Raw genomic sequence first — 57,671 nt, forward strand, 5'->3', positions numbered from 1 at the left:
GTGCACATCTGTGCACCCGGCGGGCTCTCCGCGCTGCCCGTTGGTCAGGGCAGGGTAAGGATCTCGGCGCCGGTGTCGGTGACGACCAGCGTGTGCTCGAACTGGGCCGTCCGCCTGCGGTCCTTCGTCACGACCGTCCAGCCGTCGTCCCACATGTCGTACTCGTGCGTGCCGAGGGTCAGCATGGGCTCGATGGTGAAGGTCATGCCGGGCTGCATCACGGTCGTCGCGTGCGGGCTGTCGTAGTGCGGGATGATCAGCCCGGAGTGGAACGAGGAGTTGATGCCGTGACCGGTGAAGTCCCGGACGACCCCGTACCCGAACCGCTTCGCGTACGACTCGATGACCCGCCCGATGACGTTGATCTGCCGGCCGGGCTTGACGGCCTTGATCGCGCGGTCGAGGGACTCCCGGGTCCGCTCGACAAGGAGCCGACTCTCGTCATCCACATCCCCCACCAGATAGGTGGCGTTGTTGTCACCGTGCACACCGCCGATGTACGCCGTCACATCGAGGTTGATGATGTCGCCGTCGCGCAGCACGGTGGAGTCCGGGATGCCGTGGCAGATGACCTCGTTGAGCGATGTGCACAGCGACTTGGGGAACGAGCGGTAGCCCAGGGTCGACGGGTAGGCCCCGTGGTCGCACATGTACTCGTGCGCCACCCGGTCCAGCTCGTCCGTCGTGACCCCGGGCGCGATCAGCTCGGCCGCCGCCGCCATCGCCCGCGCGGCGATCCGGCCCGCGGTCCGCATCGCCTCGACGGTCTCCGGAGTCTGCACCTCGGGCCCGGTGTACGGGGTGGGCGCGGGCTTGCCCACGTACTCGGGACGCCTGATGTTTCCCGGCACGGAACGGGTGGGAGAGAGCTCCCCTGGTACGAGCAGCGACTGGCCAGACATGCCTGCGAGTCTAACCAGCGGGCATGAGCGACCATGAACACGGAAAGGAGCCGGTCATGGCCCTGTTCAAGAAGCGCACCGTCGGCAAGCCGGGCGAGTGGTACTACTGCCTGGAGCACAAGAAGGTCGAGGAAGGCCCGGAGTGCCCGGCGAAAGACCGCTTCGGCCCTTACGCCAGCCGCGAGGAGGCGACCCACGCGATGGAGACGGCGCGGGAACGCAACCTGGAGTGGGAGAACGACCCGAAGTGGCACGACGCGTCGGCCCGGCGGGGCGAGGAGGACTGACCGGGGGTTCTCGGCGTCTTAGGCCGGGTCGGCGTGCCCGCATCGTGACGTTCTCGACCCCGCACATCGGGCCGGGTGCTGCCGCTCCGACGGCTCGGCCGGCCCCAACCTGTGTGCGGCCGCTGCTGCCTGGCCAACGGCGCCGAGTGAGACGGGAAACTGAGACGGACGGCGTTGTGCGCTCCCCAGCGTCTTCGCTGCTGAAGGAGAACGTCATGGCGTTGGTGCGCAAAGGATCACGACGGATCGTTGTCGATGGCACGGCGTACCGCTGGCGGCTGCGGGGCAGGCCGACGTACTCCCAGGGGCTGGCCTGGTCGCCCTGCGCGTTCGGCGTCGAGCACGCGGACGCACAGGGCATGACGCTCGTGGTCGCCACCGACCAGCCACACCCGGGCAACTGGATCGGTCGCGAGGCTGGGCCTGTACGGCCGTCACGTGTCGCCGCGGCCGTTCGGCTTGCCTTGCGCGAAGGCTGGACTCCGACGGTTCAGGGCTCCGCGTTCCATCTCGACCTGTCCGCCGGTTTCACACCTTCGTACTGAGCGGTCGTGACATCCTCGCTGCCAGCACCGGTGCGTACTTGTCAGCTGCGCTGGTCGTGCCGGGTGACTCGGACGGAGCCGTTCACCTGCGTTCATGGGCAGTCGGTCGTGGGAGCGGCTATCGCCTTCGGCGTACGCAAGTTCCGCAGCCGCACCGCATGCTCGTTCGTCCGTGCGTCATACGTCATCAGCTTCGGCAGGCACAGGGCGAGCAGGCCCACCGCCCCCACGCACAGCGCCCCGCCCGACCAGATCGACGTGCGGACGCCGGTCCAGGCGGCCATCGTGCCCGCGCGGACCTGGCCGAGTTGGGGGCCGGCCGAGTAGGACAGCAGCTCGATGCCGGCCAGGCGGCCCCGTAGCTCGTCCGGGATCGTCTGGTTCCACATCGCCGCCCGGAAGATGCCGCTCACCATGTCGAAGCCGCCGGACAGGGTGAGGAAGAGCAGGACCAGCCAGACGTCGTGCACCGCGCCCGCCGCCACCATCGCGGCGCCCCAGCAGGCGGCGGCCACGGCCACCGTCCGGCCGTGCCGGTGGACCCGCGAGGTCCAGCCGCTGGTCAGGCTCACCAGCAGCGCCCCCGCGGGCAGCGCCGCGTACATCAGCCCGAGGGACCACGGCGCATCCAGCTCGTCCGCGAGGAACGGCAGCACCGCGAGCGGCATCGCGAAGAACATCGCCGCGAGGTCGATGGCGTACGTGCCGAGCAGCTCCTTGCGGTGCCAGGCGTACCGCGCGCCCTCCGCGATCGACCTGAGCGACGGCTTCGCGGCCTCGTGCGCGGCGGGGGAGGCGGCGAGGCCGACGGCCAGTACGGCGGAGACCGCGAACGTCAGCAGGTCCACCGCGTACGCCGAGGCCAGCCCCGCGTACGCCACGACGATCCCCGCCGCGGCGGGCCCCGCGACCCCGCCGACCGTCCAGCGCAGCGAGTTCAGCGCGGCCGCCGCCGGCAGGTGCTCGTGCGCCACGATCCGCGGCAGGATCGAATCGAGCGCCGGCCGCTGCACCGAGAGCAGGGCGGAGGAGAGCGCCGCCACCGCGTACAGCGGCCATACCGCCGGGTGCGGCAGCAGCGCGTTCAGCAGGAGCACGGCGCACAGCAGACCCTGTCCCGACTCGGTGCCGAGGATCAGCTTCCGCTTGTCCAGGGCGTCGGCGAGCGCCCCTCCGTACAGCCCGAAGACGATCATCGGTACGAGTTCCACGGCGCCGATCGCGCCCACCGCCACCGCCGATCCGGTCAGCTCCTTCATCTGTACCGGCAGCGCGACCAGGGTCAGGAAGCTCCCGAAATTCGTGATCAGCCCCGCCACCCACATCCGCCGGAAGTCGGCGGACGTCCGCCAGGGCGCGAGATCCGGCAGCACCGTGAGCAAGCGGGCACGGGCGCGTGCGCGGGCGCGAGGCCCGGGAGCGGTGAGGGTGTCGGGGGCGTCGTCGGTCACGAGCGGTCATGCTCCGCGCGGGCCGCCGCACCGGGCAACCCCTTTTCCGGCGGCCGGGAGGACCACCATCGGTGGCTACCGGCGACAACCGGCAGCCGTCGCTACCACCGCGCCGGCGGCGGAGACGTCAGCTGGTCCGCCAGGCGGGACAGCCGGTCGCGCAGACGCCGCCGCCCCCGCGGCGCGGGCAGCGCGTTCTCCCCCGCCGCCGCGCTGACCAGGTGCTGGACCGTGTCGAGGTCGACCTCCGCGCCGGGCGGCAGGGACAGCGACTCATGGGCGGTGGCCCGCAGCTCGCGGTCGCCCTCGGCCATCGCGAGGACCGTCGCGCCGGCCAGCCGGGCGTCGTGGATCCGCTCAAGCAGCGGCGCCCCGGGCGCCGACGGCGACACCACGAGCAGCGTCTCGCCGCGCCGCGCCGCCTCGATCCGGCCCAGGCCGACGGCCAGGTGGGCCGGGTCCGCGGCCCGCGTCTCGTGCCGTACCAGCGTCGGCGACAGCTCGGGGGTGCCCGACCAGGCCGCCTCGTCGACCAGATGGGCCGCCAGGTGCCAGGGCTCGTAGTCGGACGTGCCCACCAGGAGCAGACCGCCCCCGTGCGACACCACCGAACTCCTCAGCGCCCCGGCGAAGCGGCGGGTGGCCCCCAGCCACTCCGTCCCGGCCAGCACCTCACGCAGCATCGCGACCCGTACGGCATCCATGGGACGCCACTCTGCAACAAACGGACACTCGTCGAACGGAGTTCACCACGCATTCACCCGTGTTGGGCAAGGGCACGCACCACCCGCGAAGCAGGAGGCACCGTGACCACAGCGACAGACACAGAGGCGAGCGTTCCGTTCCGCGCCGGACAGGAGGGCTACGCCAGCTTCCGGATCCCGGCCGTCGTCGCCACCCGCGCGGGCACGCTGCTCGCCTTCTGCGAGGGCCGCGTCGACTCCGCGGCGGACCACGGCAACATCGACATCGTGCTCAAGCGGTCCACGGACGGCGGCCTGACCTGGGGGCCGCTCGCGACCGCCGCGACGAACAACCACCACCTCGCGGGCAACCCGGCGCCCGTCGTCCTCGACACCGGCCGGATCCTCCTCGTGTACTGCCGCAGCACGGCGACCGCCACCGAGGACGCCATCCTGCGCGGCGAGGTCTCCGCCGCCGACGGCCGCCGGGTCTGGGTGCGCTACAGCGACGACGACGGGGTCACCTGGTCGAGCTCCGTGGAGATCACCGGCACGGTGAAGAAGGCGGACTGGCGGTGGTACGCCACCACGCCGGGCCACGCCGTTCAGCTCACCTCGGGGCGCGTCGTCGTCGCGGGCAACCACACCGTGCCGCCCACCGGCACCGACACCGGCAAGGAGGCCAAGTACAACAGCGGGCACTGCCTGCTCAGCGACGACCGGGGCGCGAGCTGGTACCTCGGCTACCTCGACGAGAACACCGACGGATACGTCAACGTGAACGAGACGACGGCGGCCGAACTGCCCGACGGGCGCGTGTACTTCAACACCCGCAACGACTCGCCCTCGCCCGGCAACCGCGCCGACGCGTACTCCCTCGACGGCGGCCGGACCCTGGTCAAGCCCTTCCGCCCGCAGGCAGGGCTGGTCACCCCCGTCGTCGAGGGCAGCCTGCTCCAGATCCGCGACCCCGACGTGCTGCTCTACTCGGGCCCCGCCGCCCCGGACGCGCGCGCCCTGATGACCGTGCGCGCCTCCGACGACGACGGCACCACCTGGCGGACCGCGTACCCGGTCGACGGGCTGCCGGCCGGCTACTCCGACCTGGTCCGGATCGACCCGGACACCGTCGGGCTGCTCTACGAGACCGGCGACTTCGACACCTACGAGACGATCACCTTCCGCCGCATCCCCGTGACGGCGCTCACCTGACCCGTCGGGTGCCGTCGGACGGCGGTCCGCGCACGTAGAGTCGGCCCATGACCTCCAGTGACAGTGCGAACAGCGACAGCCGCGGCAGCGCGAAGAAGGCGGCAGCCAAGGATCCCTGGGATCTTCCCGACGTCTCCGGTCTCGTCGTCGGCGTGATCGGCGGCACCGGGCCGCAGGGCAAGGGACTGGCCTACCGGCTCGCCAAGGCCGGTCAGAAGGTGATCGTCGGCTCGCGCGCCGCGGACCGCGCCGAGAGCACCGCGGCGGAACTCGGACACGGCGTCGAGGGCGCCGAGAACGCCGAGTGCGCCCGGCGCAGCGACGTGGTGATCGTGGCGGTGCCGTGGGAAGGGCACGCCAAGACGCTGGAGTCGCTGCGCGAGGACCTCGAGGGCAAGCTCGTCGTCGACTGCGTCAACCCGCTCGGCTTCGACAAGAAGGGTGCGTACGCCCTGAAGGTGGAGGAGGGCAGTGCCGCCGAGCAGGCCGCCGCCCTGCTGCCCGGCTCGCGGGTCACCGCCGCCTTCCACCACCTGTCCGCGGTCCTCCTTGAGGACCCGGAGATCGCCGAGATCGACACCGACGTGATGGTCCTCGGCGAGGAGCGCGCGGACGTGGAGACCGTCCAGGCGCTGGCCGGGCGCATCCCCGGTATGCGCGGCATCTTCGCGGGCCGGCTGCGAGGCGCCCACCAGGTCGAGGCGCTGGTCGCCAACCTGATCTCGGTGAACCGCCGCTACAAGGCCCACGCGGGCCTGCGGCTGACGGACGTCGAGCCGACGGACGGCTAGCCGGGGCGCGCCCGTAATGGGGCATGGGGGACACTGGAAGCCGTACCGATCCGTCCGGACGGCCCGTACAAGATCCGTACGCGATCCGTCCGGTCCGTCCGTCCCGTCAGGAGCCGCTCCCCATGCCCCGCCTCGCCCTCTACGCGCTCGCCGTCTGCGTCCTGTCCGTCGCCGCGGCCGTCGTCTCCTTCGTCCAGGGGAGCTGGCTGGGCATCGTCTGGGTGCTGATCGCGGGCCTGTCGTCCAACATGACCTGGTACTACGCGCGCCGGAACCGGGCGCGCCAGGGCTCCGTCAGCGACTCCGCCACCGGCTGAGTCACCGGCCGGGCGTGCAGAACTCGCTCGTGCCCTCCCAGAACCGGTACAGGTCCTGGCCGCAGTAGCGCTGGAGGTCGTCGATCCCGAGCCCGCCCAGCAGGGCGTAGACCGCGTCGAAGAACACCTGGTTCACCTCCGGGATCCACAGCACCGCGAACACCGCGAGCAGACCGAACGGGGCGAACGGCTCCACCTGCCGGCGCACCTTGTACGACAGCCACGGCTCGATCACCCCGTAGCCGTCCAGGCCCGGGACCGGCAGGAAGTTCAGGATCGCGGCGGTGACCTGGAGCAGCGCCAGGAACGCCAGCGCGTACTGGAACTCGGCGGGCACGCCGTCCAGCACGTCGAGCCAGAACGGCGCCGTGCACACCACGGCGAACAGGACGTTGGTCAGCGGCCCCGCCGCCGAGATCAGGCTGTGCTTCCAGCGGCCCCGGATGCGGTTCCGCTCGATGAAGACCGCGCCGCCCGGCAGACCGATCCCGCCCATGATCACGAAGAGCACCGGCAGGACGATGCTGAGCAGCGCGTGCGTGTACTTCAGCGGGTTGAGCGTCAGATAGCCCTTGGCGCCGATCGAGATGTCACCGCTGTGCAGGGCCGTGCGCGCGTGCGCGTACTCGTGCAGGCACAGGGAGACGATCCAGCCCGACGTCACGAACAGGAACACGGCGACGCCGGGCTGCTCGGCGAAGCCGGTCCAGACGGCCCACCCGGTGACCGCCATGACGGCCGCGATCCCGATGAATACGGGGCTGATCCTCCGGTCGCTGCGGCGGGAGGCGGCGGTGGTCATGGGACTCCTCGTGCTGTGAAGAACTGCTCGTCGGGCCGGTCGGCCTGCCCGACCGTACCCGCCACAACCCGAAAACGTCTCGCGGCCGCCTGCGAGTTCCGGGGAGGGTGGGCCACACACTCCCGACCGCAGCGGCAAGAATGGACCACGTGCGCTACCGGATTCTCGGCACCACCCAGGCACTCCGCCCCGACGGCACGCTCGTACCGGTCGGCGGGGCACGGCTGCGCGCCCTGCTCACGGTGCTGGCCCTGCGGCCGGGACGCACCGTGCCCGCGGCGCTCCTCGTCGACGAGGTGTGGGGCGGCGACCCGCCCGCCGACGCGACGGGGGCGCTCCAGGCGCTGGTCGGCCGGTTGCGCCGGGCGCTCGGCGCGGACGCGGTCGACTCGGCCGAGGGCGGCTACCGGCTCGCCGCCGCCCCCGACGACATCGACCTGCACCGCTTCGACCGGCTCGCGGGCGAAGGCACCCGGGCGCTGGCCGACGGCGACGCCGCGAAGGCGGCCGGCGCCCTGGACGACGCCCTCGCCCTGTGGCACGGCCCGGCCCTCGCCGACCTGCCCGACCGCACCGCCGAGTCGGCCCGCTGGGAGACCCGGCGCCTGGACGTCCAGCGCGCCCGCCTCAGCGCCGCCCTCGCCCTCGGCCGGGCCGAGCAGGCGCTGCCCGAGCTGACCGCGCTGTGCGACCTGCACCCGCTGGACGAGCCGCTCCAGGCGCTGCGGCTGCGGGCCCTGCGCGACGCCGGGCGGTCCGCCGAGGCGCTCGCCGCCTACGACTCCGTACGCCGACTCCTCGCCGACCGGCTCGGCTCCGACCCGGGACCCGAACTGCGGGCGCTGCACGGCGAGTTGCTGGGCGGGAAGTGGGCGCCCGCCGCACCCGCCCCGCAGCGGCCCACCGCTCCCGCCGCGCAGGCGTCCACCGCACCCGCCCCGCAGCCGCCCGCCGCTCTCGCCGCGCAGGCGTCCACCGCACCCGCCCCGCAGCCGCCCGCCGCTCTCGCCGCGCAGGCCGAGGACCGTACCTCCGCCCCGCAGGCCGCGGAGCGCGCCCCCGAGGAGCCCGCCGCCGCGCCGCCCGGGAATCTGCGCGCCCGGCTGACCTCCTTCGTCGGCCGGGAGACCGACATCGACGCGATCCGCGGCGATCTCGCGGCGGCCCGCCTGGTGACCCTGCTCGGACCCGGCGGCGCGGGCAAGACCCGGCTCTCGCAGGAGGCCGCGGAGGCGGCGGCCGGTACCGCGCGGGACGGCGTGTGGCTCGCCGAACTGGCTCCCGTGGACGACCCGGACGCCGTCCCCGAGGCCGTACTGACCGCGCTCGGCGCCCGGCAGACCGTGCTGCGCGGCGCGGGCGCCGAGGAGATGCGGGCGGTCGCCGACCGCTCCGACGACCCCCTCACCCGGCTCGCCGAGCACTGCGCCAGACGCCGCATGCTGCTCATCCTGGACAACTGCGAGCACGTGGTGGACGCCGCCGCTCAACTCGTCGCGCACCTGCTGGAGCGCTGCCCCGGGCTGACCGTGCTCGCCACCAGCCGCGAACCCCTCGGCGTACCGGGGGAGTTGCTGCGTCCGGTGGAGCCGTTGCCCGAGCCGGTGGCGCTGCGGCTGCTCGCCGACCGCGGCGCCGCCGCCAGGCCCGGCTTCCGGATCGAGGCCTCCGGAGAAGACCGGGAGGCCGCCGCCGAGATCTGCCGGCGGCTCGACGGACTGCCGCTGGCCATCGAACTCGCCGCCGCCCGGCTGCGGATGCTCACCCCGCGCCAGATCGCCGACCGGCTCGACGACCGCTTCCGGCTGCTGACCTCCGGCAGCCGCACCGTGCTGCCGCGCCAGCAGACCCTGCGGGCCGTCGTCGACTGGTCGTGGGAACTGCTCGACGAGGACGAGCGCGACGTGCTGCGGGGCCTGTCGGTCTTCTCCGGCGGCTGCGACCTGGCCGCCGCCGAGGCCGTGTGCGGCCCGGCCGCCCTGGAGTCGCTTGGCTCGCTCGTCGACAAGTCCCTGGTGGTGGCGGCCCCCTCCGGCGACGGCGGCATGCGCTACCGGCTCCTGGAGACCGTCGCCGAGTACGCGGGCGAGCGCCTGGACGAGTCGGGGCGCCGCCCCGCCGCCGAGCGCGCCCACCTCACGTACTACCGGGAGCTCGCCCGCACCACCGACCCCGAACTGCGCGGCCCCCGCCAGCTCGCCGCCATCGGGCTGATAGAGCGCGAGTACGAGAACATCCGCACCGCGCTGCGCCGCGCCGTCGCCGAGCGCGACGAGCAGGAGGCGGTCTGCCTGGTCCTGTCCCTGCACTGGTACTGGCAGTCCCGCGACCTGCGCCTGGAGGCCCGCTCCTGGGCCCGCGAGGTGATGGCGCTCGGCCCCGACCCCTTCGAGTCCGAGGACCCGGTCCCGCCGCTGTACGAGAGCTGCACGGCCGAGCCGCCGCCGATGCGCCCCGAGGTCTTCGAGGAGGCCCGGCGCGGGGTGCACCTCGTCCATCTCGCCTGCATGGACATGGAGATGACGGTGTGGGACACCCCCGAGGGACAGCGCAAGCTGCGCGCCGTCGCCAGGACCTACCGCCCCGGACTGCCGCAGACCTGCCGCAGCCCCGGCTACCTGTGGTTCTACGCGGTGCTGCTCACCGGCGACCTGGAGCGGATGCGCCAGGTCATCGACGTCACCGTCGAGACCTGCCGGGAACTGGGCTACGAGTGGGAGCTGGCCGTCGCCCTCCAGATGCGCGCCAACATCCTCGCCAACCGCGCGGACCTGGCGGGCGACGCCTCCGGCGCCGCGGAGGAGTCCCTGGAGATCTTCACCAGGCTCGGCGACATCTGGGGAGCCGCGGAGGCGCTCGCGGCGCGGGGTGAGGCGCTCGAACGCGTGGGCGAGTTCGCCCGCGCCGCCGCCGACTACTCGGAGGCGATCACGTACGCCGAACGGCTCGGCGCCCGCGCCCAGGCGGCCGTGCTCAGCACCCGGCTGGCCAGCGCGCTCATCGAGTCCGGCGAGGTGGAACGGGGCGAGCGGCTGCTGCGTGACGTGGTCGCGGAGGCGCAGCGCGGGGTGCACGAGGCGATGCCCGCGGGGCGGCTCTTCCTGGCGATGTGGCTCGGCCGCACCGGGCGGGTCGAGGAGGCCCGCGAGCAGATGCGGCTGCTGCGCGAGGACTTCGAGGCGGTCAGCTTCGCCGCCTTCGACGGCTTCGTACAGGGTCTGGACGCGTGGCTGGACGCCATCGACGGGCAGTACGCGAGCGCACTGGCCAAGGTGCGCTCGGCGATGGAGCGGGCCAGGGACCCGCTGGCGCTGATGATCGCCCCGCACATGGCGTCCACGCACCTGGTCACCGCGGCGGTCGCCCTCACTGGCGTGGACGACGGCCGGCGGGTCCGCGACGCGGCCCGGCTCCTCGGCGCCGCCGACCGGCTGCTGCCGCCGGAGCACATCCAGGCTCCGAGCGAGCGGGAGGCCCGCGCCAGGGCCGAGACGGAGGTACGGGCGGCGCTCGACGGGACGGTGTTCGCGGCGGCGTACGCCGAGGGCGGCGGCCTCTCCCTGGAGGAGGCCACCGCCCTCGTATGACGTGAACCGGCGAGAACCCCGCCCGTACGTCAGTTCTTGGTGCGGAACTTGTGGATCGCGACCGGTGCCATCACCGCGGTGATGGCCGCCGACCAGCCGAGCGTGATCCACAGGTCGTGGGCGACCGGGCCGCCCAGCATCAGGCCGCGCGCCGCGTCGGCCAGCGTGGACAGCGGGTTGTAGTCCGTGAACGCCTGGAGCCAGCCCGGCATCGACTGGGTCGGCGCGAAGATCGACGAGCCGAACTGGAGCGGGAACAGCACCAGGAAGCCCATCGCCTGCACGGACTGCGCGTTCTTCAGGATCACGCCCAGGGTGAGGAACACCCACATGATCGACGAGGCGAAGACCGCGGACAGACCCACGGCCGCGAACAGGCCGCCCCAGTGGTTGATGTCGAAGCCGACGAGCACGGCGACGATCATCAGCACGGTGGTCGCGAACAGCATCCGCGCCAGCTCCACCGATATCTTCGCGAACAGCACCGAGCCGCGCCCGATGGGCAGCGACCGGAAACGGTCCATGACACCGGAGTTGAAGTCCTGGCTGAAGCCGGTGCCGACGCCCTGGGACAGCGTCATGCTCATCATCGCGATCATGCCGGGGATCACGTACTGGACGTAGCCGTCCTGTCCGCCGCCCAGGGCCTGGCCGATCGAGCCGCCGAAGACGTACACGAACAGCAGGGTGAAGACGACCGGCATCAGCAGCGCGTCGAACATCGACTCGGGGTCCTGCCGGATCCACAGCAGATTGCGCCGGATCAGCGCGCCGGTGTGGCGCAGATGGCCGCGCAGCGGTATGCGCGCGTCGGCCGTGGTGACGGGGGCCGTGGCAGTGGCGGCGCTCATACGGCGACCTCCTCGCGGGTCTCGGCGGGCACGGCGTCCTGCGGGGCACTGGCCTTGTGGCCGGTGAGGGACAGGAACACCTCGTCCAGGCTGGGCAGTTCGGTGTTGATGGAGGCGATGGTGATGCCGCGCGCGGTGACCGCGCCGACCACGGCGGTCAGCTGCTCGTCGCTGAGGATCGGCACCAGTACGGTGCCGGTCTCGGCGTCCACGGTCGAGCTGGCGAGACCGGTCAGGCCCAGCTCGTCGAGCATCGCGGCCAGCGGGCGCAGCTCCAGCGGGTCCAGCGGGCGCACCCGCAGGGTCCGGCCGCCGACCTTGGCCTTCAGCTCGTCGATACCGCCGTTGGCGATCACCTTGCCGCGGTCGACGACCGTCAGCTCGGAGGCGAGCTGCTCGGCCTCCTCCATGTACTGGGTGGTGAGCAGGACGGTGACACCGTCGCCGACCATGCGCTTGACCTCGGTCCACACCTCGTTACGGGTGCGCGGGTCGAGGCCCGTCGTCGGCTCGTCCAGGTAGAGGACGGCGGGTTCGCCGATCATGGAGGCGGCGAGGTCGAGCCGGCGGCGCATACCGCCGGAGTACGTCGACGCCGGGCGCTTGGCCGCGTCGGTGAGCGAGAACCGCTCGAGCAGTTCGTCGGCACGGCGCCGGGCGTCCTTGCGGGACAGGTCGAGCAGCCGGCCGATCATGTACAGGTTCTCCCAGCCCGGGAGCTTCTCGTCGACCGAGGCGTACTGGCCGGTCAGGCCTATCACCCTGCGCAACTGGCGGGGCTGGCGCAACACGTCGTAGCCGGCGACCGTCGCTTGTCCGGCGTCGGGCGTGATCAGGGTGGACAGGATGCGGACGAGGGTGGTCTTGCCCGCACCGTTCGGCCCGAGCACACCCCTCACGGTGCCCTCGTGCACATCGAGGTCCACGCCGTCCAGCGCCTTGGTCTCGCCGTAGTGCTTGACCAGACCCCGTACGGTGACGGCGCTCCGGGCGGCGTCGGGGTTCTTGTCGATTCGCGTCATGCAGACCAAGGTGCCAGCACCCACCGACAACGCACCGACAAGTCACCGACAGCGCGCCTACAGCCGTTGTCGGCAGCGCGCCTACAGCCGTCGCCGACCGCCTGCCACCGCTTACAACAACCGCCCCACGGATCGCCCGTGGCCCCGCCCTCCGCCGCCGTCAGCCGGCGGCGGAGTTCGCCTCCAGCAGGGTGCCGAGCCGTTCCACCAGCAGCGGCGCCTCGTGCCGCAGCGCCTCGACGTCGAGGCCCTCGTCACCGATCACGGTCAGCAGGGCGCGTTCGCCGATCGCGAGAATCACGACGTGCCCGGTCGCGCCCCGGGAGACCACCTCGCGCAGCGGCCCGGTGCCGGTCTGCTCGGCCATCCGGCGGCCGAGGCTCAGGTGCGCGGCGGCCAGGGCGGCGACCGACTCCGGGTGCGAGCTGTCCGTGTCGGCGACCACGAGCAGGCCGTCGCCCGTGGAGATCACGGACTCGGAGACGCCCAGGACGCGGTCCCGGAACGCGGTCAGCACCTCGGTCACGGGGTCGTTGGCGGAAGGAAGTGCGTTCATGGCCGCTCCTCGGTGCGGTTCTGCGCGCCCGGCGGCGGGGATGCCGCGGGGCGGGTGACGGTCGTGGCAGGTCGGTCGTCATTCACGGGCTCGGAGCGCGGCGGCCACCCGGCGCAGGGTGGCCAGGTCAGGAGCGTCCCGATCGAGATCGGACGGCGGTGCGGGTGCACCCGGATCCCACCCGGCGGTGCGCCGGGGGAGGGGAGCCGGGGGTACGGGGTCGGGCGGCGCGGCGGGTGCTGCGCGGGCGAGCGGTGTGGGGTCGGGCGGTGCGGCGGGTGCTGCGCGGGCGGGGGGTGCGGCGGGTGCTGCGCGGGCGGGCGGTGTGGGGACGGGGGGTGCGGGGACGGGTGGTGCGGCGGATGCTGCGCGGGCGGCCCGCCGGGCCCTGGCCAGGGCCAACAGCCGGCGCCTCGCCGTCCGACGGCGACGTGCACTCACCCAGCGCTCGCCTCTGCCGGACGGGACGGGTCGGACGGGTTCGGTGGGCTGACCGGACGCGATGGACCGGTCGGGCTCGCTGAATTGGCCGGGCTCGGCGGATTGACCGGGCTCGGCTGATCGGCGGGACGCGGTGGGCCGGCTGGACGCGACGGGTCGGCCGGGCGTGGCGGGCTGGTCGGGCGCGAAGGGCCAGCCGGACCCGGCAGATCGGCCGGACGCGGCGAAGCGGCCGGACGCGGCAGATTCGCCGGACGCGATGGATCGGCCGATCGCGACGGATCGGCCGGGTCCGGCGGATTAGCCGAACGCGGCGGATCGACCGGACCCGCCGGACTTGGCGGATCGGTGGGACCTGCCGTGTTGGCCGGGCCCGCCGGACTCAGCGGATCGGCCGGACCCGCCGAACGCGGCGAATCGGCCGGACCCGCCGGGCCCAGCGGATCGGCCGGACCTGCCGGGCCCAGCGGATCGGCCGGACCCGCCGAACTGACCTGACCCGCCCCCGAACTGACCGAGCTCGCTCCCGTACTGACCGAGCTCGCTCCCGTACTGACGGGGCCCGCTCCCGTACTGACCGAGCTCGCTCCCGTACTGACGGGGCCCGCTCCCGTACTGACCGAGCCCGCCCCCGTACTGACCGAGCTCGCTCCCGTACTGACCGAGCTCGCTCCCGTACTGACCGGCCCCGTCCCTGGCACGGCCGGTCCCGCCCCCGAACCGACCGGCCCCAGTGGATTGCTGCCCGGTCGGCGTCGTGGGAGCGGGGCCGTCGTCGGTGCGGGGGCCGGTTCGGTCGCCGTCGTGCCGGCGACGCGCGGTGCGATGCTGGGCAGCCCGCCGGCGGCGGTGCCGGGGCGGTCGAGCCGTAGCAGTCCCAGGTCGTCCATGCGCAGCAGGTCGAGCATGACCGCGTACAGCGAGCGGCCGAGGGCGAAGGCGATGTCGCGCGGGGTCCGGCGGCCGTTGACGCAGGCCAGGACCGCCGCGTGCCGGGGTTCGACGCGCACGGGGCGGCTGCCCGAGGCGACGACGCGGGTACGGGCGAACTCGGCGGCGGGGGCGCCCCGGCGCGCGGTCAGCAGCTGGATGCGACGGCTCGTCTCGGCGGTCAGCGGCCGTGGTTCGACACCGGGTCCGGCACCGGGGACCGGTACAGGCGCGCCGACCTCCCAGCCGGTGGTGGTGCCGAGCGCCATGGCGAACGCCCCGTCGTGGACCGCGGCGGTGCGCAGCAGGGCCAGTTCGGCCGCGCCTGCCAGACCGAGGGCGACGAGGGCCGCCCCGACGGGGTCGTCCGTCCCGGGGTCCGGGTGCTCCGCCGCGCGGGCCGCGGCGGCGGCCCAGGACGCCTCGGTCACCCGCCCGGACTTCAGCAGCAGCGACTCGACCCCGGGCGCGCCGGGCGTGTGCACGGCGACCACGAGGCCGTCCCGCACGTGCAGGCTGCCGCCCGGGGTGCCGGTGACGGTGACGGTGCCGCTCTCGCCGTGCTCGCGCAGCTGCTTGAGCACGGCGGCGACGTTGCGGGGTCCGCCGGTGCCGGTCATGCGAGCACGTCCGCGGCGAGCCGGTCGAGCCGCCGCAGGGCGAGCGCGAGGTTGGCCTGTTCCCGGTCGAGCACGGCGGTCAGCAGCAGGGGGTCGCCGGTGTGCGGCACGGACCGCAGGACCAGGTGGCGGCGCGCCCCGGTCAGCACCACGCTCTCCAGCGCACTGTCCGCGCCCGCGGCGCGCAGCCGTTCGCCGATCAGCAGGGCCAGTTCGGCGGCGGCGGTGGCGCCGTCCGGTCCGGTGTCGTCGCCGGCCCCGCCGTACGGCAGACCGGTCACCCCGTCCACGAGAGCGACCTGAGTGACCCCGGGTGTGTCGTGCAGGAGCCGGGTCAGGCTCGCATCGATCGAAGGCACCGGCATCTGTTGAGAACCCTTCCCCTGATGACAGAAATCACCGTAGTTTAATTCTCAAGCTGATCAATAGTGTTCTTGAGTGACTTTTTTGACGTCTTGTCACTTCTTGAACACCGCATTCCTACCGGCCGAGCAACAGGCGAAGGACGCACCATGAACATCGAGACTGCCCTCAAGGAAGCGATGGCCATCGACGGCGCGGTGGGCGTCGCACTGGTCGACTACGAGAGCGGCATGTCGCTCGGCACCGCGGGAGGCGGCCCGGACTTCGACCTGGAGGTCGCGGCGGCCGGCAACACGGAGGTCGTACGGGCCAAGGCCCGCACGCTGGCCGCGCTCGACATGGAGGACACGGTCGAGGACATCCTGATCACGCTGGGCAGCCAGTACCACCTCATCCGCCCGCTGGCCGACAGCAGCGGCTCGCTCTTCCTCTACCTGGCCCTCGACCGCGCACGGGCCAACCTCGCCCTGGCCCGCCACCGGCTGCGCACCCTCGAACAGGGGCTGGAGGTCTGACCGGCCCCCGGCCCGCCCGGAGACGGACAAGAGGGCAGCCCGCCGACGGGGGAAGATCGGCGGGCTGCCCGGTGGTGCGGCGGTGGCTCGGGGCGAGCGGCTGCTCAGTGCCTGTGGCCGCGCACAGGCACTCAGTGAATGTGGGCGGAGTGCTCCTCCGAGCTCAGGCACTCAGTGAATGCGGACCGAGTGCCTGAGCGCACAGGCACTCAGTGGACGGAGTGCTCCGCCGCCGCACGGGTTCTCAGTGAACGGAGTGTTCCTCCGTCGGGAACGTCCCGCCGACCACGTCCTCGGCGTAGGCCCGCGCGGCGTCACTGAGCACGGTGCGCAGATCGGCGTACTTCTTGACGAACTTCGGCACCCGGCCGCCGGTCAGCCCGAGCATGTCGGTCCACACCAGCACCTGGGCGTCCGTCTCGGAACCGGCGCCGATGCCGACCGTCGGGATGTGCAGCACCCGGGTCACCTCGGCAGCCAGCTCCGCCGGGACCAGCTCCAGGACGACGGCGAACGCGCCCGCGTCCTGCACTGCCTTGGCGTCCCGCAGCAGCTGCTGCGCGGCCTCCTCGCCGCGCCCCTGCACGCGGTAGCCCATGGCGTTCACGGACTGCGGGGTGAGCCCGATGTGGGCCATCACCGGGATGCCGGACTCGACCAGCAGCTCGATCTGCCGGTGCGAGCGCTCACCGCCCTCCAGCTTCACGGCGCCGACCCCGGCCTCCTTGACCAGCCGGGTCGCCGAGCGCAGGGCCTGGACGGGCCCTTCCTGGTACGACCCGAAGGGCAGGTCCCCGACGATCAGCGCACGGCTCGTACCCCGTACGACCGCCGCCGAGAGCATGGTCATTTCGTCGAGGGTGACGGGCACGGTCGACTCGTACCCCAGGTGGCAGTTGCCCGCCGAGTCGCCGACGAGCATGACCGGGATGCCGGCCTCGTCGAAGACGGACGCGGTCATCGCGTCGTACGCGGTGAGCATGGGCCACTTCTCGCCGCGCTCCTTGGCGGCGGTGATGTCGCGAACGGTGATGCGGCGCGTGCCCTTGCCGCCGTACAGCGCCTTGCTGCTGTCGGACTTCTGGCCCGTGTCCGGGCCCGGCGTGGGGGCAGCCGAAAGCTGCGTCATCGCAACGGCTCCTTCTGTGTGTCATCTCGAGGCGCCCTGACGGCGTCCCCGGATCACGTCCATGGTGGCACCACGTGCCGACCGTTGCCAGACCCTGTTCTCTTGCTCACTTCGCGCCGCCGCCCGCCTCCGTGAGCCCGCCGCCCGCCTTCGTAAGGTCTCCGTAAAGAAATACGATACGAGACGGTGCCGTATCGAATACCTCCTAGGGTGGGCGCCATGACAGATTCCGCTGCCCCCGCCGAACGGCGTGTGCCCGAGGCGGTGCACCGGCGCCGTTGGGCGATCCTCGGTGTGCTGATGCTCAGCCTGCTGATCGTCGTGCTCGACAACTCGATCCTGAACGTGGCGATCAAGACGATCTCCACCCCGGAACCCACCGGCCTGGGTGCCACCCAGAGCGAGCTGGAGTGGGCCATCAACGCCTACACGCTCGTCTTCGCGGGCCTGCTCTTCTCCGCGGGCCTGCTCGGCGACCGCCTCGGCCGCAAGAAGACGCTCCTCGCGGGTCTCGTCGTCTTCGGCGCCGGCTCGGCACTGGCCGCGGAGTCGGGCTCGCCGGTCCAGCTCATCGCGTTCCGCGCGGTCATGGGCCTCGGTGCCGCCTTCGTGATGCCGGCCACCCTGGCCGTGCTGATGAACGTCTTCGAGCGCGACGAGCAGCCCAAGGCCATCGGTATCTGGGCCGGCGGTGTCGGCCTCGCCATCGCCATCGGGCCGATCACCGGCGGCGTCCTGCTCGACCACTTCTGGTGGGGCTCGGTCTTCCTCATCAACGTGCCGATCGTCGTCGTCGCGCTCGCCCTGATGGTCTGGCTCGTCCCCGACTCCCGCGACCCGAACCCGGGCCGGATCGACCCGGCCGGCGTGGTCCTCTCCGTCGTCGGCCTGATCCTGCTCGTCTACGGCATCATCAAGGGCGGCCAGCTCGCCGACTTCACCGACACCACGGTCCTCGCGACCATCGCGGCGGGCCTCGCGGTGCTCGCCGCGTTCGTCGTGTACGAGAAGCGCAGCGACCACCCGTCGATCGACGTCACGTACTTCAAGAACAAGGTCTTCTCGGCGGCGATCGTCGCCATAGCGCTGGTCTTCTTCGCGATGATGGGCGTGACCTTCTTCTCGGTCTTCTACACCCAGAGCGTGCGCGGCTACTCGCCGCTGCAGACCGGCCTGCTGATGCTGCCGCTCGCGGCGGCCCAGCTCATCTTCGCGCCGCGCGCCCGGCTGGTCGTCGACCGCTTCGGCAACCGGGCCACGTGCACGGCGGGCCTGCTGCTCCTCGCCGCGATGCTGGCCGCCTTCGCCCTGCTGGACGAGTCCACGCCCATCTGGCTCCTGGAGGTCATGTTCTTCCTCATGGGCACGGGCATGGCGCACATCATGACGCCGACCAGCGTGGTCATCATGCAGGCGCTGCCCCGGGAGAAGGCGGGCTCCGCCTCGGCGCTCAGCAACACCTTCCGCCAGGTCGGCGGCGCCCTGGGCATCGCGGTGCTCGGCTCGGTCCTGTCCACCGCCTACCGGGACGGCATCGAGAACGACCTCGCCGTCCTGCCCGCCGGGCTGCGCCACACCGCGGGCGAGTCCATCGAGGCCACCCTCGGCGTGGCCGCGAAGCTCGGCCCCCGGGGCGAGGCCCTGGTCGCCCCCGCCAACGACGCGTTCCTGCACGCCATGCACGTCACGGCGCTGTGCGGCACGGTCGTCGCGGTGCTCGGCGCGCTGGTCGTCGTCCTGTTCCTGCCGGGCCGCCCGCCGGCCCCGCAAGAGGGCGAGGAAGAACCGGAGTTGGTACGAGCCGAGCAGTGACCGCACGTGTTCGCCCGCCGGGCACCGGGACACCGGACGCCCGGCGGCCGTGCGACGGGGGGAGAATCGACGGAGCAGGACGCAGAAACGGAGCCGATGTGACCCCCGCCGTCAGCAGTAACGGGGCCTCCCGGGGCCGCCCCCGCAGCGAGGCCGTGGAACGCTCGATCATCGAGGGCGTGATGGTGCTTCTGGAGGAGGGCGTGCCGCTCGCGGAGGTCTCGATCGAGCGGGTGGCCCGCACCGCGGGCGTCGGCAAGGCGACCATCTACCGCCGCTGGCGCGGCAAGGAGGAACTCTTCGTCGACGTCCTGCGCAGCGCCGAGCCCGCGGAACCGGAACTGCCGGGCACCTCCATGCGCGACGACCTCGTCGTCCTCCTGGAGGCGCTGCGCCGCCGCGGCCTGCTCAACCGCTCACCGGCCCTCCTGCACAACGTGTACGCCCAGATGAAGTCCAGCCCCAAGATCTGGGCCGCCTACCACGCGACCGTCATAGAACCCCGCCGCCGCCTCGCGTACGAGGTCCTGCGCCGGGGGCAGCAGAACGGCGAACTCCGTACCGACGTCGACCTCGGCCTCCTCAACGACCTCTTCGTCGGCCCCATGCTCGTACGGTCGTTCATGCGCCCCGAGACGGACCTCCCCGAGGACCTGGCCGAACGGATCGTGGACACGGTGTTGACGGGTGTAAGCCCGTGAACCCCTGACCGAAACCGGAAACGGTCTCCATCAACCCCACACTGGAGTATGCGCGTTTCGTCACAGAGTCGGGCCCCCGCACGCCACCGCGGAACTCCGAACGGGGCCTTCGTCGTCTGTGTCCCGTACGGCCGCCCCCGGGCGGCAGGAAGGGCACCGATCATCCCCTAGGGTCGTAGTCGCGGGAGTGACGGTGTGCACGGCAAGTTGTGAGGCGACGGTATGGCGCAGGCGTATGTGACGGAGACGGGCAGCGACCCGGGGCACGACCGCCGGGGATCCAGGCTGCACCGTCTGCGCGACGCCTGGAGCGGCCGCGGCATCTGGCGCCGCGGAATCATCCTCGCCGTGCTCGCGCTGCTCCTCGCCCTGTTCATGCTGCTGCACGCGCAGATCCCGAACCGCATCGGCAACTTCGGCAGCCTCACCGAGACGTTCCTGCCCTGGTTCGGTGTCTTCGTGCCGCTGCTGCTCGCCCTCGCCCTGCTGCGCAGGTCGGCGACCGCGCTGATCGCCCTGCTGGTGCCCGCGATCGTCTGGCTGAACCTCTTCGGCGGCCTGCTCACCGACAACTCCGGCAGCGGCGGCGACCTCACCGTGCTCACCCACAACGTCAACGCGCAGAACGCGGACCCGGAAGGCACCGCCCGCGACGTCGCGGCCTCGGGCGCGGACGTGGTGGCCCTGGAGGAACTGACCGCGACCGCGGTCCCCACCTACGAGAAAGCACTCGCGCAAACCTTCAAGTACCACTCGGTGCAGGGCACGGTCGGCCTGTGGAGCACCTACCCGCTCAAGTCGGTGAAGCCGGTCGACATCAAGCTGGGCTGGACCCGCGCGATGCGGGCGACCGTGGACACACCGGACGGTGACGTGGCGGTCTACGTGGCCCACCTGCCGTCGGTCCGGGTGAAGATGGAGGCCGGTTTCACGGCCCGCCAGCGAGACAAGAGCGCCGACGCGCTGGGCACGGCGATCGCCCACGAGACGGTTGGGAAAGTGGTCCTTCTCGGCGACCTGAACGGCACGATGAACGACCGCGCGCTGACCGCCGTCACCTCCCAGATGCGCTCCACGCAGGGCGCCGCGGGCAGCGGCTTCGGCTTCAGCTGGCCCGCGTCGTTCCCGATGGCCCGGATCGACCAGATCATGGTCAGGGACATCGAGCCGGTGAGCTCCTGGTCACTCCCCGCGACGAGCAGCGACCACCTCCCGGTCGCGGCCCGCGTAAAGCTCCGGGCAACGCCCTCGTAACCCCCTGGAATACTCACCCTGAGACAATTTGTTCCTCACCTGAACTAACCCTGCCCGTGCACACCGCAGTGCACGGGCACACCCGTGCGTCTGAAAGGCCCCTCATGCCCCTGGCCCTGCTCGCCCTTGCCGTGGGCGCCTTCGGCATCGGTACGACCGAGTTCGTGATGATGGGACTGCTCCCTGACGTCGCGGACGACCTGCACATCTCGATCCCCTCGGCCGGCCACCTGGTCTCGGCGTACGCGCTCGGCGTGGTGATCGGCGCCCCGCTCCTGGCAGCCCTGACGGCCCGCATGTCCCGCCGTAAGGTCCTCATCCTCCTCATGGCCCTCTTCGTCGTCGGCAACGCCCTCTCGGCCCTCGCCCCCGACGACCACTACCTGCTGGCGGCCCGCTTCGTCAGCGGTCTGCCGCACGGCGCGTTCTTCGGCGTGGGAGCGGTCGTCGCGACCGGCCTCGTCGCACCCGAGCGCAAGGCCCGCTCCGTCTCCCTGATGTTCCTGGGCCTGACGGTCGCCAACATCGCGGGCGTCCCCGTGGCCACGCTCATGGGCCAGCACCTCGGCTGGCGTGCCACGTTCCTCGGCGTCAGCGCGATCGGCCTGGTGGCGATAGCCTCTCTCGCCCTCCTGATCCCCAGGGACCACACCCACGCCCCGTCCTCCGACGGCCTGCGCGGCGAACTGGCGGCCCTGCGCTCCCTTCCCGTCTGGCTGGCCCTGGGCACGACGATCGCGGGCTTCGGCGCCCTGTTCTCCGCCTACAGCTACATCACGCCGATGCTGACCGACTCGGCCGGCTACGCCGAGGGCAGCGTCACCCTCCTCCTCGCCCTCTTCGGCGTCGGCGCGACGGCGGGCAACCTCCTGGGCGGCCGCCTGGCCGACCGCTCCCTGCGCGGCACCCTCTTCGGCGGCCTGGCCTCCCTGATGGTGGTCCTCGCGCTCTTCCCGCTCCTGATGTCGGCCCAGTGGAGCGCGGCACTGGGTGTCACGGCCCTGGGCGCGGCAGCCTTCATCACCGGCTCCCCCCTCCAGCTGATGGTCATGGAGAAGGCCGCGACGGCCCCCTCCCTGGCCTCCTCCGCCAACCAGGCCGCCTTCAACCTGGCCAACGCGGGCGGCGCCTGGATCGGCGGCCTGGCCCTGGCAGCGGGCTTCGGCACGACGTCCCCCGCGACGGCGGGCGCGGCACTGGCGGTCCTGGGCCTAATCGTCGCCACCGTCGCCTACACGGTGGACCGCCGAGCCACCCCCACGACCCGCTTGGTGGCCACGCACGTACCGAGCCAGACGGAACACGCACACCACTAGCGAAGGTGGGTCGGAGACGACGGCCTGCGGCCGCAATGGGACGGACGGGGCCGGGCCGGTCCGGGGCGTGGGAGACGACGGCCTGCGGCCGCAATGGGACGGAAGGGGCCGTGCCGGTACATCAAATGCCCGTCGATTGCGTGGTCACCGACGGAGTTGAGCCACTCATCTCCGGGGCGACCGCGTAAGCGACGGGCGGATGTACCGGCACGGCCCCGACCCACGACCGGAGCAGGCGCAAGGCGCGTCACCCGCACGGCCCCGCGGATGACGCAGAACCGCGCCCCCCACCCCACCGCACGGCGGGCGCCCCACGCTCCTGGCCCGCGACCCTGGCCGAGTACGCCACGTACCGGGACGAGGCGGTGGACCTGGTGAGGCTCCGCGAACGTTACCCGCTCCCGGACATCCCGATCCGAGTCCTCGCGACAGGCTCCAAACGCTGGCTGTCCCGCCAACGGGCCTTGGCCGAAACCCTGAACGGTACGTTCCACCCGATCACGGACGGCCGCGCGGGCCACCTCCCGATGAGGAACTGCCCCCAGGAGGTGGCACACGCGTTACTGGTGCCGAACCGTCAGGTCAACGGCGCCGATAGGAGTCGACGTACCCCGCGGCAGGAGACCCCACCCCGGTGACGTCGTCGTACCCCTTCACGGCCTTCAGCGAGCTGTCCTTGCCGAGGCTGCGCACGGAGGTGACGAGCCCGTCCGCGGCGTCGTACCCGTTGGCGAAGTCGACACGGGCGACGGCGAGCCCGGCCCCGGTCGGATCGTCGGTGACGTCGTGGTAGACCGCGCCCCCCTTGCCGCTGCTGACACCCTCACCGCTTCCGCTACCGCTTCCGATACCGCTGCCGCCACCACTGCCGCCACCACTGCCGTACCGGGCATAGATGGCAGGATTGGCGAACCCGAGGGCCTTCCCGCCCCGAGCCTCCTGGGCAAGCGCCTGCACGCCCGCGATCACGGGCGCGGCCAGCGAGGTCCCGCCGATCCGGTACTCGTCGTACCGCTGCGACCCGTCGGGGAAGGTCTGCGTCTGCCCGACCTTGAACCCGGTGTTGGGGTCGGCGATGGCGGAGATGTCAGGAACGACACGGTTGCCGGCCGCACTGTTGGCCTTGGCGAGCGAGTCGGGCACGACACCCTTCTGGTAGAAGGGCTCAGCCACCGTCCGGCTGGTACCACCACCGGCGCCCGAGGTGAACGCACCGGGGAAGTCGGTCCAGCTCTTGCCGTCGTCCGACAGAACAGCCCGCTCGGTCCCCCAGCCGGTCTCGAACAGATACTTGTCCTTCTTGCCGACAGCCAGAGAGGTCCCTCCCACGGCCGTCACCCAGGCGGAGTTGGCGGGCGTGTCGACCTGCTTGGTCCCGGTGTTGGCGACCTCGTCGCCGTTGTCGCCGGAGGAGAAGTAGAACCCGATCCCCTCGACCGCCCCGAACTGGAAGACCTGGTCATAGGCGGCGGCGATGTCAGGCGTCTCGTTGGCCTCGATGTCGCCCCAGGAGTTGGAGACGATGTCGGCGAGGTGCCCGTCGACGATCTTCCCGAGCGAGTCGAGCAGGTCGTCGTCGTAGCAGGAGGCGGCGCCGACGTAGGTGACGGACGCGGCGGGCGCGACCGCGTGCACGGCCTCGACGTCGAGGGTCTCCTCGCCGTACCAGCCGGCGGCCCCGCACTCCTCGGTCTTCGTGTAGTCACCGGGCAGCACCTGCCGCAACTGACCGCTGCGGTACGCCGCGTCACCGTGCTTCTTGGCGTAGGTCGCCGCGTCGTAGGCGATGGTCGGCGAGGCGTAGGCGTCGGTGATGGCGACGCGTACTCCCTTGCCGGTCCGGTCGCCCGCTCCGTAGGCGGCGCGCAACTGCTTGCCGCTGTACCCCTGCACGGCGTACGGGATCTTCTTCCCGTACGCGGCGGGCAGCGTGCTCGCGACGTTGGAGCCGTAGTACGACGAGAAGGGCCCGGAGTTCCGGTAGACGGCGTCGGGCGGCGGCAGCTGGTCCTGGTGGTCCGCCTTGTGCGGGGCGCTGTCGAGCCCGGTGACGGTGAGGACGGCGCCGTTCAGGGAGGCGGGCGCGGACGCGGTCTTCGACGGCGCCCGGTACGTCTTCTTCCCCTTGGCGAAGTTGTGCAGCTGCGTACCGAAGGCGCGCTCGGCGGCGGCGACGTCACCGGAGACGGAGACGTAGCGCCGCGTGGTGCCGGTGACGTCGAGCCCGGCGGACTTCAGCCAGGACTTGACCGCGCTGACCTGCGCCGCGGTGGCACCGAAGCGCGCCTGCGTCTGCTCGGCGCTCAGATACTTCCCGTACGAGGCCGACTCCGGGTCGGACACGGCCCGGGCGTAGGCGGCGAGACCTGCCGCGTCCCGTCCCGCGAGGTAGACGCGGGCGGTCACCTCGGAGCTGTCGGAGGTGGAGCCCTGGTCCGCCTTGGCCGTGGCCCACGCGGGCTTGGTGCCCGACAGGGTGTCGCGGCTCGGACCGTCCGCGGCCTGGGCCGCGGGTATGCCGAGCGCCAGCGCACCGGCGAGCAGCGGCAACGTAGCCGCCATGCTCACGCCGGCACGCACTGCGGCGCGATTGGATCTCATGTAACCCCCAGCTGTGCGGTTCGTCGCATGCGTGGTCCGCGTAATGGATCACGCTGGGGGTCACTCTCGCGATGAACCGTTCATGCCAGGGGAATGGCAACACAAAAAGGAACCCAAAGAAGCACGCCGTAAGCCCCCGAAGCCTCTTCCGACGCTCCCTCAGCCGGCCCGCAGAAAAAGCAGGGCTCGGGGTCACCCCTCAGACCCGACCCCGCGCTCCTTCAGCATCCCCGCCATCAGATCGATCTCCGACTGCTGCGAGGCCACCATCCCCCGGGCGAGCCGGACCTCGGCGCCGACCGTGCACTTCTCGACGCACCCCTTGGCCATGTGGACGCCGCCGCGGTGATGGTCGGTCATCAGTTGCAGGTAGAAGATTTCGGCCTTCTCGCCGCTGAGGGTGTTCAGTTTCTTCAGATCGGAGTTCGTGGCCATGCCCGGCATCAGCGCACCGTCCTTGCCGGAGGTCAGCCCGCCCATGCCCATCCAGGTCATGGGCGGGTCCGTCGAAACCTTCGGCAGCTCCCACAGGTCGAGCCAGCCGAGCAGCATGCCGCGCTGGTTGGCCTGGGTCTGGGCGATGTCGTAGGCGAGCCGCCGCACGTCCTCGTCGTCGGTGCGGTCGCGCACGATGTACGACATCTCGACGGCCTGCTGATGGTGGACGGCCATGTCGCGGGCGAAACCGGCGTCGGCGGAATCGGTGGCCGGCGCCTTCGTCCCGGAGCCGGATCCGTCCCCGTCGGCGACGGCGTAGGTGACGGCGCCGGCCGCCACGAGGACGGCCGCCGCGGCCCCCGCGATCCAGCCCGCGTGCTTCATCCGCCCCGGACCGTCCGCCCCGCTCACTGGGACAGACCGTTGGTGCAGGCGGCCCCCGGCTCCGGCGTCTGCTTGCCCTGGACGTAGGTCTCGAAGAACTTGGCCAGGTCCGGGTCGCTCGCGCCGGTGACCGTGCGCTGGTGCGCCCACGCGCTGAGCATGATCGGGTCCTTCTGGTCCTCGACCGGGCTCATCAGCGTGTAGGGGGTCTGCTTGACCTTCTCGGCGAGCGCCTTGACGTCGCTCTCCGAAGCCTTGCTGTTGTACGTGACCCAGACCGCGCCGTGCTCGAGCGAGTGCACGGCGTTCATGTCGTTGATCGCCTTGGTGTAGACGTCGCCGTTGCAGTTCATCCAGACCTGATTGTGGTCACCGCCGACCGGGGGGTTCATCGGGTAGTCCACGGTCTTGGTGACGTGGGTGCGGCCCAGCGTGCCCTTCCAGGTCTTCACCCCGTCGGACCCGGTGACGAAGTGGCCCGAGGCGCCCTTGGAGTCACTGGCGGCGTCGTCCTTCTTGTCGTCGGACTGCGAGGTGACGACGTACGCGCCCCCGGCGACGAGCGCGGCGACGGCCACGACGCTTCCGGCGATCACGAGAATCCGGTTGCGGCGCTCGCGGGAACGCTCGGCACGGCGCATCTCCTCTATGCGCGACGTGCGCGAGGCGGTGCTGGTGTTCTTGGCGGAACCCATGGCGAGTCCTTATGCGGAAGGGACGGTCGGGTCCGCTGATCGTAATAGGAACGGGTGCGCCTTACGCAGGAAGGTCACAGGAATGTCCGAAGGTGTCCGCGCGTCCCTCCCGGGCACAAGGGGGCCGGGTCTGCCCCTCGGTATCGCCGGGCCCGGATGAACAGGCACTATGGGCAGCGAGGCAGTGAAGCGGGCCGTCCCCGGCCGTGCGTGATCCGTTCAGGCCCCGGTCGGCCGGCCGATCAAGATGCGCAACGCGCATGAAATGGTGTTGTGGTGGGATGCTCAGGTGCCCCGCTCATCCCCGAGGGCGTGGGAGCAGGCGGCCTGACCGGCAAGGATGGGTGGAAGCTGACAATGGACAAGCAGCAGGAGTTCGTGCTCCGGACACTCGAGGAGCGCGACATCCGGTTCGTGCGCCTGTGGTTCACCGACGTGCTCGGCTTCCTGAAGTCGGTGGCCGTCGCCCCGGCCGAGCTTGAACAGGCGTTCGACGAGGGCATCGGCTTCGACGGTTCCGCCATCGAGGGCTTCGCCCGGGTCTACGAGTCCGACATGATCGCCAAGCCGGACCCGGGCACGTTCCAGGTGCTGCCCTGGCGCGCGGAGGCGCCCGGCACGGCGCGCATGTTCTGCGACATCCTGATGCCGGACGGCTCCCCGTCCTTCGCGGACCCGCGCTACGTCCTCAAGCGCGCCCTCGCCAAGACCTCCGACCTGGGCTTCACCTTCTACACCCACCCGGAGATCGAGTTCTTCCTGCTGAAGGACCGCCCGCTGGACGGCTCGCGCCCCACCCCCGCCGACAATTCGGGCTACTTCGACCACACCCCGCAGAACGTCGGCATGGACTTCCGCCGCCAGGCGATCACGATGCTGGAGTCGATGGGCATCTCGGTGGAGTTCTCCCACCACGAGGGCGCCCCGGGCCAGCAGGAGATCGACCTGCGGTACGCGGACGCGCTCTCCACGGCTGACAACATCATGACGTTCCGCCTGGTCATGAAGCAGGTGGCGCTGGAGCAGGGGGTGCAGGCGACCTTCATGCCGAAGCCGTTCTCCGAGCACCCGGGCTCGGGGATGCACACCCACCTGTCCCTCTTCGAGGGCGACCGGAACGCGTTCTACGAGTCCGGCGCCGAGTACCAGCTCTCCAAGGTGGGCCGCTCCTTCATCGCCGGTCTGCTGAAGCACTCGGCGGAGATCTCCGCGGTCACCAACCAGTGGGTCAACTCGTACAAGCGCATCTGGGGCGGCTCCGAGCGCACGGCGGGCGCCGGCGGCGAGGCGCCCTCGTACATCTGCTGGGGCCACAACAACCGCTCCGCGCTGGTCCGCGTCCCGATGTACAAGCCCGGCAAGACGGGCTCGGCCCGGGTGGAGGTCCGCTCGCTGGACTCGGGCGCGAACCCGTACCTGGCGTACGCGCTGCTCCTGGCCGCCGGCCTCAAGGGCATCGAGGAGGGCTACGAGCTTCCGCCGGGCGCCGACGACGACGTGTGGGCCCTCTCGGACGCCGAGCGCCGCGCGATGGGCATCGAGCCCCTCCCGCAGAACCTCGGCGAGGCCCTCACCCTCATGCAGCGCAGCGAACTCGCCGCCGAGACCCTCGGCGAGCACGTCTTCGACTTCTTCCTCCGCAACAAGAAGCAGGAGTGGGAGGAGTACCGCTCCGAGGTGACGGCGTTCGAGCTGCGGAAGAACCTGCCGGTGCTGTAGAAGCGAGTGACCTACAGCGAAGGTTTACCGGGGACTACATCCACGGGCTGACGCCCCGGCCGCCGCCGTTCCGTAGGTTTGCACTCGTCACACGTGGCGTGGCTCGTGTTCAGGGCCCGGGGGAGGTGTGACGGCCCCGCCCCGTACGGGGGAGGGCGGGGCGCCCCTCAGGGCGCCGAACCCCCCGGCAGCACAAGACCCGTCTCGTACGCCACGACCACCGCCTGGGCGCGGCTGCCCAGGTCCAGTTTGGTCATCGTGCGGTTCAGGTGGGTCTTGACCGTGGCCTCGCTGATGAAGAGCCGGCCGGCGATCTCGGTGTTGGAGAGCCCCTTCGCGGTGAGCCGGAGCACCTCGCGTTCCCGGTCCGTGAGGGCGGTGAGCGCCTCGATGCCCGCCGTCGTGTCCGGCGGCGGTTCCTCGCGCCGCACGTACACCTCGATGAGCCTGCGGGTGACGCTGGGCGCGAAGAGCATGTCGCCGCGTGCGACCGCGGTGACCGCCTCGATCAGCCGCTCGGGTCCGGTGTCCTTGAGCAGGAAGCCGGACGCCCCGGCGCGGAGCGCCGCGTACACGTACTCGTCGAGGTCGAAGGTGGTCAGCATCAGGATGCGCGGCACGGGGTCTGTGGCGCTCGCCAGGATGCGTTCGGTGGCGGTGATGCCGTCCACCCCTGGCATGCGGATGTCCATCAGGATCACGTCCGGCCGGAGGCGGGCGGCGCGCTCCACCGCCGTCTCGCCGTCCTCCGCCTCGCCGACGACCTCGATGCCGGGAGCGACCCGCAGGAGCGCCACCAGACCGGCGCGGATCAGGCCCTGGTCGTCGACCACGAGCACTCTGGTGACTCCGGTCATGGGGAGGGCTGCTCTCCTCGCCGGCCGGGGCCTTCGGCGCCGGTGCGGGTGGGAAGGGTGAGGCGCACGCGAAATCCCCCCTCGGCCCGTGGGCCGGCGTCCACTGTTCCGCCGTAGAGCCTGGCGCGTTCCCGCATGCCGATCAAGCCGTGGCCGGACGGGGGCGGAACGTTGGCGTGAAGTGAGCGGTCCCGGCGGTCGTCGCGGCTGTCGCCGCCGTCGTCCGTGACCGTGATGACGAGCAGGTCCGGCCGGTACTCCACCAGCACGGTGACGTTCGCCGAGCGGGCGTGCTTGAGCACGTTCGTCAGCGCCTCCTGCACGACCCGGTAGGCGCACAGGTCCACGCCGGGCGGCAGCGGCCGTACCTCCCCGGTGGTCCGCACCTCCACGGGCACGCCCGCGGCCCTGATCCGTCCGGCCACCTCCGGCAGCCGGGCCAGCCCGGGCATCGGCGCGTACGGCGTCCGGTCGTCGACGGTCCCGTCGCCCCGGCCGTCCCCGTCCTCCCCGCCGCCCACGGCGTCCTCCGCCCCCGACCGCAGCAGCACCAGCATCCGGCGCAGCTCGCGCAGCGCCTCGTGACTGGTCTCGGCGATCGTCCCGAGGGCCGCGCGGGTCGTCTCGGGCGCGGTGGAGAAGACGTAACCCGCCATCCCGGCCTGCACGCTGATCACGGACATGTGGTGGGCGACCACGTCGTGCAGCTCGCGGGCGATGCGGCGCTGCTCCTCGACGACCGCCTGCCGGGCCCGCCACTCCTGTTCCAGGCGCAACTGGGCGGTCACGGCGGCCAGTTGGTGATTGCGCTCGGCGAGCAGCCGGGCGCCGTTGCCGAACACCCACACCACGCTCGGCACCACCACGGCCTGCACGACGGCGATCAGTACGCCGAGCTCCGGCGCGGACAGACCGCTGTAGAAGATGACGGCGGCGGTCAGGGCCGCCCCGGCCGCCGCCGTACGCGGGGGCCGGTGGGCGGCGACGCCGTACAGCGCCACCATCGGCCCCCAGAAGTTCAGCGACGGCTGGTACCCGGCGGCGATGTACACCGCGAACGCCGCGCAGGACGCCAGCAGTACGGGCACGGGGGCGCGCCTGCGCCACGCGAGCGGGAGGCTGACCAGCACGCTCAGCACGTAGGCGAGCGCGTCGAACCGGGGCCAGCCCGCCGGGTGGTACTGCCGCCCCGCCACGGCGGAGGCCGCCGCGAGACCCACGGCCACCAGGGCGTCGACGTACCGCGCGTCCATCCCGCGAAGTCCGGCCGCCCGCACTGCACTTGTGCGCACCGGCGCACCTTGGACGGCCGGACACCGGCCTGTCGTCATACCAGCGGTGCAGCCGGCCGGGGTCGGTGACCGGACGCGCCCCGGCCGGTCACCGACCCGGCCCCGCCTGTTCCGCCAGCAGCCGGTACAGCGGTGTCGTGGCGCGCTGCCGGTACTCCTGGATCGCCCAGCCGTTGCCGTCCGGGTCCGTGAAGTACATGAACGTGCCGCCGTCGTCCGGGGAGAACTCCTGCGGTTCGGTGAGGTCGAGCCCGCGCGCCCGCAGCTCGTCGTAGGCCGCCTTGGCGTCGGCGACGCAGAGCTGCATGCCGTGGTACGTGCCGGGGCGCGGCGTCCCCGTCGGGACCTGGAGGCCGTCGACGAGCGCGATGGAGCAGCCGGAGCCGGGCGGGGTGAGCTGCACGATCCGCACCCCCTCCATCACCTCGCCGTCGAGGTCGACGTGGAAGCCGACCCGGTCGCGGTAGAACTCCTTGGCCCGGTCCACGTCGGAGACCGGCAGCAGGATCACTTCGAGACTCATGTCCATGGCGCGCATCCCTTCGTCTCGGCTTTCACCGAACACCGAAGCCGAGATTGCTTCGCAACGCCACCGCGCCGACCGGACTTCCGCTGCCCGGAAGATTCCCGGTTAGGCTCGGACCGTACGACCTTGATCCGACAGGAGGCCGGAGATGGCGGCGGCGCCGGGACGCAGGAGCAGTACCTTCACTCGGCTGCTGCGGCACGGTTTCACCGATCCGTCCGCGGCCGAGCGGCTGCTTCAGAGCGCCGAGCTGGAGCCCGTACGGGCCGATCCCGTCTTCCTGGAGGCGCTGGGGGCCACCGCGGACCCGGATCTCGCGCTGCTCGGCCTGGTCCGGCTGGTCGAGGCGCAGGACGGCCGCACGGCGCAGCGGGAGCTGCTGGACACGTTGATAGCGGCCAAGCCGCTGCGGGACCGGCTGCTCGGGGTGCTCGGCGCCTCCGAGGCGCTGGGCGACCACCTCGCCCGCCACCCCCGGGACTGGCAGGCCCTGGTGACGTACGAGGCGCAGGACCTGCACCCCGGGGTGGAGGAGTTCGAGCGCGGGCTCGCCGAGGCGACGGACCCCGTGTCGCTGCGCGTCGCCTACCGGCGCTGTCTGCTGTCGATCGCGGCGCGGGACGTGTGCGGCACCACCGACGTGGCGCAGACCGCCGCCGAGCTGGCCGATCTGGCGACGGCCACGCTGCGCGCCGCGCTCGCGATCGCCCGCGCCGCGGCGCCCGACGACGCCGCGGCGGCGAGACTCGCGGTGGTCGCGATGGGCAAGACGGGCGGCCACGAGCTGAACTACGTCTCCGACGTCGACGTCATCTTCGTGTGCGAGCCGGCCGAGGGGGCCGACGAGGCCAAGGCGGTGCAGGCCGCCACCCGGCTGGCCTCGCACCTGATGCGGATCTGCTCGGAGACCACCGTCGAGGGCAGCATCTGGCCCGTCGACGCCAATCTGCGGCCCGAGGGGCGCAACGGCCCGCTGGTGCGGACCCTCGCCAGCCACCTCGCGTACTACCAGCGGTGGGCCAAGACCTGGGAGTTCCAGGCGCTGCTCAAGGCCCGCCCGGTGGCCGGGGACATCCCCCTCGGCGAGGAGTACGTGGCCACGCTCGCCCCGCTGGTCTGGCACGCCGCCGAGCGCGAGAACTTCGTCCCCGACGTGCAGAAGATGCGCCGCCGGGTGGTGGAGAACATCCCGGCCGCCGAGATCGAGCGGGAGCTGAAGCTCGGCCCCGGCGGCCTGCGGGACGTCGAGTTCGCCGTGCAACTGCTCCAGTTGGTGCACGGGCGGGCGGATGCCTCGCTGCGCAGCGGGACCACCCTGGACGCGCTGAAGGCCCTGGCGTCCGGCGGGTACGTGGGGCGGGCCGACGCCGAGCAGCTCGACCACGCGTACCGGTTCCTGCGGTCCATGGAGCACCGCATACAGCTCTACCGGCTGCGCCGCACCCACCTGGTCCCCGAGGAGGAGGCCGACCTGCGGCGCATCGGGCGCTCGCTCGGCCTGCGCACCGACCCGGTCACCACCCTGAACCGCGAGTGGAAGCGGCACGCGTCCGTCGTACGGCGGCTGCACGAGAAGCTCTTCTACCGGCCGCTCCTCGACGCGGTCGCCCAGCTCGCGCCCGGCGAGGCCAGGCTGAGCCCGGACGCGGCCCGGGAGCGGCTGGTCGCGCTCGGTTACGCCGATCCGGCCGCCGCGCTGCGCCACCTGGAGGCGCTGGCCTCGGGGGTCACCCGCAAGGCGGCAATCCAGCGGACGCTGCTGCCGGTGCTGCTCGGCTGGTTCGCCGACTCCGCCGACCCGGACGCCGGACTGCTCAACTTCCGGAAGGTGTCGGACGCGCTCGGCAAGACGCCCTGGTACCTGCGGCTGCTGCGCGACGAAGGGGCGGCGGCCGAGAATCTGGCCCGGGTGCTGTCCGCGGGCCGCCTCGCCCCCGACCTGCTGATGCGCGCCCCCGAGGCGGTGGCACTCCTCGGCGACGGGGACGGGGGCGGCCTCGCACCGAGGTCCCGCGCCCACCTGGAGCAGGAGATCCTCGCCGCGGTGCGCCGTGCCGACGGGGGAGAGCAGGCGGTCACCACCGCCCGCGGGGTGCGGCGGCGCGAGCTGTTCCGTACGGCGGCCACCGACATCGTCGCCTCCTACGGCACCGAGGAGACCCCGGCCGTGGCCGACCAGGGCGCCCTGGTGGATCTGGTCGGCGGCGCGGTCTCCGACCTCACGGCCGCGACCCTCGCGGGCACCCTGCGGGCCGTGGTGCGCGACAAGTGGGGCGACACCCTGCCCATCCGGTTCGCGGTCATCGGCATGGGCCGCTTCGGCGGGCACGAGCTGGGCTACGGCTCCGACGCGGACGTGCTCTTCGTGCACGAGCCCCGCGACGGCGTCGGCGAGCAGGAGGCCGTCCAGGCGGCGAACACCGTCGTCTCGGAGATGCGGCGGCTGCTCCAGGTCCCGAGCGCGGACCCGCCGCTGCTCATCGACGCCGATCTGCGCCCGGAGGGCAAGTCGGGACCGCTGGCCCGCAGCCTGAAGTCGTACGAGGCGTACTACCGCCGCTGGTCGCTGGTCTGGGAGTCCCAGGCGCTGCTGCGCGCGGAGCCGGTCGCGGGCGACGAGGACCTGGGGCGCCGTTTCACCGAGCTGATCGACCCGCTGCGCTACCCGGCGGAGGGGCTCGGCGAGGACGCCGTACGGGAGATCCGCCGGCTGAAGGCGCGCATGGAGTCGGAGCGGATGCCGCGCGGCGCCGACCGGACCCTGCACACCAAGCTGGGCCGCGGCGGGCTGTCCGACGTGGAGTGGACGGTCCAGCTCCTCCAGCTCCGGCACGGCTGGGCGGAGCCGGGGCTGCGGACCACCAGGACCCGGGCCGCGCTGGCCGCCGCGTGCGCCGCGGAGCTGATCTCCGCGGAGGACGCGGCGATCCTGGACGAGGCGTGGGTCCTGGCCACCCGGGTCCGCAACGCGGTGATGCTGGTACGGGGCCGGGCCGGCGACACCTTCCCCTCGGACGGGCGGGAACTGGCCGCGGTGGGGCGCTACCTCGGTTACGGTCCGGGGCCCGCGGAGGAGGAGCAGGCACCGCACACCGGGGACATGCTCGACGACTACCGGCGCACCACCCGGCGGGCCCGCGCGGTCGTGGAGACGCTCTTCTACGGGGCGTGAGCCCCGGCGGCGGACCGGGACTCCTCGCTCGCCGGCCCCTTGCCCGCCGGAACGTGCCGCGGCAGCCGGTACGGCAGCGCCTCGTACCAGAGTCCCGCCGCCGTGAACCCGAAGGCCAGGCACAGCGCGCCGCCCACCGCGTCCAGCCAGAAGTGGTTGGCCGTGGCGACGATGACGACGAGCGTGGCCGCCGGGTACAGCAGGCCGAGGACCCGCACCCACGGCACCGAGGCGAGCGCGAAGACCGTCAGGCCGCACCACAGCGACCAGCCGATGTGCATGGAGGGCATCGCCGCGTACTGGTTCGACATGTTCTTCAGGTCGCCGGACGCCATGGAACCCCAGGTCTGGTGGGCCACGACGGTGTCCACGAAGGACTCGCCGCGCATCAGCCGGGGCGGCGCGAGCGGCACGAAGTAGTAGCCGACCAGGGCGACGGCGGTCGTCACGAACAGGGTCGTGCGGGTCGCGGCGTACCGGCCGGGATGGCTGCGGTAGAGCCAGACCAGGACGCCGAGCGTCACCACGAAGTGCAGCGTCGCGTAGTAGTAGTTCATGCCGACGATCAGCCATGTCACCGAGTTCACGGCGTGGTTGACGGATTCCTCGACGGCGATCGCGAGATGGTGTTCGGCCTGCCACAGCCAGTCGGCGTTGCGCAGCGCCTGCCGTCTCTGCTCCGGGACCGCGTTGCGGATCAGCGAGTAGGTCCAGTAACTGACGCCGATGAGCAGGATCTCGAACCAGAAGCGGGGGCGGCGCGGGGTTCGCAGCCGACGCAGGAGGGAGCCCCGTGAGGATCCCTCCGGCCGGTCCGCGACGGACTGTGGAGCGGCCTGCCGCGGGCCTTCCAGTGTCGTCACGGTGGTCTCACCCATGTAGACGGAGTCTGCCAGAAAAGCCTTTCCCCACCGATCATCCCCCGGTCGGGTCCCGGTCGCATTTCCTACGCCCCGGGGAGTCCTCCGGCCGCCTTGTTCTCCGCCTTAAGGACGATTTCGTTCCCCAGGGGCCGAGGCAGTCGACCCCCGTACCACCAGCTCCGGCATGAACACGAACTCGCTGTGCGGAGCGGGTGTTCCGCCGATCTCCTCCAGCAGCGTGCGCACCGCGGCCTGGCCCATGGCCGGAACCGGCTTGCGCACGGTCGTCAGCGGCGGGTCGGTGAAGGCGATGAGCGGCGAGTCGTCGAAGCCGACCACCGAGACGTCCCGCGGCACCTCCAGGCCCCGCTGCCGGGCCGCCCGTATCGCGCCGAGCGCCATCATGTCGCTGGCGCACACCACGGCGGTGCACTCCCGGTCGATGAGCGCGGTGGCCGCCGCCTGGCCGCCCTCCAGCGTGTACAGCGAGTGCTGGACCAGCTGTTCCTCGATGTCGTCGGGGCGCAGTCCGAGCTGGTCCTGCACGGTGCGCACGAAGCCCTCGATCTTGCGCTGCACGGGCACGAAACGCTTCGGGCCGAGCGCGAGACCGATCCGGGTGTGGCCGAGCGAGACAAGGTGGGTGACCGCCAGCGACATCGCGGCCCGGTCGTCGGGGGAGATGAACGGCGCCTGCACCTTCGGCGAGAAGCCGTCGATGAGGACGAAGGGCACGCCCTGGCCGCGCAGTTGCTCATAGCGCTGCATGTCCGCCGAGGTGTCGGCGTGCAGTCCGGAGACGAAGATGATGCCGGCCACGCCCCGGTCGACGAGCATTTCGGTCAGCTCGTCCTCGGTGGAGCCGCCGGGGGTCTGGGTGGCGAGGACCGGTGTGTACCCCTGCCGCGTCAGCGCCTGGCCGATGACCTGGGCGAGCGCGGGGAATATCGGGTTCTCCAGCTCCGGGGTTATCAGCCCGACCAGGCCCTCGCTGCGCTGGCGCAGCCGTACCGGGCGTTCGTAGCCCAGGACGTCGAGGGCGGCCAGGACGGACTGGCGGGTGGTCGCGGCGACGCCCGGCTTCCCGTTCAGGACGCGGCTGACAGTCGCCTCACTGACCCCCGCCTGGGCTGCGATGTCGGCAAGCCGTGTGGTCACAGGACTGGACTGTACCGGCCGATTCTCCCGTTGCCCACCGGCCGCTCGCCTCGTACGGGCGGGCTTGCGGCCCGCTGCGGGCTGCTGCGTCATCGCGTCCCCTTGTGCTGGTCGTGGTCTGGCCGGTCCGCCTCGTGCGCCGCGGAGCGTGGGTGGCTCTCGCGGGGCGTTGACGGGTGATGATCCTCGGACCCGCAAGGTATGGCAAGAGCTTGCAGAGTCTTGCACAACTGTCCGATGTCCCGCTGAGCGGCGGTCTGTGGCCGGTTTTCCGGGCGTGGACGCAGGTCACGGACGGGTAACTTCCGCCGGTTCTTTCACTTTTTTGCTGCAAGGTCTTTCGCGGCGCTTTCAACGCTGTTACGTTCACGTCGCCCGGCGGCAGCAACGAGGCGGTCGGCGAGCCGGCAGGACAGGCGGACGGGACCGCCCCTGCGGCACACGGGCTTTCACCCTCAAGGAGAACTCATGCGGCGTGGCATAGCGGCCACCGCGCTGGTGGCGTCCCTCGCCCTCACGGCGACGGCCTGCAACGGCGACGACAGCGGCGATTCGGCCGGCGGTCCGGTCACCATCACCTACTGGGACACCTCCAACGCGACCAATGAGGCGCCGACGTACAAGGCCCTGGTCAAGGAGTTCGAGGCCGCCAACAAGGACGTCAAGGTCAACTACGTCAACGTCCCCTTCGACCAGGCGCAGAACAAGTTCGACACCGCCGCCGGTGCCTCGGGCGCCCCGGACGTGCTGCGCGCCGAGGTCGGCTGGACCCCCGCCTTCGCCAAGAAGGGCTACTTCCTGCCGCTGGACGGCACCGAGGCCCTCAAGGACCAGGACAAGTTCCAGTCCAGCCTGATCGAGCAGGCGAAGTACGAGGACAAGACGTACGGCGTGCCGCTGGTCACCGACACCCTGGCCCTCGTCTACAACAAGGCCCTGTTCAAGAAGGCCGGCGTCGAGGCCCCCAAGACCTGGGACGACCTGAAGAAGGCCGCCGCGACCATCAAGGAGAAGACCGGGGTCGACGGCTACCTGGGCTCCACCGCGGGCTACTACGGGCAGCCGTTCCTCTACGGCGAGGGCACCGACACGGTCGACGCCGACGGCAAGAAGATCACCATCGACTCCGCCGAGGCCAAGAAGGCGTACAAGACCTGGCTCGGCCTGTTCGACGGCAAGGGCCTGGTCAAGGCCGACACCACCGCCGACGCCTACGCGCACAAGCAGGACGCGTTCGTCAACGGCAAGGTCGCCGCGATCCTCGAGGGCCCCTGGGAGATCACCAACTTCTACAAGGGCTCCGCGTTCAAGGACAAGGAGAACCTGGGGATCGCCACCGTCCCGGCCGGCTCCACCGGCAAGGCGGGCGCCCCGACCGGCGGCCACAACCTGTCGGTCTACGCCGGCTCCGACGAGGCGCACCAGAAGGCCGCCCTGAAGTTCGTCAACTTCATGACCTCGGCCACGTCGCAGGAGACCGTCGCCCTGAAGAACTCCACGCTGCCGACGCGTGACGACGCCTACACGGACAAGGTCAAGGCCGACCCGGGCATCGCCGGCTACCAGGGCGTCCTGTCCGCCGCCCAGCCGCGCCCGGCGCTGCCCGAGTACAGCTCCCTGTGGACCCCGCTCGACGAGGAGCTCCCCAAGATCGCCGGCGGCAAGGAGTCGCTGGACAAGGGGCTGAGCAACGTCGAGACCGCCTACACCAAGCTGGTGCCCGACTTCAGCAAGTGAGCCCGGACGGCCGCCGGTCCCGCCCCCTCCCGGGCGGGGCCGGCGGCCACCGGCCTGTGCGCCGTACTCCTTGATCCACCGTCCACCACAAAGGTTGTCGAACCATGACAGTCGCCATCGACCGCGCGACCGGCAAGCGCCGCGGTGACCGCGCCCCCCGTCCGGGACTTGTCCAACGTCTCAAGGACGGGTACCGGAAACACTGGTACGCCTACGCCATGATCGCGCCCGTGGCCGTCGTGATCGGCGTCCTCGTGCTGTATCCCCTGGTGTACGGCCTCTACCTCACGCTGACCGACGCCAACAGCCTCAACTCCGCGCGCACCATCGGCGTCAACCACATAGACGCCACCTACAAGTTCATCGGCCTGGACAACTACGCCGACATCCTGTGGGGCCCGACCGCGTACGACAGGTTCTGGTCGCACTTCGTCTGGACGATCGTCTGGACCGCGCTCTGCGTCGCCCTGCACTACTTCATCGGCCTGGGCCTCGCCCTGCTGCTCAACCAGAAGCTGCGCGGCCGCACCTTCTACCGGCTGATGCTGGTGCTGCCCTGGGCCGTGCCCACCTTCGTCACCGTCTTCGGCTGGCGCTTCATGCTCGCCGACGGCGGCGTCATCAACTCCGCGCTCGACGCGCTGCACCTGCCGACCCCGCTGTGGCTGGAGGACACCTTCTGGCAGCGGTTCGCCGCGATCATGGTCAACACCTGGTGCGGAGTGCCGTTCATGATGGTCTCGCTCCTCGGCGGCCTCCAGTCCATCGACTCCTCCCTCTACGAGGCGGCCGAGATGGACGGCGCCAACGCCTGGCAGCGGTTCCGCTTCGTCACCCTGCCCGGCCTGCGGTCCGTCAGCTCCACGGTGGTCCTGCTCGGCATCATCTGGACCTTCAACCAGTTCGCCGTGATCTTCCTGCTGTTCGGCAACACCGCCCCCGAGGCGCAGATCCTCGTCACCTGGGCGTACCAGCTCGGCTTCGGACAGCAGCCGCGCGACTTCGCGCAGTCCGCGACCTACGGCATTCTGCTGCTGGCCATCCTCACCGTCTTCACCTCCTTCTACCGCCGCTGGCTGAACCGCAATGAGCAGCAGCTCGCGATCTGAGGCAGGAGTTCCCATGAGCACCACCACTGTCGAGACCCCCGCCGCGGTGACCGGGCAGCCCTCCGCCGACGCGCCGCCGCGCAAGGCGCGCAGCCGTGAACGGCGCAGCCTCTCAGCGTCTCTCGCCTCGCACGGCATCCTGATCGTCGCGTCCCTCGTCGCCCTGTTCCCGGTCGGCTGGCTGGTCTATCTGTCGCTGGGCCCGGACAAGGACGACTACCTGCACCCCGGGCGCATCTGGGACAAGATGACGCTCGACAACTACTCGTTCGTCCTCCAGCACACGAACTTCTTCGAGTGGATGAAGAGTTCGCTGATCGTGTCGCTCGGCACCACGGTGATCGGCGTCCTGGTGGCCGCCACCACCGGCTACGCGGTCTCCCGCATGCGGTTCCCCGGCTACCGGAAGCTCATGTGGGTGCTGCTGGTCACCCAGATGTTCCCGATCGCCGTGCTGATCGTGCCGATGTACCAGATCCTGTCGTCGCTCCAGCTCATCGACACCTACCTCGGCCTGATCCTGGTCTACTGCTCGACCGCGGTGCCGTACAGCGCCTGGCTGCTCAAGGGTTACTTCGACACCATCCCGTTCGAGATCGACGAGGCCGGCCGGGTCGACGGGCTGACCCCCTTCGGCACCTTCTGGCGGCTGATCCTGCCGCTCGCCAAGCCCGGCCTCGCGGTCGCCGCGTTCTACAACTTCATCACCGCGTTCGGCGAGGTCGCCTTCGCCTCGACGTTCATGCTGGACGACAAGAAGTACACCTTCGCCGTCGGCCTCCAGTCCTTCATCAGCCAGCACGACGCGCAGCGCAACCTGATGGCGGCCACCGCCGTGCTGGTCGCGATACCCGTCGCCGGTTTCTTCTACCTCGTGCAGAAGAACCTGGTCACCGGCCTCACCGCGGGCGGCACGAAGGGCTGAGCCCCGGCACCGGTACAGACTCCCGCGCGCATCGTGCGCGCGGGCGGTGGCCGCGACGTCCATCCGACCCCGCAGGCGTCGCGGCCACCTCTTCACCCGCATCCGAAGCACCGGCACACTCAGCAGCACCCGCACCCCGCACCTGACCTGAAATTCCCGTCCCGCCCACGGCCTCGCCCGTGCGGTGGCCCATCGCATCAAGGACGCCATGAGCCAGCACTCCGCCGACCAGGCACCGACCTCCGCCCTCGCCACCGTGGCCGCGCACCGCGACTGGTGGCGGGACGCGGTGATCTACCAGGTCTATCCGCGCAGCTTCGCCGACAGCAACGGCGACGGCATGGGCGACCTGGAGGGCGTACGTTCCCGACTCCCGTACCTGCGCGACCTCGGCGTCGACGCCGTGTGGCTCAGCCCCTTCTACGCCTCGCCGCAGGCCGACGCCGGCTACGACGTGGCCGACTACCGGGCCGTCGACCCCATGTTCGGCAACCTCCTGGACGCCGACGCGCTGATCCGCGACGCCCACGAGCTGAGCCTGCGGATCATCGTCGACCTGGTGCCCAACCACTCCTCCGACCAGCACGAGTGGTTCAAGCGCGCGCTGCGGGAGGGCCCCGGCTCGCCGCTGCGCGAGCGCTACCACTTCAAGCCCGGCAAGGGCGAGAACGGCGAACTGCCGCCCAACGACTGGGAGTCCATCTTCGGCGGCCCGGCCTGGACCCGGGTCACCGAGCCGGACGGCACCCCCGGCGAGTGGTACCTGCACCTGTTCGCGCCCGAGCAGCCCGACTTCAACTGGGAGCACCCGGCGGTCGGCGACGAGTTCCGCTCCATCCTGCGGTTCTGGCTGGACATGGGCGTCGACGGCTTCCGCATCGACGTAGCCCACGGCCTGGTCAAGGCCGAGGGACTGCCCGACCTGGGCTCGCACGAACAGCTCAAGCTCCTGGGCAACGATGTCATGCCGTTCTTCGACCAGGACGGCGTGCACGAGGTCTACCGGCAGTGGCGCACCGTGCTCGACGAGTACGCGGGCAACGAAGCAGGGCCCGCAGGGCCTTCCGCAGAAGGGCGGGGGCGGGAGACGGGTGGGCGCATCTTCGTGGCCGAGGCGTGGACCCCGACCATCGAGCGAACCGCCAACTACGTCCGCCCGGACGAGCTGCACCAGGCGTTCAACTTCCAGTACCTGGGCACCTACTGGGACGCTGCCGAGCTGAAGGAGGTCATCGACCGCACCCTGGACTCGATGCGCCCGGTCGGCGCCCCGGCCACCTGGGTGCTCTCCAACCACGACGTGACCCGGCACGCCACCCGGTTCGCCAACGAGGCCGGACTCGGCACCCAGATCCGCAGCGCGGGCGACCGCGAACTGGGCCTGAGGCGGGCCAGGGCGGCGACCCTGCTGATGCTCGCGCTGCCCGGCTCCGCCTACGTCTACCAGGGCGAGGAGCTCGGCCTGCCGGACGTCACGGACCTGCCGGACGAGGTGCGCCAGGACCCGGCGTACTTCCGGGGCGCCGGACAGGACGGCTTCCGCGACGGCTGCCGGGTGCCGATCCCGTGGACCCGCGAGGGCTCCTCGTACGGCTTCGGCGACGGCGGGAGCTGGCTGCCGCAGCCGGCGGGCTGGGGCGAGCTGAGCGTCGAGGCGCAGACGGGCGTGGCGGGCTCCACCCTGGAGCTGTACCGCGCCGCGCTCGCCGCGCGGCGCGAGACGCCCGACCTCGGCGCGGGCGACTCCGTCGAGTGGCTCCAGGCCCCTGAGGGCGTGCTCGTTCTCCGCCGCGGCGCGTTCGTCTGCACGGCGAACACCACCGGCGCGGCGGTGACCGTCCCGGCGTACGGGCGAGTGCTCATCGCCAGCGGCGAGGTGACCGTCACGGACGACGCGGCGAAGCTGCCCGCGGACACCACCGTCTGGTGGACCGCGTGACCTGAGCCGTCGTGTCTCCGCGCCCGTACGGCGGGGGGCGGGAGAGGTGCGGGTCAACCGGCCGCAGCGTACCGGCAGTTGAAATTTCTTGCGAAGTCTTGCTGAAAGTTCACTGCGGGCGCTACGGTCCCGGACACACCGTCGGTCGCGCGGCCCGCGCGGCCTGTCGGCAGCCGCACCTCACATCCCCCACCCGCACGACGAAGTGCAGGAGAGAACATGGCCAGGAGAACACTGGCCGCCATATCCGTCCTCGCGGCGGGCATGGCGGCCTCGGTCACCCTCCCCACAGGAGTGGCCCAGGCAGCACCCCCGGGCTCGAAGGACGTCACCGCCGTCCTCTTCGAGTGGAACTTCGCCTCGGTCGCCAAGGAGTGCACCAGCACCCTCGGCCCGGCCGGCTACGGCTACGTCCAGGTGTCCCCGCCCGCCGAGCACATCCAGGGCTCGCAGTGGTGGACCTCGTACCAGCCGGTCAGTTACAAGATCGCCGGGCGGCTCGGTGACGCCGCCGCCTTCCAGTCGATGGTGAACACCTGCCACGCGGCCGGCGTCAAGGTCGTCGTGGACACGGTCATCAACCACATGAGCGCCGGTTCCGGCACCGGCACCGGTGGCTCGTCGTACACCAAGTACAACTACCCGGGCCTGTACTCGTCCTACGACATGGACGACTGCACCGCCTCCATCAGCGACTACACCAACCGCACCAACGTCCAGAACTGCGAGCTCGTCGGGCTCGCCGACCTGGACACCGGCGAGGAGTACGTCCGCAAGACCATCGCCGGGTACCTGAACACGCTGCTCGGCTACGGCGTCGACGGCTTCCGCATCGACGCGGCCAAGCACATGCCCGCCGCCGACCTCGCCAACATCAAGTCCCGGCTGAGCAACACCTCCGTGTACTGGAAGCAGGAGGTCATCTACGGCTCCGGCGAGGCCGTCCAGCCGACCGAGTACACCGGCAACGGCGACGTGCAGGAGTTCCGCTACGCCTACGACCTCAAGCGGGTCTTCAACAACGAGAATCTCGCCTACCTGAAGAACTACGGCGAGGGCTGGGGCTACCTGAGCAGCTCCGTCGCGGCCGTCTTCGTCGACAACCACGACACCGAGCGCAACGGCTCCACGCTCAACTACAAGGACGGGGCGAACTACACGCTCGCCAACGTCTTCATGCTCGCCTGGCCGTACGGCGCCCCGGACATCAACTCCGGCTACGAGTGGTCCGACTCGGACGCCGGGCCGCCCAACGGCGGCGCGGTCAGCGCCTGCTGGCAGGACGGCTGGAAGTGCCAGCACGCCTGGCCGGAGATCAAGTCCATGGTCGCCTTCCGCAACGCCACCCGGGGCGAGTCCGTCACCAACTGGTGGGACAACGGCGCCGACGCCATCGCCTTCGGGCGCGGCTCCAAGGGCTTCGTGGCCGTCAATCACGAGTCGAGCTCGCTCAGCCGCACCTACCAGACGTCCCTGGCCGCCGGGACGTACTGCAACGTGCAGAACAGCACGACGGTGACCGTGAACAGCTCGGGCCAGTTCACGGCCACGCTCGGCGCCAACACGGCACTCGCGCTCTACGCGGGCAAGTCGAGCTGCTGACCCGCACGGGCCGCCGACCACGCGACAGCGGGGCGGCGGCAGGGTGCGACAGCAAGGCATGACAGCAGGTGCGACAGCAAGGGTCGTGCAAGTCCTTTCCGTTACTTTCACGACCCTTGCTGCAAGCCTTCCGGCGGCTGTACGGTCACGCGCGGGGTCGGACCCGAATGAGCCGTAATCGCAAGGAGTTCACGCCTGTGATACCGAGATGGCCGGCGCCTGGCAGGCGCCGTACCGCCGCTGCCCGACGGGTCGCCGCCGTCACCGTCGCCGCCCTGACGGCGGCGCTCGTGCAGCCCCTCGCCGCGCGGGCCGCCACCCCGCCCGCGCCCCCGTCCGACGCGAGACTCGCCGCCGAGCCGTCCCGGCACGACGCCACCCGCGAGCAGTTCTACTTCGTTCTGCCGGACCGTTTCGCCAACGGCGACACCGCCAACGACAAGGGCGGCCTGACCGGTTCGCGCATGTCGACCGGCTACGACCCCACCGACAAGGGCTTCTACCAGGGCGGTGACCTCAAGGGCCTGACCAAGAAGCTCGACTACATCAAGGGGCTCGGTACCACCGCCCTCTGGATGGCCCCGATCTTCAAGAACAAGGCCGTGCAGGGCACCGGGGACAACGCGTCGGCGGGCTACCACGGCTACTGGATCACCGACTTCACCCAGGTCGACCCGCACTTCGGCACCAACAAGGACCTGGAGACCCTCATCTCCAAGGCGCACGCCAAGGGCATGAAGGTCTACTTCGACGTCATCACCAACCACACCGCCGATGTCGTCAGCTACGCAGACAGCACGGAGAAGTCCTACGGCTACCTCTCCAAGGGCGCCTTCCCGTACCTGACGAAGGACGGCGAGCCCTTCGACGACGCCGACTACGCGGACGGCGAGCAGGACTTCCCGGAGGTCGACTCGGGCAGCTTCCCGTACACGCCCACCGTCGCCGCCGCCGACAAGGACGCCAAGGTCCCGTCGTGGCTCAACGACCCGACGATGTACGCCAACCGCGGCGACAACACCTGGGCAGGCGAGTCCACCACCTACGGCGACTTCAACGGGCTCGACGACCTGTGGACCGAGCGTCCCGAGGTCGTCCAGGGCATGGAGAAGATCTACCAGCGGTGGGTGAAGGACTTCGACATCGACGGCTTCCGGATCGACACCGTGAAGCACGTGAACATGGAGTTCTGGACCCAGTGGGCCACCGCGCTCGACGCCTACGCGGCGAAGCACGGGCGTGACGACTTCTTCATGTTCGGCGAGGTGTACTCCTCCGACACCTCCGTCACCGCGCCGTACGTCACCCAGGGCCGCCTCGACGCCACCCTCGACTTCCCCTTCCAGGACGCCGCCAGGTCGTACGTCTCCCAGGGCGGCAGCGCGCGGAAGCTCGCCGCGCTCTTCGGCGACGACTACAAGTACACGACCGACAAGGCGAACGCCTACGAACAGGTCACCTGGCTCGGCAACCACGACATGGGCCGCTTCGGCTACTTCCTGAACCAGGACAACCCGAACGCCACCGACGCCGAACTCCTGGCCAAGGACAAGCTCGCCAACGAGCTGATGTTCCTCAGCCGCGGCAATCCGGTCGTCTACTACGGCGAGGAACAGGGCTTCACCGGCGCGGGCGGCGACAAGGACGCCCGCCAGACCATGTTCGCCTCGAAGGTCGCCGACTACCTGGACGACGACGAGATCGGCACCGACCGCACCGCCGCGAGCGACGCCTACGACACCAGCGCGCCGCTCTACCGGCAGATCAGCACCCTGGCGGGGCTCCGCAAGGCCAACCCGGCGCTCACGGACGGCGTCCAGACCGAGCGCTACGCGGCCGACGGCGCCGGGATCTACGCGTTCTCCCGTACGGACGCCAAGACCGGCACCGAGTACGTCGTCGCCGTGAACAACGCGGGAGAGGCGAAGGAGGCGACCTTCGCCACCGGCTCGGCGGGCATGCGGTTCGACGGCATCTACGGGACCTCCGGCAAGGTCACCTCGGGCGCCGACAAGAAGGTCACCGTCAAGGTCCCGGCCGGATCGGCGGTCGTCTGGAAGGCGACGGGACGCCTCGCCGAGCCCGCCACCAAGCCGTCCGTCACCCTGAAGGCCCCCGCCGCCGGTGCGACCGGCACCGTCGAGCTCAGCGCCGACGTCGAGGGCGGGCAGCTCAACCGGGTCGTCTTCGCCGCCCAGGTCGGCAACGGGAAGTGGCAGACCCTCGGCTCCGCCGACCACGCCCCGTACAAGGTCACGCAGACCCTCGGCGAGGACGTGACCGCCGGTACGGCCCTGCGTTACAAGGCCGTGGTCATCGATTCGGCAGGCCGTACCGCGAGCACCACGGCCACCAGCAGTGCCGGCACCCCGCCCGCCGAGGAGGTCCCGACGGCCGCCTCGCGCGACTACGCGATCGTCCACTACAAGCGGGACGACGGCGACTACACCGACTGGGGCCTGTACGCCTGGGGCGACCTCGCCGACGGCGAGGCGACCGAGTGGCCCGCCAGTCACCCCTTCACCGGCCGCGACGCCTACGGCGCCTTCGCCTACGTCAAGCTGAAGCCGGGCGCCACGACCGTGAACTTCCTGGTCATCGACAAGGACGGCACCAAGGATGTCGGCGCCGACCGCTCCATCGACGTCACCGCGACCGGCGAGGTCTGGGTCGAGCAGGGCAAGGAGGCCGTACAGACCGAGCGGCCCGACTACCCGGCCCAGGACGAGACCAAGGCCGTACTGCACTACCACCGCGCCGACGGCGACTACGACGGTTGGGGACTGCACGTCTGGACCGGCGCCGCGAACCCCACGGACTGGTCGAAGCCGCTGGAGCCGGTGAGGACCGACGCCTACGGCGCGGTCTTCGAGGTGCCGCTCACCGAGGGCGCCACCAGCCTCAGCTACATCATCCACAACGGCGACGAGAAGGATCAGTCCGCCGACCAGGCGCTCGACCTCACGGCAGCGAACGGGCACGAAGTGTGGCTGCTGAGCGGCCAGGACAAGCAGTTGCTGCCGCAGCCCGCGGGCAGCGCGGCGGCGCTGGACCTGACCACCTCCAAGGCGGTCTGGATCGACGCGAACACGGTCGCCTGGAACGGCTCGGAATCGGCGGCCTCCACGCAGCTCCTGTACTCCCGCGACGGTTCGATCGAGGTCAAGGACGGTGCGCTGACCAGCGACGACGAGCGCTGGCTGCGGCTGTCCAAGACCTCGCTCACCGACGCCCAGAAGGCGGAGTTCCCGCACCTGAAGGACTACACCGCCTGGTCCGTCGACCCGCGCGACCGCGACCGGGTGCGCGAGGCGCTGCGCGGCCAGCTCGTCGCCTCGCAGCGGGCCGCTGGGGGCACCTCCCAGGCTTCAGGCTCTGGGGGAGGGGCCGTGCTCGCGGCGACCGGCGTGCAGATCGCGGGCGTCCTGGACGACGTGTACGACGCGACGAAGGCGGACCTCGGACCGACGTTCGCCAAGGGCCGTCCGACCCTTTCGGTGTGGGCGCCGACCGCGCAGAGCGTGTCCCTGGACCTGGACGGCAGGACCGTCCCGATGAAGCGGGACGACACCACCGGCGTCTGGTCCGTCACCGGCACCAAGTCCTGGAAGAACAAGCCGTACCGGTACGCCGTGAAGGTGTGGGCGCCGACCGTCCGCAAGGTGGTCACCAACCAGGTCACCGACCCGTACTCGGTGGCGCTGACCGCGGACTCCGGGCGCAGCCTCGTCGTGGACCTGGACGACAGTTCGCTCGCGCCCGGCGGCTGGTCGAAGCTCACCAAGCCGAAGGCCGTACCGCTGAAGGACGCCCAGATCCAGGAGCTGCACGTCCGTGACTTCTCCGTCGAGGACTCCACGACGAAGGCCGCGGACCGGGGCACCTACCTCGCCTTCACCGACCAGGACAGCGACGGCTCCAAGCACCTGAAGGCCCTCGCGAAGTCCGGGACCTCGTACGTGCACCTGCTGCCCGCGTTCGACATGGCCACCGTCCCCGAGACCAAGTCGGGCCAGGAGAGCACCGACTGCGACCTGGCCTCCTACCCGGCGGACTCCGACAAGCAGCAGGAGTGCGTGGCGAAGACGGCGGCGAAGGACGCCTACAACTGGGGTTACGACCCGTACCACTACACGGTTCCCGAGGGCTCCTACGCCACCGACCCCGACGGCACCGCGCGCACGGTCCAGTTCCGGCAGATGGTGAAGTCCCTCAACGAGGACGGCCTGCGGGTCGTCATGGACGTCGTCTACAACCACACCGCCGCCGGCGGCCAGGCCGACACCTCCGTACTCGACAAGGTCGTCCCCGGCTACTACCAGCGGCTCCTCGCGGACGGCTCGGTCGCCACCTCCACCTGCTGCGCGGGCACGGCCACCGAGAACGCCATGATGAGCAGGCTCGTGGTCGACTCGATCGTCACCTGGGCCAGGGAGTACAAGGTCGACGGCTTCCGCTTCGACCTCATGGGCCACCACCCGAAGGCCAACATCCTCGCCGTCCGCAAGGCCCTCGACGCGCTGACCGTCGCCAAGGACGGCGTCGACGGCAAGAAGATCATCCTGTACGGGGAGGGCTGGAACTTCGGCGAGGTCGCCGACGACGCCCGCTTCGTCCAGGCCACCCAGAAGAACATGGCGGGCACCGGCGTCGCCACCTTCTCCGACCGGGCCCGCGACGCCGTACGCGGCGGGGGCCCCTTCGACGAGGATCCGGGAGTCCAGGGCTTCGCCTCCGGCCTCTACACCGACCCCAACTCCTCCACCGCCAACGGCACCCCGGCCGAACAGAAGGCCCGGCTGCTGCACTACCAGGACCTCATCAAGGTGGGCCTGACCGGCAACCTGAAGTCCTTCACGTTCACCTCCAGCGACGGCAAGGAGGTCAAGGGCTCCGAGATCGACTACAACGGCGCCCCGGCCGGCTACGCGGACGCGCCCGGCGACGCCCTGGCGTACGTCGACGCGCACGACAACGAGTCGCTGTTCGACGCGCTCACCTACAAGCTGCCGAAGGACACCGCCGCGGGCGACCGGGCCCGGATGCAGGTCCTCGCCATGGCGACGGCCGCCCTCTCCCAGGGACCGGCCCTCTCCCAGGCGGGCACCGACCTGCTGCGCTCCAAGTCCCTCGACCGCAACTCCTTCGACAGCGGTGACTGGTTCAACGCCATCCACTGGAACTGCCAGGACGGCAACGGTTTCGCACGCGGCCTGCCCATGGCCGCCGACAACGAGTCCAAGTGGCCGTACGCCGTACCCCTGCTGAAATCGGTGCGGGTGGGCTGCGCCGAGATCGAGGGCACCTCGGCCGCCTACCAGGACCTCCTGCGCATCCGCTCCACCGAGGACGCCTTCGGGCTGGGCAGCACGGCCGCGGTCCAGTCGGAGCTGTCCTTCCCGCTGTCCGGCAAGGACGAGACACCCGGCGTGATCACCATGACCCTCGGTGATCTGGTCGTCGTCTTCAACGCGACGCCGACGACCCAGCGGCAGACGGTGGCCGCGGCGGCCGGCACGGCGTACGCGCTGCACCCGGTCCAGGCGGCGGGCGCGGACTCTACCGTCAAGAAGGCCTCGTACGAAGCCGGATCGGGAACGTTCGCCGTACCGGGTCGCACCGTCGCGGTATTCACCCGCGCCACGCGGTAGGGCAGTACTTTGGTGGGGGCGGGCACCGGAACCCGGGCCCGCCCCCACGACCGTGCCTCTGAGGGCCTCTCACATGGACGGAACCGACACGGAGCGATACGACACGGCGTCCACCGTGCTGGTGGTCGACGACACGGCGGCCGGGCGCTACGCGCTCGCCGCCGTGCTTCGGCGTGCCGGGCACCGGGTCGTCGCCGTCGCCTGCGCGCACGAGGCACTCACCGAGATCGACGCGCGGCTGCGCGCCGGCACCCTCCCCGACCTGGCCCTGGTGGACGTCGGCCTGCCCGACATGAGCGGCTTCGAGCTCTGCCGCAGACTCAAGGACCACCCGGCCACCGCCGCACTGCCCGTCGTGCACTACTCCGCCGCCTCCGCCGAGCCGGGCTACCGCTACCGGGGCCTGGACGTCGGCGGCGAGGCGTTCCTGTCGCTGCCCGCCGAACCCGAGGAGATCCAGGCGGTGGTCCGCGCGGCGGTGCGCGGTGCCCGGGTGCGGGTGGGCGCGGAGACGCTCGCCCGGCGGCTGACCCTGCTCTCCGAGACGATCGTCGCCGTGCAGGGCGCTCGCTGCCTCACCGAACTCGCCGGCGCCGCCGCCGAGGGCACCGCACGGCTCACCGGCACCCCCGCCGCCGTCTTCGTCCTCACCGACGACGGCGACCTGTACCACGGGGTGTCCCGGGGCCCGGGGCTGCCGCTGACCCGCCCGCGCGCCACGGGCCCGTCGCCCGACCTCAGCTCGCACCGGGCGGTGACCGGCCTGATCCGCTCCTTCATGAACGGGCACACCGGAGTGCGCAGCGCCGTCGTGCCCGCGCCGCTGTGGCCCGCCGGCTTCTTCCGGCCCGGCGCCAGCGACGACGCCCGGCTGGTGCTGGCCAGGACCCACCACGAGAAGGCACCGGTGTGCCTGGCCGTGCCCGCGGGGAACGGCGCTCCCGCCGCCGACCCGCAGACCGAGTCCCTGGTCGCCCGGCTCGCCCAGGCCACCGCGCTCGCCGCCGAGCCGCTGCTCATGTACCAGGTGGAACGCCATGTCGCGCTGACCCTCCAGCACAGCTTCCTGCCCCAGCCGCACAGACTGCCCGAACTGCCCGGCGTCGACGTGGTCGTGCGCTACGTGCCCGCCTCCCGGCAGACCGAGATCGGCGGCGACTTCTACGCGGCGCTGAGCACCGACGACGGCGTGCTGACCGCGGTCGGTGACGTGGTCGGGCACTCGCTGGACGCGGCGACCGTGATGGTCGAGCTGCGGCACGCGCTGCGCGCCTACTGCGTCGAGGAGTCCGACCCCGCCCTGCTGGCCGGGCGGCTCGACCGGATGCTCCAGCGCTACCACCCCGACGTCACCACCACCGTCTGCCTCGCGCTCGTCGACCCGGCGAGCGGCCGGGTCAAGGTCGCCAACGCCGGGCACATCCCGCCGCTGATCATCGGCGACGACGGCACCGCCTCCTACGTCAAGGCGTGCGGACCGCTGCTCGGCCTCGGCCTGCCGCACCCGGCGCCCACCGAGACGGTCCTGATGCCCACCGACCGGCTCCTGATGGTCACCGACGGGCTCATCGAGACCCGCGGCACCGACCTCGCGGTCTCCATGGAGCAGCTGCGCACCGCCGCGGCCGACGCCCCGTTGGGTGTCGACGCCCTGTGCGACACGCTCCTGGACTGCTTCGGCCGCGACCGGGAGGACGACATCGCGCTCCTCGCCCTGCGGTTAGGGTGACCTGGATCCCCTTCTGAACAGGAGTTCCCATGCCGCAGATCACCGTCGACTACTCCGCGTCGCTCGACGGCGCCTTCGACCGGCGCGCCTTCGCGCTGGCGCTGCACGAGCGGACCGTGGACATCGCGGCCGCGAAGCCCGAGGCGTGCAAGACGCAGTTCCGCCGGACCGAGGACACCGTGGTCGGCCCCGAGGCCGACGGGCACGCCATCGTGCACGTCGCGCTGCGCCTGCTGGCGGGACGGACCGAGGAGACCAAGGCCCGGCTGGCGGAGGCCGTCCTCGAACTGCTGCGGACCCATGTGAAGCCGGCCGAGGGCGTCGGACTGCACGCCTCCGCCGAGGTGTGCGACCTGGACCCGTCGTACCGCAAGTTCGACGTCTGACCTCCGCCGCGCCCGCTCTCAGTCGTCCTGGGGTGCGGCCAGGGCGACCAGCCGGCCGACCAGGTCCGTGAACGGGCCGTCGGCCGGCTCGTCCCGCAGCACCTGCCGCAGCACGGCGGCCATCCCGGCGTCGTGGGTGGCGCTCACCGCGGCCAGCGCCGCGAAGTCGTGCACGAGCTGCACCTCCAGCTCGCCGCGCGGGATGCGCCGCCCGTCGAGCCAGAGCAGCGCCGTCGACTCGGCGAGCGAGATCCACGAGCGGATCACCAGCTCGAGCCGGGCGGGCGGCTCCTCGACCCGCAGATGCGACAGGATCTGCACGTACGCGGCCTGCCGTACGCCGTCGATCAGTGCGTTGGTCGTGGACGAGCCGACCGCGGGGCCGCCGCGCATCAGGGCCGAGAAGCCGGGGCCGTGGTCCTCCACGAAGTCGAAGAACCGGCGCATGACCCGCAGCAGCCGCTTGCCCAGCGGCCCTTCCCTCGGCTCCATGAAACGCGCCGCGAGGTCGTCGGAGGCGCGCTGCAACGCCGCCTCGTAGAGGCTGAGTTTGCCGGGGAAGTAGTGGTAGACGAGCGGTCGCGAGATGCCCGCGGCCGTGGCTATCTCGTCGATGGAGACCTCGTCGGGCGAGCGTCGGCTGAACAGTTCGAGGGCGACGCCGATCAACTGCTGCCGCCGCTCCTCGACACCCATCCTGCGGCGTACCCCGGTTGTCATGCGAACACCTTACCGATCGGATCCGGCCCGGAACGGGCCGGTCCGGACAGGGGTGTTCACCGAAGCGGCACATAATGCTCACGGATGCGCCCGAAGATCACGGCCGACGGAGCCCGTGGCCCCGCCCGTACTCGGCCCGTACACCGCTCGTACGGTGGGCTACCGCAGCCCCGTGATCCGCCCGCCGTCCGTCAGCGTCCCTTCGAGCACCGCCTGCGCGCCCCGCTTCGCCGGCAGCGCGAGCAGCGGGCCCCCGGCCGAGCCGTCCACCTGGCCCGACGCGCGCACCGACGCCGTGTCCTGGCCGCCGGCGGCGAGCAGGTACCAGGTCCCCGCGCCGGACTTCCACAGCACGCCCGCCAGGACGTGCGGATCGCGCGGCCCGCACGCGGGGGAGTCCTCCGCCTTCGCGGCCACCGCGCCGTACCGCCCGCCCGGCGTGTGGAACTGCGCCAGCACGCGGCTGCCCCCGCCGCGCCAGGTGTCGGCGCGGGTGCACGTCCAGTCGCTGGTGCCCGCGCCGTCCGGCAGCGGCTGCTGGGCGAACCGCCAGGCGTTCACCGACCGCACCCCCTGCCCCCGCTCGGCGGCCAGGGAGCAGGCGAACGGCGCCCAGGCCTCCCGCACCCTCTCCCCGGTCTCCGCCCCGGAGCCCTCCGCGGACGCCGAGGGGTCCCGGGCGGTCAGCCGGGCCGGGGAGAGTTCGCCGAGGTCGGTCACGAGCGCGTGCTCCGGGGCCGCGCCGCCGGACGTGACGGACCCGGCGGCCGTCAGCTCCAGCGCGTGCCAGGAGCGGCAGGCGCCGGTGTGCAGCGCGGGGCTGGCCATGGGCGCGGTCACCCCCTGTGCCGAGAGCTTCAGGGAGACCGGGCCGGACTCCGGGGCCAGCAGATCGCGCACGGCCGCCGTCCGCACCCAGGGCGCCGTCAGATACCGCACATTGCTGTCGGACCGGTCCAGGACCACCGCGCTCGCCGCCGCGCCGGACGCCCCGTCCACCCGGGCGAAGTCGAGGGCGGCGCCGCTCGTCCCGTCCTCCGGCTCGGCGTACCGGGCGATGCGCAGACCGTCGTAGAAGAGCACTACCCGGGCCCGGTCCACCGTCCCCGCGTACAGCAGCTGCGGCGGGCCGGGCGGGGCGCCGGAGGGGGTGCCGGGGGTGGCCGAGACCTGGACCGTCCCGCCGGGGCGCGCCCACACGGCGAGGGCGCGGCGCAGCAGCGCGCGGTCCCCGGTGAGCTTCCCGCGCGCGGGCCACACGGAGAAGTCGGTGCGCGCGGACGTCCGCCAGGCCGCCGGGGCCGCCCGGACCAGCCTGCCGGGGTCGAGGGCGGCCTGCCCGGCCGGGTTCTGCGCGTACGGCGGTGCGGCGGCGCCGTCCGGGCCCCAGCCGCCGCCCGGCAGCGCGAGCAGCGCCCCGCACACCGCGGCCGCCGCGGCGGTGACGAGCGCGGCCTTCAGATGCTGCCGGCGCCGCATCAGGTCGGTCGGGCGGGCGTTGAGCGAGCACGGGTCGAACTCGGCGGAGCGCAGCAGCCCCTCCTGGAGCGGCAGGACGGCGGCCTCCCGCAGTGCCGCGTCCGGGTCCTCGGCACCGGCCGCTGCGAGCACCTCGCGCACCGCGGGTTCGGGCAGCCGCTCCAGGCCGCGCAGGACGTAGGCCGCGCGGGCCGGTCCTGACAGGGCGGACAGGCGCTGGTCGAGGGCGAGTTCGTCGGCGCCGCCGGAGCGCGGGAAGAGCCTGAGCCCCCACACCTGGGGCAGCAGCGGCGGGAGCTGGGACCGCTTGGGCCAGGCGGCGCGCCTCAGCGGCAGCCCCGCCTCCAGGGCCGTGCGCAGTACCTGGAGCCGGACGAGCGCGTACCCCGCCTCGCCCGCGCGTCCCGTCGACTGGGCCGGGAGCACGGGTGCGGGCGTACTGGCCCGCGGCAGTGCCCGCTGGGTGAGCGCGTGTGCCGTGAGCACCCGCCGGTTGCGGCCCAGGCTCGGCGGCAGGACCAGGTAGGCGAGCCGGACGAGCCGTGGATAGTGCTCGACGAGCGCGGCCTCGGCCTGCTCGACGTCGACGTCAGGAACGGGGGCGGGGCGCGGGGCTGCTTCCTGTGACTGCACGTTCAGCAGAACGAGCGAATCCGTGGATGGTCACCGCGAGTTGGACGGCCGTTCGAAGCCGCGCGGTGGTCCGTGCCGTCTACGGGGTTGCGCCCTGGGCGTCCGGTTCCACCAGGAGCCGGGCGTAGTTGGCCGTCGATCTCTGGTAGCGCGGCAGATGCGGGGCGAGCGCGCCGAGGACGAGGGCGAGACCCTCGCGCTCCCGGCCGAGGTCGGCCAGGCACAGGGCGAGCGTGGCGCGTACCGCGTCGTCCAACTCGTCGGAGACCGCGACCAGTTCGGGCGTGAGCAGCTTGACGCCCTCCTCCGGCTGCCCGGTGTTCCTGAGCGAGCTGGCGAGCTGGATCCGGGTGCGTCTGCCCCGGTAGCCGTCGAGCCCGCGGGCCAGCGCCTCGCGGTACAGCGGCACCGCGCGGTCCGAGTGGCCGGTCGAGTCCCAGGCGCACGCCCGCTCGAAGGGGCCGAGGGGACTGTCCTCGGGCACCTCGGCCGCGAGTGCGTCGATCACCGCGCGGAAGTCCGCGGCGTGTGCCTCGTCGTGGGTGTCGAAGGAGGCCCAGGCGGCCGCGACACGCTTCTCCCAGTCGTCGTTCACGGGCTCACCTTCGCACAGGTGAGCCCGTGAACGACATGGGGCCCGCGCCCGGCGCGCACCGGCGCCCCGGCCCGTACGCCGGGCGCGTGCCCCGGGACGTCACGCGAGCGCCCAGCCGCTGAACTCCACCGTGCCGCGCGCCCCGCTCTCGCCGTTGGTGGCGCTCATGAACAGGCCCACGTCCTGCGTGTCCGCCGCGCCGGGCACCGGCACGGTCGCCACCGTCCGCCAGGTCGCCCCGTCGTCCGTCGAGCAGGCCCCGGTGTACGTGCCCCCGGACCGGGTCAGCCGCAGCAGCACCGGCGCCTTGACGCCGGTGACGCGCTTGTAGGTGTCGAGGGTGCCGTCGCCGTCGGTGTCGTACGACAGCACGACGCCGTTGGCCGGGGTGACGGCCAGGTCGAGGAAGCCGGGGGAGCCGGGGACGGCCAGGCTGTTGCGGGCGATGATCCCGGCGCGGGCCCAGGGGCCGGTGACGGCCTGGGAGTCGACGCGCAGCGTCACCGACACCCCGTCGCGCAGCGCCCCCTCCCGGTGGACCGTGCCGAACTCCGTGGTGCCCTTCCACAGGTCGGCGCCCGCCCCGTCGATCGCGAACCGGTCGCCGAGCTGCCCGAAGACGGCCCCGTTGTTCGTGTACGTCTTCCAGCCCGCGTCCAGCGGTCCGGCCTCGAAGAGGGTGCCGTCGAACTCCGCGCGCACCCGGTCCTCGCCCCGGGGCCCGTACCGCACCGCGATCGAGTACGGCAGCGGGCGCAGCGGGTCCTCCAGCGGGGTGCCGGGGGCGCTCGCCCGCCAGCGGACGGTGCCGGTGCCGGCCGCGGGGACGCTCGTCAGGGACGTCGCCCCCTCGGGCTCGGCGTCGAGGCCGGTGAGCGCGAAGTCGACGCGTCCGGTGGCGCGCAGGCCGTTGACGTTGGTGAAGAGGGCCGTGACGCGTGCCTCGCCGCCGGGCGGGAAGGCGGCCGGCTCCGCCGTCACCTCCAGGGCACCCTGGTAGGGGGCGCGGGCCAGCACGTCGTGCACCCGCGCGGCCGTCCGGTGCGCGTCGCCGACAGGACGCAGCGGATAGTCCTTGCGCTCGCGCGTCCACGGCTCCTCGAACGCGAACCAGTCGACGGCCGCGGGCGCCGTCCCGGTGGTCAGCGCGTCCTCGAGCGCGTCCAGCCACTTCTGCCAGCGCGGCACGTAGAAGTCGGCCATCAGGCCGTTCCACTCGCGGTTGCCGTACTCGTGCAGGTTCCCCGCGTCCGAGGTGGCCCGGCCGCCCCACACCGTGATCAGCACCTTGGCGGTGCGCTCGAACTCGGCCCGCTCGGCGTCGTTCGTGGCGAGCAGCCGGGCGTCGTTCACCCACGGGCCGAGCAGGAACGCCGGGTGCGTGCCCGTGACGTCGTCCGACAGCCGCATCAGCCGCAGCCACAGCGTGGCCAGCGCCTTGAAGGTGTCCAGGTCCTTCTTCTCGTACGCGGCCTTCAGCTGCGGCAGGTACTGGCGGCTGCGGTGCGCGAGCGCCTGCCGGGCGACGTCCACCAGGTCGTACCGGTAGGCGGCGCTGCGGCGCAGGTCGGCGGGGAGGGCGAGAAGCCCGGCGAACGCGGCGTCGAAGCGGGCCGGGTCGTAGGTGAGGTCGCGCGGCGCGTAGTAGGCGGCGCGGTTCGCGGACAGGTCGGGGCGGGCGCAGAACAGCGAGTCGTGCGGGTCGCTGCGCTCCACGGCCCGCTGCTGGTACGCGGTGTCGTGCAGCGCCCGCCAGGCGGCGCGGGCGTCCGCGTCGCGCCGTCCGTAGCGGAAGTCGGCGTACCCCGCGAACCAGGCCGCGCGGTCGATCCGCTCCTGTGTCCAGGCCAGCTCGGAGAACAGCTCGAAGGCCGCGGGGTCCCGGTCGGTGGCCTCCGGCAGGTACGCGGTGCCCGCCAGCGCGCTGTCCGGCTTGTCGCGCCAGGCGAAGAACTTCTCCTCCCACAGGTGCGCGCGGGCCCCGATCGTCGTACGGCCGCCGAAGTTGGGGATGGTGCCGAACGCGTACGGGGCGCCGCCCCAGTCCTTCTCGCGGTCGGTGACGGTGGAGAAGCGGTCGGAGACGCCGTCGACGATGAGCATCCTCGACTTGTCGACGGCGTCGATGAGTTCGGGCAGCGGGTTGGCCTCCCAGCCGAGGATCACCCAGGTCGCGCCGGGACGCGCCTTCTGGAGGGCCCGCTCCACGCCCTGCGCGGCGTCCGGCACGGGCACGTCGCCCGCGGTGCCGCCCTCGTGCAGCAGATCCATCTTGAAGTGGGCGGCGTCCCCGAAGACGTCCCGCTGGTGGCGGTAGAAGGAGGCGGCCACCGCGGCGAACGCGTCGGTGCGCGGATCCAGCCAGTCCGGGCGCTCGAAGCCGTGCCAGACGCCCTGCGGCACGACGTGCGCGTCCCCGCCGTTGCGCTCGACGAAACCCTTGGGGACATGGCCGTAGTAGCCGGGCAGGACGGGGGACATGCCCAGCTCGCGCAGCCGGCCGGCGATGCGGCGGCCCAGCTCGGCGCGTTTCGCGATCAGTTCGGGGGAGAGCGGGCCGCCGTACCCGGAGAAGTTCTGGAGCAGCCACCACGGCTGGTGGGAGGGGGCGGGCAGCCAGGCGCGGGCCTCGTCGTCGGTGTAGCCGAAGTCCTTCAGGACCCGGTGGTAGACGGCCTCGGTGCCCGCGATGACCATGACCTCGTTGCAGCCGTGCGCCGCGAGCAGGTCGATCTCGTGCTCCCAGTACGCCCAGTCCGCGTAAGGAGCGGTGTAGCCGTCGTTGGTGTCGTTGAGCGCGAACCGGTGGGGGAGGGCGGTGGATCTGCGGAGCGGCCGGGCGGGCGCGGGCAGCCGGGCGGGCAGGTCCGACTGGCTGCCGTTCCACGCCAGATGAGCCCCGCACACATACTTCAGATAGAAGTGCACGCCGGTCAGCAGCACGGCGGGGGTCGTGCCGGACACCTTGACGCGCCCCGTGGAGCCGGTCACCCGGAACCGGTCGGAACCGCCCCCGGCCGCGGTCAGCTCGAACTGGTCGGCGTAGCCGGGCAGCAGCCGATTGAGCGCGGAGCGTGCGGGAGCCGTATCGAAGGCGGGGCCCTCGCCGGGGCTCCCTGCGGCGTGGGCCGGGACCGCCGTCCCGAGCGTGGTTCCGAGGCCGATGGCACCGGCCGTGCCCAGCACCGTGCGTCGCGACGGACTGTTCATCTGTGTGCCCCCTGTGTCGACAGGTGCGGCACGCTAACGGGACGGGCGTCCGTGCTCAACGGTGCTTACTGAGCTGGCGAGATCATGTCGCCGGGAAGGGACCGGAGGAACTATGAGGACGACGCGCGGGACACTCGCGGCCGGGGCGGTCCTGGCCGCGCTGG

The 57,671-nt window shown here is 71.8% G+C and carries 44 protein-coding genes (1 of these 44 running past the window's edge); 22 read left to right on the top strand and 22 right to left on the bottom strand.

Annotated features, from left to right (window positions below; all coding sequences use genetic code 11):
* Positions 1–44: 44 nt before the first annotated feature.
* A complete protein-coding gene (gene map / locus ACFV6E_RS34710; protein ID WP_385163528.1) occupies positions 45–902 on the bottom strand; it encodes a type I methionyl aminopeptidase in 858 nt (285 codons plus the stop codon).
* 56 nt (positions 903–958) lie between these two features.
* Here map and ACFV6E_RS34715 point away from each other — a divergent pair, with 56 nt between their 5' ends.
* Both ACFV6E_RS34715 and ACFV6E_RS34720 read left to right on the top strand, forming a co-directional pair.
* On the top strand, positions 959–1,189 hold the full coding sequence (locus ACFV6E_RS34715) for a hypothetical protein (RefSeq protein ID WP_385163601.1): 231 nt from the start codon (positions 959–961) through the stop codon (positions 1,187–1,189).
* Between the two features lie 215 nt (positions 1,190–1,404).
* A complete protein-coding gene (locus ACFV6E_RS34720; protein WP_385163525.1) occupies positions 1,405–1,734 on the top strand; it encodes a hypothetical protein in 330 nt (109 codons plus the stop codon).
* 92 nt (positions 1,735–1,826) lie between these two features.
* On the opposite strand, the gene ACFV6E_RS34725 is transcribed toward ACFV6E_RS34720, so the two are convergent.
* Positions 1,827–3,185: an MFS transporter gene (locus ACFV6E_RS34725; RefSeq protein WP_385467118.1), complete on the bottom strand. Its 1,359-nt coding sequence runs from the start codon at positions 3,183–3,185 to the stop codon at positions 1,827–1,829.
* Positions 3,186–3,286: 101 nt separating this feature from the next.
* Positions 3,287–3,889 carry a hypothetical protein gene (locus ACFV6E_RS34730; protein ID WP_385467121.1) on the bottom strand — a complete coding sequence of 201 codons (603 nt, stop codon included), beginning with the start codon at positions 3,887–3,889 and terminating at the stop codon, positions 3,287–3,289.
* A gap of 102 nt (positions 3,890–3,991) precedes the next feature.
* Here ACFV6E_RS34730 and ACFV6E_RS34735 point away from each other — a divergent pair, with 102 nt between their 5' ends.
* The 3 genes from ACFV6E_RS34735 (at position 3,992) to ACFV6E_RS34745 (ending at position 6,188) form a co-directional block, all read left to right on the top strand.
* Complete coding sequence (locus tag ACFV6E_RS34735) at positions 3,992–5,080, top strand: exo-alpha-sialidase (protein ID WP_385467123.1); 1,089 nt, start codon at positions 3,992–3,994, stop codon at positions 5,078–5,080.
* A gap of 47 nt (positions 5,081–5,127) precedes the next feature.
* Positions 5,128–5,871, top strand: a complete 744-nt coding sequence (gene npdG / locus ACFV6E_RS34740) for an NADPH-dependent F420 reductase (protein ID WP_385163512.1) — start codon at positions 5,128–5,130, stop codon at positions 5,869–5,871.
* A 122-nt stretch (positions 5,872–5,993) separates the two neighbouring features.
* The gene (locus tag ACFV6E_RS34745) at positions 5,994–6,188 is read left to right on the top strand and encodes a hypothetical protein (protein ID WP_385467126.1); all 195 of its coding nucleotides are present in this window, start codon (positions 5,994–5,996) and stop codon (positions 6,186–6,188) included.
* Position 6,189: 1 nt separating this feature from the next.
* Here ACFV6E_RS34745 and ACFV6E_RS34750 read toward each other — a convergent pair whose 3' ends face one another.
* On the bottom strand, positions 6,190–6,990 hold the full coding sequence (locus tag ACFV6E_RS34750; protein ID WP_385163506.1) for a site-2 protease family protein: 801 nt from the start codon (positions 6,988–6,990) through the stop codon (positions 6,190–6,192).
* A 140-nt stretch (positions 6,991–7,130) separates the two neighbouring features.
* Between ACFV6E_RS34750 and ACFV6E_RS34755 the strand changes: the two genes are divergently transcribed.
* On the top strand, positions 7,131–10,577 hold the full coding sequence (locus tag ACFV6E_RS34755) for a BTAD domain-containing putative transcriptional regulator (RefSeq protein WP_385467129.1): 3,447 nt from the start codon (positions 7,131–7,133) through the stop codon (positions 10,575–10,577).
* Between the two features lie 29 nt (positions 10,578–10,606).
* Here ACFV6E_RS34755 and ACFV6E_RS34760 read toward each other — a convergent pair whose 3' ends face one another.
* The 5 genes from ACFV6E_RS34760 to ACFV6E_RS34780 form a co-directional block, all read right to left on the bottom strand.
* A complete protein-coding gene (locus ACFV6E_RS34760; protein ID WP_385163500.1) occupies positions 10,607–11,428 on the bottom strand; it encodes an ABC transporter permease in 822 nt (273 codons plus the stop codon).
* Positions 11,425–12,450 (bottom strand): ATP-binding cassette domain-containing protein, encoded by a 1,026-nt coding sequence (locus ACFV6E_RS34765; protein WP_385163498.1) that lies wholly within the window; start codon positions 12,448–12,450, stop codon positions 11,425–11,427. The genes ACFV6E_RS34760 and ACFV6E_RS34765 overlap by 4 nt, the downstream gene beginning before the upstream one ends.
* A gap of 160 nt (positions 12,451–12,610) precedes the next feature.
* Positions 12,611–13,006: a roadblock/LC7 domain-containing protein gene (locus ACFV6E_RS34770; protein WP_385467132.1), complete on the bottom strand. Its 396-nt coding sequence runs from the start codon at positions 13,004–13,006 to the stop codon at positions 12,611–12,613.
* 437 nt (positions 13,007–13,443) lie between these two features.
* A complete protein-coding gene (locus ACFV6E_RS34775; protein ID WP_385467134.1) occupies positions 13,444–14,997 on the bottom strand; it encodes a hypothetical protein in 1,554 nt (517 codons plus the stop codon).
* Positions 14,994–15,356: a hypothetical protein gene (locus ACFV6E_RS34780; RefSeq protein ID WP_385163491.1), complete on the bottom strand. Its 363-nt coding sequence runs from the start codon at positions 15,354–15,356 to the stop codon at positions 14,994–14,996. The genes ACFV6E_RS34775 and ACFV6E_RS34780 overlap by 4 nt, the downstream gene beginning before the upstream one ends.
* A gap of 153 nt (positions 15,357–15,509) precedes the next feature.
* Between ACFV6E_RS34780 and ACFV6E_RS34785 the strand changes: the two genes are divergently transcribed.
* Positions 15,510–15,875 (top strand): hypothetical protein, encoded by a 366-nt coding sequence (locus ACFV6E_RS34785; protein WP_385163488.1) that lies wholly within the window; start codon positions 15,510–15,512, stop codon positions 15,873–15,875.
* Positions 15,876–16,119: 244 nt separating this feature from the next.
* On the opposite strand, the gene panB is transcribed toward ACFV6E_RS34785, so the two are convergent.
* A complete protein-coding gene (gene panB / locus ACFV6E_RS34790) occupies positions 16,120–17,004 on the bottom strand; it encodes a 3-methyl-2-oxobutanoate hydroxymethyltransferase (RefSeq protein WP_385163485.1) in 885 nt (294 codons plus the stop codon).
* Between the two features lie 219 nt (positions 17,005–17,223).
* Between panB and ACFV6E_RS34795 the strand changes: the two genes are divergently transcribed.
* From ACFV6E_RS34795 to ACFV6E_RS34810, 4 genes are all read left to right on the top strand, one after another.
* Positions 17,224–18,816: an MFS transporter gene (locus ACFV6E_RS34795; protein WP_385163482.1), complete on the top strand. Its 1,593-nt coding sequence runs from the start codon at positions 17,224–17,226 to the stop codon at positions 18,814–18,816.
* 98 nt (positions 18,817–18,914) lie between these two features.
* Positions 18,915–19,517 carry a TetR/AcrR family transcriptional regulator gene (locus tag ACFV6E_RS34800; protein WP_385163479.1) on the top strand — a complete coding sequence of 201 codons (603 nt, stop codon included), beginning with the start codon at positions 18,915–18,917 and terminating at the stop codon, positions 19,515–19,517.
* A 222-nt stretch (positions 19,518–19,739) separates the two neighbouring features.
* The gene (locus tag ACFV6E_RS34805) at positions 19,740–20,771 is read left to right on the top strand and encodes an endonuclease/exonuclease/phosphatase family protein (RefSeq protein WP_385163477.1); all 1,032 of its coding nucleotides are present in this window, start codon (positions 19,740–19,742) and stop codon (positions 20,769–20,771) included.
* A gap of 104 nt (positions 20,772–20,875) precedes the next feature.
* Positions 20,876–22,087 carry an MFS transporter gene (locus ACFV6E_RS34810; RefSeq protein WP_385467137.1) on the top strand — a complete coding sequence of 404 codons (1,212 nt, stop codon included), beginning with the start codon at positions 20,876–20,878 and terminating at the stop codon, positions 22,085–22,087.
* A 582-nt stretch (positions 22,088–22,669) separates the two neighbouring features.
* On the opposite strand, the gene ACFV6E_RS34815 is transcribed toward ACFV6E_RS34810, so the two are convergent.
* The 3 genes from ACFV6E_RS34815 to ACFV6E_RS34825 form a co-directional block, all read right to left on the bottom strand.
* A complete protein-coding gene (locus ACFV6E_RS34815) occupies positions 22,670–24,688 on the bottom strand; it encodes a protease pro-enzyme activation domain-containing protein (RefSeq protein WP_385467140.1) in 2,019 nt (672 codons plus the stop codon).
* 192 nt (positions 24,689–24,880) lie between these two features.
* Complete coding sequence (locus ACFV6E_RS34820) at positions 24,881–25,510, bottom strand: DUF305 domain-containing protein (RefSeq protein ID WP_385467143.1); 630 nt, start codon at positions 25,508–25,510, stop codon at positions 24,881–24,883.
* 23 nt (positions 25,511–25,533) lie between these two features.
* A complete protein-coding gene (locus ACFV6E_RS34825) occupies positions 25,534–26,205 on the bottom strand; it encodes a DUF3105 domain-containing protein (RefSeq protein WP_385163462.1) in 672 nt (223 codons plus the stop codon).
* A 357-nt stretch (positions 26,206–26,562) separates the two neighbouring features.
* Between ACFV6E_RS34825 and glnA the strand changes: the two genes are divergently transcribed.
* On the top strand, positions 26,563–27,924 hold the full coding sequence (gene glnA, locus ACFV6E_RS34830; protein WP_385163459.1) for a type I glutamate--ammonia ligase: 1,362 nt from the start codon (positions 26,563–26,565) through the stop codon (positions 27,922–27,924).
* Between the two features lie 167 nt (positions 27,925–28,091).
* Here the strand turns inward: glnA and ACFV6E_RS34835 are convergent, their stop codons facing one another.
* The 3 genes from ACFV6E_RS34835 to ACFV6E_RS34845 all read right to left on the bottom strand — a co-directional run bounded on the left by ACFV6E_RS34835 (position 28,092) and on the right by ACFV6E_RS34845 (position 30,602).
* Positions 28,092–28,781: a response regulator gene (locus tag ACFV6E_RS34835; RefSeq protein ID WP_385163456.1), complete on the bottom strand. Its 690-nt coding sequence runs from the start codon at positions 28,779–28,781 to the stop codon at positions 28,092–28,094.
* Entirely contained in the window at positions 28,778–30,073 is a 1,296-nt protein-coding gene (locus ACFV6E_RS34840) for a sensor histidine kinase (RefSeq protein ID WP_385467146.1), read from the bottom strand. The genes ACFV6E_RS34835 and ACFV6E_RS34840 overlap by 4 nt, the downstream gene beginning before the upstream one ends.
* 88 nt (positions 30,074–30,161) lie before the next feature.
* The gene (locus ACFV6E_RS34845) at positions 30,162–30,602 is read right to left on the bottom strand and encodes a VOC family protein (RefSeq protein ID WP_385163449.1); all 441 of its coding nucleotides are present in this window, start codon (positions 30,600–30,602) and stop codon (positions 30,162–30,164) included.
* A 145-nt stretch (positions 30,603–30,747) separates the two neighbouring features.
* Here ACFV6E_RS34845 and ACFV6E_RS34850 point away from each other — a divergent pair, with 145 nt between their 5' ends.
* Positions 30,748–33,771, top strand: coding sequence for a bifunctional [glutamine synthetase] adenylyltransferase/[glutamine synthetase]-adenylyl-L-tyrosine phosphorylase (locus tag ACFV6E_RS34850; protein ID WP_385467149.1), 3,024 nt, complete (start codon positions 30,748–30,750; stop codon positions 33,769–33,771).
* Here ACFV6E_RS34850 and ACFV6E_RS34855 read toward each other — a convergent pair.
* Positions 33,759–34,649: a phosphatase PAP2 family protein gene (locus ACFV6E_RS34855; RefSeq protein ID WP_385163443.1), complete on the bottom strand. Its 891-nt coding sequence runs from the start codon at positions 34,647–34,649 to the stop codon at positions 33,759–33,761. The genes ACFV6E_RS34850 and ACFV6E_RS34855 overlap by 13 nt on opposite strands.
* 108 nt (positions 34,650–34,757) lie before the next feature.
* Positions 34,758–35,792, bottom strand: a complete 1,035-nt coding sequence (locus tag ACFV6E_RS34860) for a LacI family DNA-binding transcriptional regulator (protein ID WP_385467152.1) — start codon at positions 35,790–35,792, stop codon at positions 34,758–34,760.
* A 468-nt stretch (positions 35,793–36,260) separates the two neighbouring features.
* On the opposite strand from ACFV6E_RS34860, the gene ACFV6E_RS34865 reads away from it, so the two are divergent.
* From ACFV6E_RS34865 to ACFV6E_RS34900, 8 genes are all read left to right on the top strand, one after another.
* Positions 36,261–37,529: an extracellular solute-binding protein gene (locus tag ACFV6E_RS34865; RefSeq protein WP_385467155.1), complete on the top strand. Its 1,269-nt coding sequence runs from the start codon at positions 36,261–36,263 to the stop codon at positions 37,527–37,529.
* 104 nt (positions 37,530–37,633) lie between these two features.
* On the top strand, positions 37,634–38,638 hold the full coding sequence (locus ACFV6E_RS34870; RefSeq protein WP_385174344.1) for a carbohydrate ABC transporter permease: 1,005 nt from the start codon (positions 37,634–37,636) through the stop codon (positions 38,636–38,638).
* Between the two features lie 13 nt (positions 38,639–38,651).
* Positions 38,652–39,563 (top strand): sugar ABC transporter permease, encoded by a 912-nt coding sequence (locus ACFV6E_RS34875; RefSeq protein ID WP_385467158.1) that lies wholly within the window; start codon positions 38,652–38,654, stop codon positions 39,561–39,563.
* 208 nt (positions 39,564–39,771) lie between these two features.
* On the top strand, positions 39,772–41,502 hold the full coding sequence (locus tag ACFV6E_RS34880; protein ID WP_385467161.1) for a glycoside hydrolase family 13 protein: 1,731 nt from the start codon (positions 39,772–39,774) through the stop codon (positions 41,500–41,502).
* 219 nt (positions 41,503–41,721) lie between these two features.
* Positions 41,722–43,104 (top strand): alpha-amylase family protein, encoded by a 1,383-nt coding sequence (locus tag ACFV6E_RS34885; protein WP_385467164.1) that lies wholly within the window; start codon positions 41,722–41,724, stop codon positions 43,102–43,104.
* 197 nt (positions 43,105–43,301) lie between these two features.
* Positions 43,302–48,755: a pullulanase-type alpha-1,6-glucosidase gene (gene pulA / locus ACFV6E_RS34890; RefSeq protein ID WP_385467166.1), complete on the top strand. Its 5,454-nt coding sequence runs from the start codon at positions 43,302–43,304 to the stop codon at positions 48,753–48,755.
* A 73-nt stretch (positions 48,756–48,828) separates the two neighbouring features.
* The gene (locus ACFV6E_RS34895) at positions 48,829–50,484 is read left to right on the top strand and encodes a SpoIIE family protein phosphatase (protein WP_385467169.1); all 1,656 of its coding nucleotides are present in this window, start codon (positions 48,829–48,831) and stop codon (positions 50,482–50,484) included.
* A 29-nt stretch (positions 50,485–50,513) separates the two neighbouring features.
* On the top strand, positions 50,514–50,870 hold the full coding sequence (locus ACFV6E_RS34900) for a 5-carboxymethyl-2-hydroxymuconate Delta-isomerase (protein WP_385174329.1): 357 nt from the start codon (positions 50,514–50,516) through the stop codon (positions 50,868–50,870).
* An 18-nt stretch (positions 50,871–50,888) separates the two neighbouring features.
* On the opposite strand, the gene ACFV6E_RS34905 is transcribed toward ACFV6E_RS34900, so the two are convergent.
* The 4 genes from ACFV6E_RS34905 to ACFV6E_RS34920 form a co-directional block, all read right to left on the bottom strand.
* Positions 50,889–51,590 carry a TetR/AcrR family transcriptional regulator gene (locus ACFV6E_RS34905; RefSeq protein WP_385174327.1) on the bottom strand — a complete coding sequence of 234 codons (702 nt, stop codon included), beginning with the start codon at positions 51,588–51,590 and terminating at the stop codon, positions 50,889–50,891.
* Positions 51,591–51,749: 159 nt separating this feature from the next.
* A complete protein-coding gene (locus ACFV6E_RS34910; RefSeq protein ID WP_385467172.1) occupies positions 51,750–53,702 on the bottom strand; it encodes a hypothetical protein in 1,953 nt (650 codons plus the stop codon).
* A gap of 79 nt (positions 53,703–53,781) precedes the next feature.
* Positions 53,782–54,315, bottom strand: a complete 534-nt coding sequence (locus ACFV6E_RS34915; protein WP_385467181.1) for a tetratricopeptide repeat protein — start codon at positions 54,313–54,315, stop codon at positions 53,782–53,784.
* An 81-nt stretch (positions 54,316–54,396) separates the two neighbouring features.
* Positions 54,397–57,507: an alpha-N-acetylglucosaminidase gene (locus ACFV6E_RS34920; protein WP_385467175.1), complete on the bottom strand. Its 3,111-nt coding sequence runs from the start codon at positions 57,505–57,507 to the stop codon at positions 54,397–54,399.
* A gap of 112 nt (positions 57,508–57,619) precedes the next feature.
* On the opposite strand from ACFV6E_RS34920, the gene ACFV6E_RS34925 reads away from it, so the two are divergent.
* A protein-coding gene (locus ACFV6E_RS34925; RefSeq protein ID WP_385467178.1) for a hypothetical protein crosses the window boundary here: on the top strand, positions 57,620–57,671 show its 5' portion. 404 nt of this gene lie beyond the right edge of the window; only the first 52 of its 456 coding nucleotides appear in the window; the start codon lies at positions 57,620–57,622; its stop codon lies beyond the right edge, outside the window.

Source organism: Streptomyces sp. NPDC059785 (assembly GCF_042732375.1).
GTDB lineage: Bacteria > Actinomycetota > Actinomycetes > Streptomycetales > Streptomycetaceae > Streptomyces.

What these genes read in the sequence shown, in the direction of transcription:
- ACFV6E_RS34905 (WP_385174327.1), bottom strand. Translation starts at nt 51,590, where the DNA reads ATGACAACCGGGGTACGCCGCAGGATGGGTGTCGAGGAGCGGCGGCAG.
- ACFV6E_RS34745 (WP_385467126.1), top strand. Translation starts at nt 5,994, where the DNA reads ATGCCCCGCCTCGCCCTCTACGCGCTCGCCGTCTGCGTCCTGTCCGTC.
- ACFV6E_RS34775 (WP_385467134.1), bottom strand. Translation starts at nt 14,997, where the DNA reads ATGACCGGCACCGGCGGACCCCGCAACGTCGCCGCCGTGCTCAAGCAG.
- ACFV6E_RS34795 (WP_385163482.1), top strand. Translation starts at nt 17,224, where the DNA reads ATGACAGATTCCGCTGCCCCCGCCGAACGGCGTGTGCCCGAGGCGGTG.
- ACFV6E_RS34750 (WP_385163506.1), bottom strand. Translation starts at nt 6,990, where the DNA reads ATGACCACCGCCGCCTCCCGCCGCAGCGACCGGAGGATCAGCCCCGTA.
- ACFV6E_RS34845 (WP_385163449.1), bottom strand. Translation starts at nt 30,602, where the DNA reads ATGGACATGAGTCTCGAAGTGATCCTGCTGCCGGTCTCCGACGTGGAC.
- ACFV6E_RS34755 (WP_385467129.1), top strand. Translation starts at nt 7,131, where the DNA reads ATGGACCACGTGCGCTACCGGATTCTCGGCACCACCCAGGCACTCCGC.
- ACFV6E_RS34870 (WP_385174344.1), top strand. Translation starts at nt 37,634, where the DNA reads ATGACAGTCGCCATCGACCGCGCGACCGGCAAGCGCCGCGGTGACCGC.
- ACFV6E_RS34765 (WP_385163498.1), bottom strand. Translation starts at nt 12,450, where the DNA reads ATGACGCGAATCGACAAGAACCCCGACGCCGCCCGGAGCGCCGTCACC.
- ACFV6E_RS34730 (WP_385467121.1), bottom strand. Translation starts at nt 3,889, where the DNA reads ATGGATGCCGTACGGGTCGCGATGCTGCGTGAGGTGCTGGCCGGGACG.
- ACFV6E_RS34810 (WP_385467137.1), top strand. Translation starts at nt 20,876, where the DNA reads ATGCCCCTGGCCCTGCTCGCCCTTGCCGTGGGCGCCTTCGGCATCGGT.
- ACFV6E_RS34835 (WP_385163456.1), bottom strand. Translation starts at nt 28,781, where the DNA reads ATGACCGGAGTCACCAGAGTGCTCGTGGTCGACGACCAGGGCCTGATC.
- ACFV6E_RS34875 (WP_385467158.1), top strand. Translation starts at nt 38,652, where the DNA reads ATGAGCACCACCACTGTCGAGACCCCCGCCGCGGTGACCGGGCAGCCC.
- ACFV6E_RS34760 (WP_385163500.1), bottom strand. Translation starts at nt 11,428, where the DNA reads ATGAGCGCCGCCACTGCCACGGCCCCCGTCACCACGGCCGACGCGCGC.
- ACFV6E_RS34895 (WP_385467169.1), top strand. Translation starts at nt 48,829, where the DNA reads ATGGACGGAACCGACACGGAGCGATACGACACGGCGTCCACCGTGCTG.
- ACFV6E_RS34920 (WP_385467175.1), bottom strand. Translation starts at nt 57,507, where the DNA reads ATGAACAGTCCGTCGCGACGCACGGTGCTGGGCACGGCCGGTGCCATC.
- ACFV6E_RS34715 (WP_385163601.1), top strand. Translation starts at nt 959, where the DNA reads ATGGCCCTGTTCAAGAAGCGCACCGTCGGCAAGCCGGGCGAGTGGTAC.
- ACFV6E_RS34900 (WP_385174329.1), top strand. Translation starts at nt 50,514, where the DNA reads ATGCCGCAGATCACCGTCGACTACTCCGCGTCGCTCGACGGCGCCTTC.
- ACFV6E_RS34785 (WP_385163488.1), top strand. Translation starts at nt 15,510, where the DNA reads ATGAACATCGAGACTGCCCTCAAGGAAGCGATGGCCATCGACGGCGCG.
- ACFV6E_RS34880 (WP_385467161.1), top strand. Translation starts at nt 39,772, where the DNA reads ATGAGCCAGCACTCCGCCGACCAGGCACCGACCTCCGCCCTCGCCACC.
- ACFV6E_RS34850 (WP_385467149.1), top strand. Translation starts at nt 30,748, where the DNA reads ATGGCGGCGGCGCCGGGACGCAGGAGCAGTACCTTCACTCGGCTGCTG.
- ACFV6E_RS34865 (WP_385467155.1), top strand. Translation starts at nt 36,261, where the DNA reads ATGCGGCGTGGCATAGCGGCCACCGCGCTGGTGGCGTCCCTCGCCCTC.
- npdG (WP_385163512.1), top strand. Translation starts at nt 5,128, where the DNA reads ATGACCTCCAGTGACAGTGCGAACAGCGACAGCCGCGGCAGCGCGAAG.
- ACFV6E_RS34825 (WP_385163462.1), bottom strand. Translation starts at nt 26,205, where the DNA reads ATGGGTTCCGCCAAGAACACCAGCACCGCCTCGCGCACGTCGCGCATA.
- ACFV6E_RS34770 (WP_385467132.1), bottom strand. Translation starts at nt 13,006, where the DNA reads ATGAACGCACTTCCTTCCGCCAACGACCCCGTGACCGAGGTGCTGACC.
- ACFV6E_RS34815 (WP_385467140.1), bottom strand. Translation starts at nt 24,688, where the DNA reads ATGAGATCCAATCGCGCCGCAGTGCGTGCCGGCGTGAGCATGGCGGCT.
- ACFV6E_RS34720 (WP_385163525.1), top strand. Translation starts at nt 1,405, where the DNA reads ATGGCGTTGGTGCGCAAAGGATCACGACGGATCGTTGTCGATGGCACG.
- panB (WP_385163485.1), bottom strand. Translation starts at nt 17,004, where the DNA reads ATGACGCAGCTTTCGGCTGCCCCCACGCCGGGCCCGGACACGGGCCAG.
- ACFV6E_RS34855 (WP_385163443.1), bottom strand. Translation starts at nt 34,649, where the DNA reads ATGGGTGAGACCACCGTGACGACACTGGAAGGCCCGCGGCAGGCCGCT.
- glnA (WP_385163459.1), top strand. Translation starts at nt 26,563, where the DNA reads ATGGACAAGCAGCAGGAGTTCGTGCTCCGGACACTCGAGGAGCGCGAC.
- ACFV6E_RS34820 (WP_385467143.1), bottom strand. Translation starts at nt 25,510, where the DNA reads ATGAAGCACGCGGGCTGGATCGCGGGGGCCGCGGCGGCCGTCCTCGTG.
- ACFV6E_RS34805 (WP_385163477.1), top strand. Translation starts at nt 19,740, where the DNA reads ATGGCGCAGGCGTATGTGACGGAGACGGGCAGCGACCCGGGGCACGAC.
- map (WP_385163528.1), bottom strand. Translation starts at nt 902, where the DNA reads ATGTCTGGCCAGTCGCTGCTCGTACCAGGGGAGCTCTCTCCCACCCGT.
- ACFV6E_RS34885 (WP_385467164.1), top strand. Translation starts at nt 41,722, where the DNA reads ATGGCCAGGAGAACACTGGCCGCCATATCCGTCCTCGCGGCGGGCATG.